Here is a 57,671-nt window from a genome sequence, read left to right on the forward strand (position 1 = left end):
GGCGCAGCTCAGGCGGTATCTGGTACGTGCCACCACCATCGCGGCCAGCAACGGCAGGGCCGTCACCAGCACCCCGATCCGGAACAGGTCGTTCTCGCCCAGCAGGAACGCCATCACCAGCGCGGCGATCCCGGAGGCGAGGAACGAGCGCCCCCTGGAGGTGAGCGCTCGCAGTCCGGCCCTCACGACGCCCGGGTCTCCGGCACGGGCACGCGCCTGACCAGCTCTGTCACCACCTGCTCGGGCAGGCGCCGCTGCCCCTGGGCCTCGATGCTCGGCAGCAGCCGGTGCGCGAGCACGGGCACGGCCAGCTCCTGCAGGTCGTCGGGGATGACGTAGTCGCGGCCGGAGAGCGCCGCGTGCGCCCTGGCCGCGCGGACGAGCTGCAGCGTCGACCGCGGCGAGGCACCCAGGCGCAGGTCGGGGGAGTGACGGGTGGCCACAGCCAGGTCGATGGCGTACTTCTTGACCGGCTGCGAGACGTACACGCCGCGCACCGCGTCGATCAGCGCGCGCACCTCCGCCGTGGTCGCCACCGGCTCCAGCTTGTCCAACGGCGGGGTGCCGCCGTGCACGTCCAGCATCTCCAGCTCGGCGGTCGGCTCGGGGTAGCCCATCGCGACCCGGGCGGTGAAGCGGTCCCGCTGCGCCTCCGGCAGGGGATAGGTGCCCTCCATCTCGATCGGGTTCTGCGTCGCGATCACCATGAACGGCGTGTCCAGCTGGTACGTCATGCCGTCAACGGTGACCTGACGCTCCTCCATGCACTCCAGCAACGCCGACTGCGTCTTGGGGGAGGCGCGGTTGATCTCGTCGCCCACCACGATGTTGGCGAACACCGGCCCAGGCTTGAACTCGAACTCCCGGGTCTGCTGGTTGTAGGCGCTCACCCCGGTGATGTCACTGGGCAACAGGTCGGGGGTGAACTGCACACGGCGCACGGGACAGTCAATGGACCGCGCCAGCGCCTTGGCCAGCATGGTCTTGCCAACCCCCGGGACGTCCTCGATCAGCAGGTGGCCCTCGGCGAGCAGAACGGTAACCGTGAGGCGGACGGCATCGCTCTTGCCCTCGATCACCGATTCGATCGCCTGCCGGATCCGGTGAGCGGTGGAGACCAGCTCACCGAGCTGGGGCGGGACGTCATGGGTTACTGCCACCGGGCCTCCATGGGAAGTGCTGCGGCGGCCCCGCGCATGGGTGCTTTTGCGGGTGCCAAGCCATTGTTTTCCATTATCTGTACGACCCTACGACTCTGTGGGTTCTGGAGCGACTTTTGCGGATAATCCAGAGAAGACGGATGTTGTTCACGTTCTTATCGCATACAGGTGCGAATGTCGTGACACTCCACCCCGTGAGCCGCCCCACTTTCCTCCACCGGCGCCCCGGGCCGCACCGCCGCCCCATATGCGTCGGGGGTTCTCCGCCTTCGACACGCCCGTGGCCGGGGGCCCGGCCTCCCGCGCCCTCCACTGCAGCCCGGCGCTCTGACCTGCGACAATGCGCGCCGAAAAGCTGATCAAGGCGGTTAGAATCAGTTGACGGTGGGGAGAAGTGGAGTATGGTGGTGCGCAGTGGAGGGCACGGTGCGCCAGCGCTGAGCGCTTCACGAGGCACGGGAGGTGGGGCCGATGTTCCTCGGCACCCATCAACCGCGTCTGGACGACAAGGGACGGCTGTTCCTGCCGGCTAAGTACCGTGAGGAGCTGGCGGAGGGTCTTGTGATCACCAAAGGCCAGGAGCGATGCCTCTACGTCTTTCCAGTGGAGGAGTTCCAGCGCATTACCGAGGCTCTCAGCACCGCCCCGGTCACCGCCAAGGCGGTGCGCGACTACAGCCGTGTCTTCTTCGCCAGCGCATCCGATGAGAAACCGGACAAGCAGGGGCGCATCACGATCCCGCAGGGCCTGCGCCAGTACGCGGGCCTGCAGCGTGACTGTGTCGTCATAGGGGCCAACACCCGGCTGGAGATCTGGGACGCGCAGGCCTGGGACACCTACCTCAACGCGCAGGAGCAGGCCTTCGCCGACCTGTCGGAGGAGGTGTTGCCAGGGATTCTGTGAAGCCACGGTCGAGCCGTCGGAGATGTCGTTCGGCGAGGTCTCCACCCGCAACCACTGCCGGCCAGCTGATGCACCTTCCCCGGTGTCAGATGGCAGGCGTCCACGAAGAGGGTGCGGATGGGGACCTGGCCGGACGGCACCCGGGTGGGGCCCAGGAGGATCGGCGATCGACCGGCCGCGTCATCCGCGAGCCAGGACGCGAGAGGGGGGTTGGAGATGTACGACGACGCTGGTAAGAGCGGTCACGTTCCGGTCATGCTCGAGCGCGTTCTGGAGCTGCTGGCACCGGCGCTGACCGGGGACGCGCCCGTTGTCGTCGACGCCAACCTCGGCCTCGGCGGCCACACGGAGGCCCTGCTCGCCGCGCATCCGGCACTGCACGTGATCGGGATCGACCGTGACCCGTTCGCGATCGAGTTCGCCACGCGCAGGCTCGCTCCCTACGCCCAGCGGACGACGCTGGTCCACGCCTCCTCCGACGAGCTGAGCGACGTGCTCGCCCACGCGGGCCGCACGACGATCGACGGGGTGCTGTTCGACCTCGGCGTCTCCTCGCCCCAGCTCGACGAGGGTGAGCGCGGATTCGCCTACTCCTACGACGCCCCGCTCGACATGCGGATGGACACCGACCAGGAGCTCACCGCGGAGACGGTGGTCAACACCTACTCCGGGGCCGAGCTGGTGCGCATCCTTCGCGATTACGGCGAGGAACGGTTCGCACCGCGTGTCGCGGGCCTAATCGTCAAGGAAAGGGCCAAGGAGCCCATAACGTCGACTAAGCGGCTCGCTGACATCGTCAGGCAGGCGATTCCGGCCGCGACCCGGCGCACTGGGGGTAACCCCGCCAAACGAACGTTCCAGGCGCTGCGCATCGAAGTGAACGCGGAGCTGTCCGCCCTGGAGGCGGCGCTGCCCGCGGCACTCGGCGCGCTGGTGCTCGGTGGGCGAGCCGTCGTGCTCTCCTACCACTCACTCGAGGACCGGCTCACCAAGCAGGTCCTCACGGCGCGAACCAGGGACACCAGCCCACCCGGGCTGCCCGTCCCGCTGCCGGCACACCAGCCGCGGTTCCGCCTCCTGACGAGGGGAGCCGAGCTCCCGACAGAAGAAGAGCTGGCTCGCAACCCGCGGGCGGCTTCGGCCCGGCTCAGGGCTGCAGAGAGGATCCGTGTTGACGACCAGGACTGAGCAGGAGACCAGGCAGGCGCCGAGCAGCACGCCAGCCCGCGGCGCCGTGCCCAAGACCGTCCGGCGCAGGCCCGAAGTCCCGCACCCGGCCAAGCCCGTGCCCCAGCCCCGCCCCGAGACCGACCGGCGGCGGCCGCGGCCCGAGCCCGGCGCGCTGCGCGGCCGTCCGGAGACCACCGGCCGGCCGGCCACCGAGCGCCCGCGCCCGGCCGCCCAGCGGCGCCCGGCGCGGCAGCGCGCCCCGTTCGTGCTGCTGGTCGTCGGGCTGCTCTGCGGCGGTCTGGTGAGCCTGCTGCTGCTCAACACCGTGCTCGCGCAGGACTCCATCACCGCCTCGACGCTCATGGACGAGATCTCCGCGGCCCGGCTGCAGAACGAGGACCTCAAGCGCCAGCTCGAGCAGGACAAGCAGCCTGCCGTGATCGCCAAGCACGCTGAGGACCTCGGCATGGAGCCGGCGCTCGACAGCGTCAACCCCTACACCACGGGCGACACCGGCACGGGCTCCACCGGCACTACCTCCACCGAGCCTGGCCGGGCGGTCCAGGGGCGGTGAACAACTCCAGCGGCAGGGGTCAAGGTCCCGGTCGTGGCGGCGCCGGCTCTCAGGGAGGGCCTGGCGCCGCTCGTCGTACGCCGGGCGGCCCGGGGCGGACCGGGCGCCAAGGCGGCTCCGCCCGTTCAGAGGGGGCGGGCCGCCCGGCGGCGCCGGACGGCTCGCCGGATGAGCCGCGCAAGAGCTCCGACCCCTTCGACCTGCCCTTCGGGCGCGACGACAGCCCCCGCAACCGTCCCCCGCAGGACCCGTCCGACGGCCCTCGCAGCCGCTCCGGCAGGGACCGCGCCGGAGAAGGCGACGAGGACGCCGACGACGCTCCGCGTGGCCGGTCCGGACGTGGCGGGGCTTCGGGAGGCCGGCCTCGCCGTGACGGGGACGGCGCTCCGTACGGCCGGTCCGGGCCGGACGACGGAGACGCTCCGCGTGGCCGGTCCGGCAGGGGGGCGGCTCCGGGTGGCCGGGGCAGCCGGGATGACAACGACGCAGCGCGGGGCAGGGCACGCCGCGACGAGGACGACCGTACCCGTGGCCGGTTCCGTCAGGATGGCGGGGACGTTCCGCGTGGCCGTGCCGGAGGTGACGCGGGCCGGTCGCGAAGCCGTGGCCCGCAGGACGACGACCGGCCCAGTGCTCGCGGCGGCAGGCAGGACAGCGCCCCCAGGCGCCCCGCCACCGGCGCCGGGCGTCCTGGTGGCGACGGGCGGCGCGACGGCACCGACGGCACTCGCGGCCGCGGCTCCGACGCCGCCCGGCCAGATGGCGCGGACGGCCGCGCGGACGGACCTGGATCCGGCCGGTCGGACGCCCGGCCTGACGGCCGCGCGCGGCCGGATTCCCGATCGGACGGCCGCACCCCCGGACGCACCCCCGGACGTACGCCGGGCCGTGCGGACGGCTACGGCGACGGCCGTCCCGGGGCGGGTCCTCGTGACCGAGGTGACGGATCCCTGGGGCGCGGCGACGACGGGCCGCCGCGCCGTACCCCGTCCCGGCCCACTCGCCAGGACGCGGGGCGGGCGCGGGCCGGAGGCGGCGGAGACGGGCCGCCTCCCAGGACCCCCCGCAGGCCGCCCGCGCCGCCGCCGCGGCCGCCGCTCGTCCTGCGGCTCGGCAACCCGCGCAGGCGGATCAACATCGGCCTCATCGGGATGACCTTCATCCTGTCGATCTTCGCCGGCAGGCTGATCCAGATGCAGGGCCTGGACTCCAAGGTCTACGAGGCCGCCGCCGTCGGGCAGCGCCAGCTGACCGAGAAGGTCCCGGCCAAGCGCGGCGCCATCACCGACGTCAACGGCCACGCGCTGGCCGTCACCGTCGAGGCGCGCGACATCGCCATCGACCCCACCAAGGTCCCGCAGGCCGCCAGGGCCAAGGTGGCTGTCCTGCTAGCCAGGCACCTGGGCAGGACCGAGCAGGAGATGGCGGCCAAGCTGGCCCGCGTCGACACCCGCTACCAGCTCCTGGCCGGGGGCGTGGAGCCGACCGTGGCGAGCCGGCTGCTCAAGGAGCCCGTGCCCTCGCTCACCGCCACCATGACCTACCGCCGCGTCTACCCGGCGGGTGACCTGGCGGGCAGCCTGATCGGGTTCGTCGGCGACGACAAGGACGGCCTGGCCGGCATGGAGCAGGTCAGAAATTCGGTGCTGGCCGGGCGTGACGGCGAGCTGCGGATGGAGACGGGCCGCGACGGCCAGCGCATCCCGATGACCAGCAGCCAGCGCACGCCGCCGGTCGACGGCCGCGACGTGCGGCTGACGATCGATCGCGACATCCAGTGGGCCGCGCAGCGGGTGATCGCCGAGCAGACCAAGGCGTCGGGCGCGAGCAGCGGCACCGTGATCGTGATGGACGTGCGCACGGCCCAGGTCATCGCCATGGCCAACGCCCCCGAGCTCGACCTCGCCAACTGGCGCAGAGCCCCCGAGTCCCTCTACGTCAACAGGGCGGCCGCGGACGTCTTCGAGCCCGGCAGCACCAACAAGGTGATCACGGCCGCCGCCGCGCTGGAGGCGGGCGTGGTGAACTCGAGCTCGGTCTTCCACGTGAAGGACCACATCCAGTGCGCCGACCGGGTGCTGCGTGACGCGCACGCGCACCCGCCGGAGGACATGACCTTCCGCCAGGCCGTGGCCCAGTCCAGCAACGTCGCCACCGTCATGGCCGCGCGCAAGGTCGGCAGCCAGCGCCTGTACGAGATGCTCAAGGGCTTCGGCTTCGGCTCCAGGCCGGGCGGCGGCGTGCCGGGCGCGGAGGCCGGGCTGCTGCCCGACTACAAGAACTGGTCGGGCAGCCAGAGCTGCACGGTCGCCTACGGGCAGGGCGTGTCGGTGACCGCGCTGCAGATGGCCAGCGTCTACCAGACCATCGCGAACGGCGGCGTCAAGATCGAGCCGCAGCTCGTGGCCGGCAGTACCGACGCCTCCGGCAGGTTCGTCGCGGCGGCACCCGGCAAACAGACCAGGGTGATCAGTGACGGGACCGCCAAGGAGATCACCGCGATGCTCGAGGCCGCGGTCGGCGCCGAGGGCACCGGTGAGCTGGCCGCCATCCCCGGCTACCGGGTGGCGGGCAAAACCGGCACCGCGAACCGCTACGATGCCGAACTCGGCCGCTACCACGGTTACACCGCCTCGTTCGTGGGCTTCACGCCCGCCGACGCCCCCCGGCTGGTGGTGCTGTCGGTGTTGCAGAACCCCAAGAACGGCCACTTCGGGGGGCAGCTCGCCGCCCCGGTGTTCAAGGATGTGATGACGTTCGCCATCAAGAGCAGGAAGATTCCTCCCACAGGCTCGCCAGAGTCCGCGGTGCGGACGCGCGCGGGACAGTGACCAGGGAAGGTACGCTGCCGCCGTGCGTCCCCCGTCGTCTATGCGTCCAACGACCAGTCCGCCTCGCCCGCTGACCGGGCTGGCGAGCATGCTCGACGCCGATTCCGGCACCGCGCGCTCGCCGCATGCGGCGCTGACCGGCGTCTCCATCGACTCCCGCCAGATCCGGCGCGGAGACCTCTACGTCGCCCTGCCCGGCGCCAGCGCCCACGGCGCGGACTTCTCGGCCGAGGCCATGGCGCGCGGCGCCGTGGCCGTGCTGACCGACCCCGCGGGCCGCGAGGCGGCCGTCGCCACCGGGCTGCCCGTGCTCATCGTGCCCGACCCGCGTGCCCTGCTCGGCCAGGTCGCCTCCTGGGTCTACGGCCATCCGGCCGGCGGCATCATGGTCCTCGGGGTCACCGGCACCAGCGGCAAGTCCACCACCACGTTTCTGCTGGAGGCCGGGCTGCGGGCGGCCGGTCACACGGCCGGGCTGGTCGGCGGCGTCGAGATCCACGCCGGCGACCTCCGCTTCGAGCCCAGGCTCACCACGCCCGAGGCGTCGGAGCTGCACGGCCTGTTCGCCCTCATGCGCGAGCAGGGCGTGACGGCGGCGGCCATGGAGGTCTCCAGCCACGCGCTCGCGCTGGGCCGGGTCGACGGCGTCTTCTACGACGTGGCGCTGTTCACCAACCTGTCGCAGGACCACCTCGACTTCCACAAGGACTTCGACGACTACTTCGCCACGAAGGCGAGGCTGTTCCAGCCCGAGATGAGCCGGGTGGGAGTGACCAACTTCGACGACCCCTACGGCCGCGAGCTGCTGCGCCTGGCCAAGGTGCCGATGACCACCTTCTCGGCGCTGGGCTCGCCGCAGGCGCAGTGGCGCGCGCTCGACGCCCGGCTGGGCGCAGACGGCAGCGCGTTCAGGGTGGTCGGGCCCGGCGGGGTCGAGGCGGACGCGCAGATCTCGCTGCCCGGCCCGTTCAACGTCGCCAACGCGCTCGGCGCCATCGTCACGCTGGTCGAGGCCGGGGTGCCGCTGCAGAGTGCCGTGCACGGCGTCGGCACCCTCACCGGAGTGCCCGGCCGCATGGAGCGGGTGACCGGCTCGGGGGACGAGTTCCAGGCCGTCGTCGACTACTCGCACAAACCCGCCGCCGTCGAGTCGGTGCTGCGCTCGCTGCGTGAGGTCACCGCGGGCTCGCTCACCGTCGTGCTGGGCTGCGGCGGCGACCGCGACAAGGGCAAGCGGCCGCTGATGGGGGAGGCCGCGGCCGGGCTGGCCGACGTCGCGATCTTCACCAGCGACAATCCCCGGTCCGAGGATCCGCTGGACATCCTGGCCGCGATGATGGAAGGAGCGCTCCGCGTCCCCCGGCACGCGCGCGCTCATGTGATCATTGAGCCCGACCGCGCGGCGGCCATCGACCTGGCCGTCGGCCGTGCCGGGCGCGGTGACGTGATAGTCGTGGCAGGCAAGGGCCACGAGCAGGGCCAGTACGTTTCAGGCGAGGTGATCCCCTTCGACGACAGGGAGGTGGTCGCCGCCGCGATCGACGCACGCAAGGAAAGCAGGAAGCACGCATGATCCCGTTGCCTCTGGCCAGGATCGCCGAGATAACCTCGGGCGCCCTGTCGGGCATGGCCGACCCCCGCGCGGTGGTGCGGGGTCCCGTCGTGATCGACTCGCGGGACGCCGAACCGGGATCCCTGTTCGTCGCCTTCAAGGGCGCGCAGGTCGACGGGCACGACTACGCGGCGCAGGCCGTCCGGGCGGGTGCCGTCGCGGTGCTGGCCAGCAGGCCGGTCGAGGTGCCGACGATCGTCGTGCCCGACACCACGGCCGCGCTCGCCGAGCTGGCGACCGCGCAGGCCGCCGCGCTGCCGAGGGCGACCGTGATCGGCGTGACGGGTTCGGCGGGTAAGACGACCACCAAGGACCTGCTGGCGAGGCTGACTTCCAGGATCGGCCCGACCATCGCCCCCGCCGGCAACTACAACAACGAGATCGGCCACCCGCTGACGGTGCTCAAGGCCGACGCCGACACCCGCTACCTGGTGCTGGAGCTGAGCGCCCGGACCATCGGCAACATCGCCGACCTGGCGCGCATCGCGCCGCCCGAGATCGGCGTGGTGCTCAACGTCGGCACCGCGCACATCGGCGTCTTCGGCGGCAAGGAGGCCATCGCCAAGGCCAAGGGCGAGCTCGTCGAGGCGCTGCCGCCGACCGGCGTCGCCGTGCTCAACGCCGACGACCCGCTGGTGCGCGCGATGGCCGCGCGCACCGAGGCCCGCGTCACCTACTTCGGCCGCGGCGAGGACGCCGCCATCCGCGCCGAGGAGCTCACCGTGGACGAGCGCGGACGCGCCTCGTTCTCCCTGCGCACCCCGTCGGGCGCCGCGCCCGTCCGGCTCAAGCTGTACGGCGCGCACGCGGTGGACAACGCGCTGGCCGCCGCCGCCGCGGGATACGAGCTCGGCCTGCCGGTCGCCACCATCGCCGCGGAGCTGTCGCAGGCCGAGCCGCGCAGCCGGTGGCGGATGGAGGTCACCGACCGGCCGGACGGCGTCACCGTCGTCAACGACGCCTACAACGCCAATCCCGACTCGATGCGGGCCGCTTTCGAGGCGCTCGGCGTGCTCGGCCAGGGCCGCCGCCGCTTCGCCGTCATCGCCTCCCTGCGCGAGCTCGGCGAGGACGGTCCCGCGCTCAACGCCGAGGTCGGCCGCCTGGCGGGCGGCAGCGGCCTGGCGGGCCTGATCGTCGCCGGACCCGACGCCGGCCCGATGCTCGAAGGCGCCCGCGCCGCCGCCCAGGAAGCCGCCCAGAGCGCTCAGACGGGGGGCCCGGCGCCCGGCACGGTCATCGTGCACGTGCCCGACGCGCAGGCCGCCGCCGCCGAGCTGCGTTCGTGGCTGCGGCCCGGCGACGTGGTGCTGATCAAGGGGCCCAGGGCCATGGGGCTGGAGCGGACGGCCGAGCTGCTGCTCGGAGGTGCCACCCAGTGACCGACATCATCATCGCCGGAGCGGTGGGCCTGATCCTCTCGATGCTGGGGACTCCGCTGGCCATCCGGCTGTTCTCCAGACGCGGCTACGGCCAGGAGATCCGCGAGGAGGGGCCGTCCGGCCACCACGGCAAGCGCGGCACGCCCACCATGGGCGGCACGGTGATCGTGCTGGCCTCGCTGCTGGCCTACGGCGCCTCCCACCTGGCCACGCTGGCGCCGCCGACCGTCTCGGGGCTGCTGGTGCTGTTCCTGATGACCGGACTCGGCGCGGTCGGCTTCCTCGACGACTTCATCAAGATCTACAAGCAGCGCAGCCTCGGCCTGCGCAGCGGCGCCAAGGCCCTCGGCCAGCTCATCGTGGGCGCGATCTTCGCGGTGCTGGTGACCCAGAACCCGAACATCTACGCCATCACCCCCGCCGAGCCCCGCCTGTCGTTCCTGCGCGACTTCGGGCCGTCGATCGGCATCGTGGGCTTCACCATCTGGGTGCTGATCATGATCGTCGGCTTCTCCAACGCGGTGAACCTCACCGACGGCCTCGACGGCCTCGCCAGCGGCGCGACCGGCGTGGTGCTCGGCGCCTACGTGCTGATCGGCAACTGGCAGCTGCGCAACAACTGCATCGACCAGCTCGGCCCCAACTGCTACTGGGTGCGCGACCCGCTCGACCTGGCGGTGGTGGCCGCCGCGGTCCTCGGCGCGCTGATCGGCTTCCTGTGGTGGAACGCGCCCCCCGCCAAGATCTTCATGGGCGACACCGGGTCGCTCGCCCTCGGCGGCGTGCTGGCCGGCCTGGCCATCGCCACCCGCACCCAGCTGCTGCTCATCCTCCTCGCCGGACTGTGCGTGATCATCACGCTCTCGGTGATCATCCAGGTCGGGTTCTTCAAGATGACCGGCAAACGGGTGTTCAGGATGGCTCCGCTGCAGCACCACTTCGAGCTCAAGGGCTGGGCGGAGACCACGATCGTGGTCCGCTTCTGGCTCATCGCCATGCTGTGCGCCGCGCTCGGGCTCGGGCTGTTCTACGTCGAGTGGATGCCGAAGCCATGACTCTCACCTGCGTCGCCGGGCTCGGCGTCTCCGGCAGTGCGGTGGCCAGGGTGCTGGCCGGGCAGGGCGAGCGGGTCGTGGTCGTGGAGTCCGTCGAGGGCGAGCGCCAGCTCGCCGCCGCCGCCGGCCTTTCGGGGCGGGGCGTCGAGGTGCGCTTCGGGCCGCTGGAGCTGCCCGAAGGCGTCACCCGGCTCGTCACCACCGGCTGGGCGCCGCACCATCCGCTGATCGCCGCGGCCCTCGCGGCGGGCGTGGAGGTGATGGGCGAGGTGGAGCTGGCCTGGCGGCTGCGGCCCGCCCAGGCGGCCCCCTGGCTGGCCCTGACCGGCACCAACGGCAAGACGACCGTGGTCCGCATGCTCACCGCCATCCTGCTGGCCGCCGGGCGTAAGGCGGTGGCCGTGGGCAACGTGGGGGTGCCCGTCGTCGAGGCCGTACGCGAGCCGTACGACGCGCTCGCGGTCGAGCTGTCGAGCTTCCAGCTCCACTGGTCCAGCACGCTGGCCCCGCACGCCGCCGCGATCCTCAACGTGGCGCCGGACCACCTCGACTGGCACGGGTCGATGGAGTCCTACTCCGCCGCCAAGGGCCGCATCTTCGAGCGCGCCGGCACCGTGATCTACAACGCCGACGACCCGGAGGCGGCACGCCTGGCCGGCCCGTACCCGGGCGCGGTGGGCTTCACCCTGCGGACGCCCCGGGCCGGGCAGGTGGGGTTGGTGGAGGACCTGCTCGTCGACAGGGCCTTCGTGGCCGATCCCGCCGAGGCGGCCGAGGAGCTCGCCACGCTGGCCGACGTCCGCCCGCTCGCCCCGCACAACGTCGCCAACGCGCTCGCCGCCGCCGCGCTGGCCCGCTCGCTCGGCGTCCCGTCCGAGGCCGTACGGCAGGGCCTGCGGGACTTCGTGCCCGACCCGCACCGCATGGCGCACGTGGGCCGGGTGGGCGAGGTCGACTACGTCGACGACTCCAAGGCCACCAACCCGCATGCCGCCGCCGCGGCCCTGTCCTCCTACCCGTCGATCGTCTGGGTGGCCGGCGGCCAGCTCAAGGGCGCGGACGTGGACGAGCTCGTCAGCGGGGCCGCGCCCCGGCTGCGCGGCGCGGTGCTGCTCGGCGTGGACCGCGGCCGGATCGCCGAAGCTCTGGCGCGACACGCGCCGAATGTCCCCGTGGTGGACATCAGCGACCAAGACACTGGTGTGATGGACCGTGTCGTCACCGAAGCCTCCCGGCTCGCCTCCCCCGGAGACACCGTGCTGCTCTCCCCGGCAGGCGCGTCGCTGGACATGTTCGCCAACTACCCCGCGCGAGGGGAGGCCTTCGCGCGTGCCGTACACGCTCTAGAGGCGGCCACGTGAGCGCGACCACCGAGGAGCCGCGCGCCAGGCCCACCGCGGCCGAGGAGCCGTCGGGCTGGGCCCGCGAGCGGCTGACCGCGCTGAAGGAGCTGCTCGACAAGCCGCTCACCACCTACTACCTGATCATCGGGTGCAGCGCGCTGCTGCTCGCGCTCGGGCTGATGATGGTGCTGTCGGCCTCCAGCATCGAGGCGATGCAGAAGACCGGAAACCCGTTCTCCTGGTTCATCAAGCAGTCGATGTCGGCCGCGGTCGGCCTGCCGATCATGTGGGCGTGCACGCGGCTGCCGTACAAGTTCTTCCGCTGGGCCGGCTACCCGCTGATGGCGCTGTCGATCATCGCGCTGGTCATGGTGCTGTTCATCGGCTCGTCGGAGCTGGGCGCGCAGCGGTGGATCTACATCGGGCCGTTCACCATCCAGCCGTCGGAGCCGGCCAAGCTGGGCCTGGCCCTGTGGGGGGCGGACCTGCTGGCGCGCCGGGCCCGGAGCGGGCGCATCGAGTGGCGGCACATGCTCATCCCGCTCATGCCCGGCACCGCGATCCTGGCCGTCATGGTCATGCTCGGCCGCGACCTCGGCACCACGCTGGTGCTGTTCATGATCTTCCTGGCGCTGCTGTGGGTGGTGGGGGCGCCGGTGAAGCTGTTCGGCGGCATCCTGTCGCTGGCCGTGCTCGCCGCGATCATCATGATCAGGGTGGAGCCGTACCGGATGGCCCGCGTCGGTGCCTTCCTCGATCCGTGGGCCGACGCCCAGGGCGCCGGCTACCAGGCCGTGCAGGGGCAGATCGCGATGGGCTCCGGCGGCTGGTTCGGGCTCGGGCTCGGCAGCAGCAGGCAGAAATGGGACTGGCTGCCGCACGGGGAGAGCGACTTCATCTTCGCCATCCTGGGCGAGGAGCTCGGGCTGATGGGCACGCTGATGGTGGTGGCGCTGTTCGGCCTGCTCGGCTACGCCGGGCTGCGGGTCGCCTCCCGGGTCAACGACGCGTTCGTCCGGCTGGTGTCCTCAGCCATGGTCGCCTGGATCGCCGGCCAGGGCATCGTCAACATGGGCGCGGTGCTCGGCGTGCTGCCGATCACCGGCATCCCGCTGCCGCTGGTCTCCTACGGAGGTTCGGCGCTGCTGCCGACGCTCGCCGCGCTGGGGATGATGCTGTCGTTCGCCAAGCGCGAGCCAGGGGCGCGCGAGGCTCTGGCCGCACGTGGCCCCGGACCCGCCGCCCGGGCCCTAAGCTGGCTTGGCCTGGGGGGTACGACCAGAGGCCGAGACAGACGTTAGGGAGTGACCGACATGAGGGTGGTCCTCGCCGGTGGCGGGACGGCCGGGCACATCGAGCCCGCTCTCGCCCTGGCCGACGCGCTGCGCCGCCTGGACTCGCGGATCGGCATCACCTGCGTGGGCACCGAGCGCGGGCTGGAGACGCGCCTCGTCCCGGCCCGGGGCTACGAGCTGGAGCTGGTCCCGGCCGTGCCGCTGCCCAGGGCGATCACCCCTTCTCTGCTGACCGTGCCCGGCAGGCTGGCCGGCGCGGTCAACGCCATGGCGGCCGTCCTCGACCGGGTCCAGGCCGACATCCTCGTCGGGTTCGGCGGCTACGTCGCCACGCCCGCCTACCTCGCCGCCAAGCGGCGCGGCCTGCCGATCGTCGTGCACGAGGCCAATCCCCGCCCGGGCCTCGCCAACCGGCTGGGCGCCAGGCTCACCGAGCACGTCTTCACCGGCTTCCCCGATGCCGTGCCCGGCAAGGCCGAATACATCGGCACCCCGCTGCGCCGCGAGATCGTCGAGCTCGACCGGCTGTCCATGGGCGACAAGGCCCGTTCCTGGTTCGGGCTGCAGACCGACCGGCCGACGCTGCTGGTGTTCGGCGGCTCCCAGGGGGCCAGATCGATCAACGAGTCGGCGCTCGCCGCGGCCCCCGCCCTGCGCGCCGCCGGCGTCCAGGTGCTGCACGTGATCGGCCCCAAGAACACCGTCGAGCACGAGCCGCCGCCCGGCGACCCCCAATACGTCCTGCTGCCGTACGTGGACCGCATGGACCTCGCCTACGCCGCCGCCGACCTGGCGCTGTGCCGCAGCGGCGCGCTCACCTGCGCCGAACTCACCGCGGTCGGCCTGCCCGCCGCCTACGTGCCGCTCCCGCACGGCAACGGCGAGCAGCGCATCAACGCCGAGCGCGTGGCCGCGGGCCGCGGCGGCCTCGTGGTCGACGACGCGGGCCTGTCATCTGATTGGATCATCCAGAACGTGCTGCCGATCCTCCACGACCCCGAAAGGGTCGCCGCAATGTCGGAGGCCGCCTCCAGACTGGGGAGGAAGGACGCCGACCTCATTCTCGCCAGGAAAGTGTTGGAGATAGCCCGATGAGTCTCGTCAAGCTGGTCGATCCCGTCGCCGCCGAAGAGCTGGGGCGGGTGCACTTCATCGGCATCGGCGGAGCCGGTATGTCGGGCATCGCGCGCATCCTGCTCAAGCGCGGCGTGCGCGTGTCGGGCAGCGACGCCCGCAGCAGCGACCTCGTCACCGAGCTGCGCGAGCTGGGCGCCACCGTGCACATCGGCCACGCCGCCTCCCACGTCAGGGACGTCGACACCGTGGTGGTCTCCACCGCCATCCGCGACTCCAACCCGGAGCTGGGCGAGGCGCTCAAGCAGCAGCTGCGGGTCATCCCGCGGGCCGCCGCGCTCGCCTCCGTCATGGCCGGGCGCACCGCCGTCGCCATCGCCGGCACCCATGGCAAGACCACCACCACCTCGATGCTGACCGTCGCGCTGCAGAAGTGCGGGGCCGACCCGTCCTACTGCGTGGGCGGCCAGCTCGTCACCACCGGGCTCGGCGCCGACGAGGGCTCGGGCCAGGTGTTCGTCGCGGAGGCCGACGAGAGCGACGGCTCGTTCCTGATGCTGGCGCCGGACATCGCCGTGGTGACCAACGTCGAGGCCGACCATCTGGACAACTACGGCGACCCGCGCGCCGTGCACGACAGCTTCGCCCGCTTCGCCGAGCGGGTCGGCTCGCTGCTCATCGCCTGTTCCGACGATCCGGGCTCGGCCGAGCTGGCCCGGATCGCGCGCGAGCGCGGGCTGAGGGTGGTGACCTACGGCGCCGAAGGCGACTACCGGATCAGCGGCGTCAGACCCGACGGGTTCGGCACCGTCTTCACCGTCGACGGCCCCGGCGCCCGCGGGGGCGAGGTGCGCCTGTCCGTTCCCGGGGCGCACAACGCCCTCAACGCCACCTCGGTCATCGCCGTGGCCGATGAGCTGGGGCTGCCGTTCGAGGAGATCAGGGACGGGCTGGCGGCCTTCACAGGGGCCAAGCGGCGCTTCGAGGCCAAGGGCGAGGCGGGCGGTGTGGCCGTCTTCGACAGCTACGCCCACCACCCGACCGAGCTGGCCGCGGATCTGAAGGCCGCGCGTGACGTGGTCGCCTCCTACTCCGGCCACGGGCGGGTCATCGCGATCTTCCAGCCGCACCTCTACTCGCGCACCCGGTTCTTCGCCGACGAGTTCGGGGCCGCGCTGGGCCTGGCGGACGAGGCGATCGTGCTGGACGTCTACGGGGCGCGCGAGGACCCGGAGCCGGGCGTCTCGGGCGCGCTGGTGGCGGGCAGGGTGCCGCTGCCCGCCGAGCGGGTGGCGTACGCACCCGACCGGGCGGCGGTGCCCGAGCTGGTGGCCTCCCGCGTCCGCGCGGGCGACATCGTCCTCACCATGGGCGCGGGCGACGTGACCGAGCTGGGCCCGCAGATCGTGGCGCAGCTGTCCGGCCGTCCCTGACACTTCCTTCTCCGCCAGGAGCACTCGCCGCGCGGGCCGGGGACGGCCGCCGACCTGTCAGGCGCGGTTCCATGCCGTCCGGGGGATTGCGGCCCGGGCTGCTCGGTCGCGTTCGCGGTTCGCTGCCCTGTGCCCGTATGGCGTGGCGTGGGTGTTTCGCGACGCCGGCGGCGTAGGTTCTGGGGCACGAACGCGGGAGGACGATGAAGGCTCGGACGGTTTTCCTGGTGCTGCTCACTGCCGGAGTGGTGGGGACGGCGGCGTGGCTGGTGTTCTTCTCACCGGTGCTGGGCGTGCGATCTGTGGAGATCGTGGGAAATGTCACAGTGCCTGCGGACAAGATCAGACAGACGGCGGGCGTCGCGGATCTGCATCCGCTGGCGACCGTCAACCTGGCCGACGTGCAGGTGAGGGTCCAGTCCATCCGGCAGGTCGCCAGCGCGAGGGTCGACCGGGTGTGGCCGGGGACCCTGAAGATCGAGGTCGTCGAGCGCGAGCCCGTCGCGCAGGTGGCCGCCGGGGGTAAGGCGGCGCTCCTCGACAAGCTCGGCGTCGTGATCGAGGTGAGGGACGTGGCGCCGCCGCTGGTGCCCGTGCTGAAGGTGGACCGGCCGGGGGCGGGGGACCAGGCGACCATGGCGGCGCTGCGGGTGATCGGCTCGCTGCCCGGCGAGATCGGCGGACGGGTGCGGCAGGTGAGCGCCACGACGGCCGAGGACGTGACGATGACGCTGTCGGACGGCAGGACCATCATCTGGGGCGGCGTGGACCGGCCCGAGGACAAGGCGCGCATCCTGACGAGCATGCTGCGGCGCAGGGCCGAGGTGTACGACGTGAGTTCGCCGGATGTGATCACGCTCAAGTGAGCCGCGCGGTCGTCCAAGGGGGACGGGCGCGGCGTCCGTGGAAACGGCCCGCCAACATCGTTCTTTGGGCCTTGGCGCGGCAACTCCAGACCGGGAGCTCGCTCGCGCCTGTCCGAGGCGCGTGTCCCGGCGTGAGAGCCTGTAGATCGGGCTTGTGGCGCAGGAGTGCCCCGACCAGGCGTGACGGCGGAGCGAATCGGACAGCCCGCGACACGCCGGACGAGCTTGCGGCGCGGTTAGTTGACCCGCGCGGAGCGTAACTCCTACTGTCCGTATCAATCCTCAGGTTGACATAAATCTAAATCTCAACCTGAGGTTGAGAGTTACCCGAACTGTAAAGACGCGGAGACAATCCGCACCGAAATGGCAAGTCAACGAGCGGAAAGGCCCCTCGTCGTGGCAGCACCGCAGAACTACCTCGCGGTCATCAAGGTCGTCGGCATCGGTGGCGGCGGAGTGAACGCCGTCAACCGGATGATCGAGGAGGGACTCAAGGGCGTCGAGTTCATCGCGATAAACACCGACGCCCAGGCGCTGCTGATGAGTGACGCCGACGTCAAACTGGACGTGGGCCGCGAGCTCACGCGCGGACTCGGAGCAGGCGCCAACCCCGATGTGGGGCGCAAGGCGGCCGAGGACCACCGCGAGGAGATCGAGGAGGTCCTCAAGGGGGCCGACATGGTCTTCGTCACCGCTGGCGAGGGTGGCGGCACGGGCACCGGCGGCGCGCCCGTCGTGGCCAACATCGCCCGCTCCCTGGGGGCGCTCACGATAGGCGTAGTGACCAGGCCGTTCAGCTTCGAGGGCCGCCGCAGGGCCTCGCAGGCCGAGGCCGGCATCGAGACGCTGCGCGACGAGGTCGACACCCTCATCGTGATCCCCAACGACCGGCTGCTGTCGATCTCCGACCGCCAGGTGAGCGTGCTCGACGCGTTCAAGGCGGCCGACCAGGTGCTGCTCTCCGGTGTGCAGGGCATCACCGATCTGATCACCACGCCGGGTCTGATCAACCTGGACTTCGCCGACGTCAAGTCGGTCATGTCCGGCGCCGGCTCGGCGCTGATGGGCATCGGCCACGCGCGCGGCGACGACCGCTCGGTGGCCGCGGCGGAGATGGCGGTCTCCAGCCCGCTGCTGGAGGCCAGCATCGACGGCGCCCACGGCGTGCTGCTGTCGATCGCCGGCGGCTCCGACCTCGGCCTGTTCGAGATCAACGAGGCCGCCCAGCTCGTGTCGATGGCGGCGGCGCCCGACGCCAACATCATCTTCGGCACGGTCATCGACGACGCTCTCGGCGACGAGGTGCGGGTCACCGTGATCGCCGCCGGATTCGACGACGTCCCGCCCGCCGACAAGCAGCTGCCGCGCCCGCAGAGCCGTCCCACCGCGACCCAGGCGCCGCCTCTGTCGCCCCCGCGCTCGAGCGCGCCCATGGCGGCGGCCAGGCCCGACCCCGCGCCGCGTTCCGACCTCCGGCCGGAACCGCGTCCCGAGTTCAGGCCCGAGCCGCGTCCCGAGCCCCGCCCGGAGCCGCGCGCGGACTTCAGGCCGGAGCCCCGTACGGACTTCAGGCCCGAGCCCCGGCAGGAGCCGCGCGCCGAGTTCAGGCCCGAGCCGCGTCCCGAGCCCCGCGCCGAGTTCAGGCCGGAGCCGCGCACGGAGGTCAGGCCCGAGCCACGTCCGGAACCGCGTCCGGAGCCGGTGCGTCCGGTGGAGAGCGAGCCCGCCGCCTCCAGCGGCGAGCATGAGGAGCCCTCGGCCCCCGTCTCGATCCCCCGGCCCACCCCGGAGCCCACCAACGCACCCACGCCCATCACCTCCCGCATGTCGGAGCCCGCCAAACGTCGTCCGGTGGTCTTCGAGGAGCAGGAGGAGGAGTTGGACGTTCCCGACTTCCTCAAGTAGCCCGACCGGCCCCCGCCGCTCCCTCCAGAGGTATGGGGAGCGGCGCCGCTGTGTCACCGGGCAGTGCGGTCCCCCCGAGCCGGCGGTCCACCTGCGGCTACGCGCGGCGCTGAGGCGTGGTGCTTCACGGGTGGAAGCCGGTGTCGCGGTGCTGGGGCGGCGGCCGTGGGCGGAGTGGCGCGGGCGGTCATGGAAGTCTCCCCCGCGGAGAAGGAGGGGCGTCACACGCGCCGGATCGACGGCACGCGGTGGGCCCCCAGGTGTGGCGGATGGCGCGCATGGGCGGGCGTACAGGGAGAATGGTGTGCACAGGAGGGAGAGGCGTGCGAACCGAAGAGATCGCCTCCGGCCTGGCCGGGGTCGAGGAGCGGATCGGCGAGGCGTGTCGGGCCGCGGGCCGCGACCGGGGCGAGGTGACACTGATCGCCGTGACCAAGACCTACCCGGCGTCCGACGTGCGGATCCTGTCCGAGCTCGGCGTGCGCGACGTGGGCGAGAACCGCGACCAGGAGGCCGCCGCGAAGGCGCGTCAGTGCGCGGATCTGCCCCTGACGTGGCACTTCGTCGGGCAGTTGCAGACCAACAAGGTGCGCTCCGTGGTCGGCTACGCCGATGTGATCCACGCCGTCGACCGCGGGAGGCTGGTGGAGGTCATCAGCCGGGAGGCCGTCAAGCAGGGCAGGGAGATCGGGTGCCTGGTGCAGGTGGCGCTGGACGACGACCCCGCCAGGGGCGGCGTCGGGCCGGCGGACGTGCCGGCGCTGGCCGCGGAGATCGACGCGGCCCCCGGGATATGGCTCGGCGGGGTCATGGCGGTGGCGCCGCTGGGGGAGGATCCCGCCAAGGCGTTCGCCAGGCTGCGCGATGTGGCGCTGGGCGTACAGGAGCGGCACCCGCGTGCCACGATGATTTCCGCTGGGATGAGCGAGGATCTGGCCGACGCGGTCGCGCACGGCGCCACACATGTGCGGGTCGGTACGGCGTTGCTCGGTCGTCGAAAGCTCTTCGTCAGGTAATGTCCCCTCAAGTGGGTCTTCAGGCCCATGATCCGGTAGAGGTCGATCAGCGGTGAGCTACAAGGGGGTACGGCTACCGCCTCGGACCCGGCTAACAGGCCCGAGCGAGTGCGACCATGAGCAGGAGGACGACGTAGCGATGGCCGGCGCGATGCGCAAGATGGCGGTCTACCTCGGTCTCGTGGAGGACGACCGCTACGAGAGGTACGAGACCTACACGGATGAGTACGCCTACGACGACGATGTGCAGCGAACCGGCGAGGAACGGTCCGTGGCGGTCCAGGACCGCGACGAAGAGACCGACGCGGGAGTGCCCGCCCCCCGGCCCGCCACGACCGTCCTGGAGCGTCGCACGACCGATCTGGCGCGCATCACCACTCTGCACCCCCGGACCTACAACGAGGCCCGGACGATCGGCGAGCACTTCCGTGACGGCACCCCCGTCATCATGAACCTGACTGAAATGGTCGACAGCGACGCCAAGCGGCTCGTCGATTTCGCGGCAGGTCTGGTCTTTGGCCTACATGGCAGCATTGAACGTGTTACGAACAAGGTGTTCCTGTTGTCCCCTGCCAATGTCGAGGTGACCGCCGAGGACAAGGCTCGAATCGCGGAACGCGGGTTCTTCAACCAGAGTTAGAGTCTCTGTATGCCTATCGCACCCAACCAGGTCTCGCCGAGACCGGACGGGCACATCAGAAGTGGAGGCTCGGCCAGACCGTGGGGATCGTAAGTCAGATCTTGGTCGTTGTCCTGTCGCTCTACTTGGTGCTGCTCATCGGCAGGATGATCTTCGAGACAGTGCAGGCGTTCGCTCGACAGTGGCGGCCTTCCGGGGTCGTGCTGGTGCTCGCCGAAGCCACATACACCGCAACTGACCCTCCTCTCAAGTTCCTCCGCCGTTTCATTCCCCCGCTCCGGTTGGGTACGGTGGCCTTTGACCTAAGCTTCACAGTCCTCTTCATCATCGTACTGCTCTTGATCAACATCGCTGGAGCGCTGGGCGGTAGGTGATGGGGGCTGCAGAGCACCGGTCATGATCCAACTCGTGTCCGCGCTGAAGTGATTCGGGTTACCGTCCCTCCGGACAGACTCCAAGCGCGCCAAGGAGACCAAAAAGATGCCGCTTACGCCCGCTGATGTGCGGAACAAGCAGTTCAGTACGACCCGGCTGAGGCCGGGCTACGACGAGGAAGAGGTCGACGCCTTCCTCGACGAAGTCGAGGCTGAGCTTGACCGCCTGATCCAAGAGAACGAGGAGCTCCGCGCGAAGCTGGCCGAGTGCCTGCGCGGCAAGGTGCCTGGTGGCATGAGCATGCCCATGGCCTCCGCGCCGGTCCAGGAGCAGCCCAAGCCCGAGATGATGGGGCCGCCGCAGCAGGAGCCCATGCGGGCGCCCGAGCCGCAGCAGCAGCCCCAGCCGGTTCCCGTGGCCATGAACATGCCTCCCGCCGAGGACAACATGGACACCGCCGCCCGTGTGCTCGCGCTCGCCCAGCAGACCGCCGACCAGGCGATCTCCGACGCCCGCCGCGAGGCGGACGAGACGGTCACCCGCGCCCGCCGCGAGGCCGACGAGATCCTCACCAAGGCTCGCCGTCAGGCCGAGCAGGTCATCGGTGACGCCCGTGCTCGCGCCGAGACGCTCGAGCGCGACGCGCAGGAGCGCCACCGTCAGGCCATGGGCTCCCTCGTCCAGACCCGTGACGAGCTCGAGCGCAAGGTCGAGGAGCTGCGCAGCTTCGAGCGCGAATACCGCAGCCGTCTCAAGCTCTACCTGGAGAACCAGCTCGCCGAGCTGAACGTCTCCGCGGAGGGCAGCGGCGGGTTCCCGGTCATGTCGTCGGGTGCTCCCGGTGTCGGCCCCGGCATGCAGCACGCCGTCCCCCAGGGTGGTCAGCAGCCTCTGCCCGGCGGCCCCAACCCGTTCGGTGGCGAGGCTCCGCAGGGTGCCTTCCCCGGCGGTGACGGTCCGCACAACGACCGCCGGTAAGGTAGCGGGTCAAGGCAGACCCGTCACTCGAAAGAGCTCCTTGTGATCCTTATCAGTGCTGGTTTGGTGCTCGTGGCGGTCATCTTGCTGATCGCGGGCTTCGTACTGGCAAAGCCGTTCCTGATCATGTGGTCCATCGTGGTCAGCGTGCTGTCCGCGCTGTTCCTGGTGATCGGGGCGCTGCTTCGGCGTCACGAGCTGTTTCCCGGTGGTGGGCAGGCCGACCCTCCTCCAGCGGGGCTCGTGCCACCCGGCGTGCCGCACGACCGGACCGGCCCCATGGGGACGCAGGCGTTCCAGCGGACGGCGACCATGCCCTCACCCGCGCATTCACCGGCGCATTCACCGGCGCATTCACCGGGACCCACGTCGGGGCCCGGGCGAGGGCCGTCTCCCGCACCGGCGCCGGGGCCGCACCGTCCCGTGACGGCGAGAGGGATCTCTCCGGACGCGATCGTGCTGGTGATCCCCGGGCGCAAGCGTTACCACGTCCAGGGGTGCCGTCAGCTGATCGGACGGGATCAAGAAGAGCTCACCTACGAGGAGGCGCGCGAGGAGGGCTTCACGCCCTGCACCGCATGCCTGCCTGACGCCGCGCTCGGCGGGCGGCAGCTTCCGCCTGCCGCCGATCCCGAGCCCGCTGTCGAGAGCCTGGCCGAATCCCCCGAGCCGACGCGCGACCTGCGCCAGCCGGTCGTGCCGCCGAAGCCCGACACCAAGGCTTCCACCCCCAGCCCGGACCCCGCCCCCGCCCCCGCCCCCGCCGCCTCGCCCGGCAGCGGCGCGACCGACTGGTTCGGCCGGTCCACCGCACCGGCCAAGCCATCCCCGACGGCCGGCGGCACGCCATCCGCGTCCACGCCGGCGGCCGGTGGCACCGGCAAGCCGCCTTCCTCCGCCTCCACCGAGCGCGACGAGGACGAGGCGGAGACCAGGCTTTCCCTGCCCCTCCCCGGCGCGGCAGAGCCTCCCCGCGGCTCCGAACGGGGCAAGCGGCCGGCGGGCGCGACAGAGCGCGACAGGCCCACGACCGGGGCCCGCCAGGACGAAGAACGGACCGGCGAGGCAGGGCGAGGCGAACAGCGGGCCGGCAGAGCCCAGCTCGGCGAGCAGGCCGCCGGTGGAGCCGAGCGCGACGGGCGTGATCCCGCCAGGTCCCGTCAGCGGCCCTCCGAAGCGCGGGAGCCGGTGGCCTCCGAGAGCGAAGAAGGCTCCTCCGGCCCCGACACCCGTCCCCAGCCTCGTGTCACCGCCTCCGGCACTCCGGTGCCGCAGAGCTCCGGTCCTTCGGCCGAGCCCAGGCGTCCCTCACAGGCGCGTCCAGGCTCCGGGGACGGCCCTTCCTCGCAGCGTTCCGACACCTCACGCGGTCAGTCCGACAAGAGTTCCGGCACCGGGCGCGCGGGTGCCGGCGGCTCGGGCGGCGGGGCCTCGGGCTCCGCGTCCTCCGGCGAGGCCGCGGCCAAGTCCCCGCAAGGAGCCGCCGGGTCTGTGACACCGGAGCGGCCCGCGTCGTCGGCGGAGTCGGCCAAGGCCAAGGGATCACTGCCGACGCCCGCCGCTGCGGCTGACAAGGCGGCCGGAGGGCGGACCGGCTCGGGTTCGGCGACCCCGCCGAGGGCTTCCACCGGCGAGCAGGCCGCAGGCGCCAAGTCGGGTGGCGAGCCGCCGTCCGGCGCCACCGCCCCAGAACGGCCCGCCTCCTCGTCCGCCAAGGGCGCGTCGGCCGGCGTGTCCCCCCAAGATCGCAAGGCGTCCGGCGAGGCCGCGTCGTCGAAGGGCGAGAACGGTGACGCGGCAGCCCCGAAGAAGGCGGAGGCCGACACGGTGAAGGTCATCGTCGGCACCCGCCGCTACCACAGCACCGCCTGCCCGCTGATCAGGGGCGCGGGGGAGTCCGGCGTGGAGACCATGTCCCAGGCCCAGGCCGAGGCGGCGGGCTTGACGAGCTGCTCGGTGTGCCAGCACGACCGCGAGACCGTCAGCTGACGGAGTCCCAGGCTTGTCCGCCGCCGGTCGAGCTGGGGCGGGTCTGCCGCCGTGGTGACGGTCCTCCGGTTGGTGTTCGTGGCGGTGCGCGGGTCGGCGGCGGAGTCCGCGGATGGGTTCACGGCTGGGCGGTGTGTTCGTCCTGAGCTGCCTGCCGGCTGACCGGGATGCGCCCCGTCCCCGGTTGTGCTGTGGGCGATCTCGTACGTGACGGGTGAGGCCGGCGCATCAGGATGGTGCCATGAGGCTCACCAAGTACGGGCATGCCTGCGTACGGCTGGAGAAGGACTCTCGGGCGCTGGTCATCGACCCCGGGCTGATGACCCCGGAGCCGGAGGCGCTGGCCGGAGTCGAGGCGGTGCTGGTCACCCACGAGCATTTCGATCACTTCGACGCGGACCGCCTCTGTGCGGCGGCCGACGCCGATCCCGGTCTGGTCGTCTACACGTGCCCCGGTGTGGCCCGGCACCTGGGGAAGATCGAGGATCGGGTGCGGGTGGTCCGCGATGGGGACGTGGTCGCGGCGGCCGGGTTCGAGGTGGCCGTCGTGGGAGACAAGCACCACTTCAGCCATCCGGACATGGCGCCGGTGGACAATGTCGGGTTTCTGCTTGATGGAGAGGTCTTCCATCCGGGTGACGCGCTGACGCTCGTCGAAGTGCCGACGCTGCTGGTGCCGGGGCAGGCGCCGTGGATGACGGTGCCCGACCTGATCGGCTACCTGCGCGCGATGAGACCCCGCAGGGCGTACGCCATCCACGACGGGCTGCTCAACGAGTGGGGGCTCAAGGTGCTCGACAGTGTGCTGGAAAGCGAGCAGGACGGCCTCGACGCAGACATCCGCAGGCTGCGGGCGGGAGACAGCGTCGAACTCTGACAGCGCGCCCACGCGCGGCCCGGATGTGTGCCCCCGGACGTGTGCCACGACGTGCGGCTGCGACGTGTCGGCTGAGGTGGTGGCGCAGCGGAGTGGCGCGCCGCCCGGGGCGGCAGCGGTGAGGCTGCCGTCCCGGGCGGCGAGGAGTGCCGGTGCCGGTCAGGCGCGGCGGAGCCGGAAGGTGAGGCCCAGGTCGGCGTCCGTGTGCGATGGCAGGCCGGCGGCCTCGCCCTCTGACACCGTCGTCGCCAGGACCTCCTCGGCGACCAGGTCGCCGCCGGAGCGCAGCGCCTGCGCCAGGTCCGGGTTGGTGGCCGTCCACCACAGGTCGATGCGGTCCGTGATGGACAGGCCCGTCGCCTTGCGGGCCTCCTGCACCAGGCGGATGACCTCGCGCAGCAGGCCGGCCCGGCGCAGCTCGTCGGTGAGCTCCAGGTCGAGCGCGACCGTCTCGCCGGTGCCCGTGTCGATCGCGCCCGTCTCCACCGCCCAGCCGGATCGCGGCTGCTCGGTGACGATCACGTCGTCGGGGCCGAGCGTGACCGGGCCGAGCTCGCCCGCCTCCACAGTGACCGTCTCGCCGGAGCGCAGTGCGCGGGCCAGCGAGGTGGCGTCGGCGGCGCCCACCGCGGCGGCCACCAGCTTCGTCTGGGAGCCGAACCGCTTGCCGAGCGCCCGGAAGTTGGGCTTGACGGTGTAGGAGACCAGGTCCGCGCTGTAACCCGACATGTCCTCCAGAGCCTGTACGTTCAGCTCGTCGGCGATCAGGTCACGCAGCTCGCCGGGCAGCGACGGCCAGCCGTGCGCGCCGACCAGGGCACGGCCGAGCGGCTGCCGGGTCTTGACGCCGGAGGAGGCGCGGGCCGAGCGGCCCAGCTCCACCAGCCGCCGCACCAGCGCCATCCGCTCCGACAGCGCCGGGTCGAGCAGCTCCTCGCGTACGGACGGCCAGGAGGCCAGGTGCACCGAGGGGGCGTCGTCGTCGCCGCGCAGCACGTCCCACAGGTAGTCGGTGACGAACGGCACGAAGGGCGCCATCAGCCGCGTCACCGTCTCCAGGCACTCGTACAGGGTGGCGAACGCCTCCGGCGACCCCTGCCAGAACCGGCGGCGCGAGCGGCGCACGTACCAGTTGGACAGGTCGTCGAGGAAGTCGGCCAGCCTGCGCCCGGCCCGCTGCGTGTCGTACTCGTCCAGCGACGCCGTGACGTCGGCGACGGTCCGGTGCAGCTCGGCCAGCGCCCACCGGTCGAGCAGCGGGCGCTCGGCGGCCGCAGGGGCGTCGGCCAGCATGGCGGGCGACCACGACTCGGCGTTGGCGTAGAGAGTGAAGAAGGAGGCGGTGTTCCAGTAGGTCAGCAGGACCTTGCGGACGATCTCCTCCAGCGCGTTGTGGCCGACCCGGCGGGCCGACCACGGCGAGCCCGCGCAGGCCATGAACCAGCGCAGCGCGTCGGCGCCGTGCTCGTCCATCAGTGGCAGCGGCTCCAGGATGTTGCCCAGGTGCTTGCTCATCTTGCGGCCGTCCTCGGCCAGGATGAGCCCGAGGCACAGCACGTTCTCGTACGACGACTGGCCGAACACGAGCGTGCCCACGGCCATCAGCGAGTAGAACCAGCCGCGGGTCTGGTCGGTGGCCTCGCAGATGAACTGCGCCGGGTAGAGGCCCTCGGGCTTGCCGGGCTGCCCCCACTGGGCGAACGGCATGGAGCCGGAGTCGTACCAGGCGTCGATGACGTCGGGCACGCGGCGGGCCTCGGCCGAGCAGGCCGGGCAGGGGAACGCCACGTCGTCCACGAAGGGGCGGTGCGGGTCGAGCGCCGACAGGTCCTCGCCGGCCAGGCGGCCGAGCTCCTCCATGGAGCCCACGCACGTCACGTGGGACTCGTCGGCCGAGCACACCCACAGCGGCAGCGGCGTGCCCCAGTAGCGGGAGCGCGACAGCGACCAGTCGACGTTGTTACGCAGCCACTCGCCGAAGCGGCCCCACTTGATCGTGTCGGGGTACCAGTTGGTGCCGGCGTTCTCGGCCAGCATCTGGTCCTTGACCGCGGTGGTCCTGATGTACCAGGACGGGAGCGCGTAGTAGAGCAGCGGCGTGTGGCAGCGCCAGCAGTGGGGGTAGCTGTGGTCGAAGTGCCCGCCGCGGAACAGCAGGCCACGGCCGCGCAGGTCCTCGGTGAGCGCCTCGTCGGCGGCCTTGAAGAACTGGCCGCCCACCATCGGCACGTCGTCGAGGAACCGCCCGTCGGGGCCGATGGGGTTGACCACCGGCATGTCGTAGCGCTTGATGACGGCCAGGTCGTCGGCGCCGAACGCGGGCGCCTGGTGGACCAGGCCGGTGCCGTCCTCGACGGTCACGTAGTCGCCGAGCACCACGTAGTGGGCGCCGGGGATGTCGACCAGGTCGAAGGGCCGCTGGTAGGCGGTGTGCTCCAGCTCGCGGCCCGTGAGGCGGGCCACCTCGGTGACGTCCTCGCCCAGCACCGAGAGCAGCGGCTCGGCCACCACCAGGACCTCGCCGCCGGCGGTGCGCGCGGCGACGTAGGTCACGTCGGGGTGCACGGCGACGGCGGTGTTGGAGACCAGCGTCCACGGCGTGGTCGTCCAGATCAGCAGCGAGGCGCCCAGCTCGGCCAGCGGGCCGGAGGTGACGGGCATGCGGACATAGACCGACGGGCTGGACACGGTCTCGTAGCCGCCGGGCTGGCCCAGCTCGTGGTCCGACAGGCCGGTGCCGCAGCGCGGGCAGTAGGGGGTGATGCGGAAGTCGCGGAACAGCAGGCCCTTGTCGAAGACGACCTTGAGCGACCACCAGACGGCCTCGATGTAGGCGGGGTCCATGGTCCGGTAGGCCGTCGACAGGTCGATCCAGTAGCCCATCCGCTCGGTGAGCTGCTCGAAGGCGTCGACGTGCCGCAGCACCGACTCCCGGCACTTGGCGTTGAACTCGGCGATGCCGTAGGCCTCGATGTCACGCTTGCCGGCGAGGCCGAGCTCCTTTTCGACGCCGACCTCGACGGGCAGGCCGTGGCAGTCCCAGCCGGCCTTGCGGGGCACGCTGAAGCCGCGCATCGACTTGTAGCGCGGGAACAGGTCCTTGAAGACCCGGGCCTCGACGTGGTGGACGCCGGGCAGGCCGTTGGCGGTGGGCGGGCCCTCGTAGAAGACCCAGGCGGGGTTGCCCTCGTTCTGCTCGACGGAGCGTTCGAAGATCTTCCCGTCCCGCCAGCGGTCCAGGACCTCGCGCTCGAGCGCGGGCAGGTCGACCTGCGCGGGAAGAGAGCGGAAAGATGGCGAAGACATTTCGGGTGGGACCTCCACGCGTCACAGGCCGGCAAACGGGCTTTGCGCGAAGGGACGAAGCCGGTGGGGCTCCGCGGTACCACCCTTCTTGGCCTCGGGGGAGGCCCTCTCCATTGAGGCTGCGGCCGGGTCTAGTGAGCTCGATGCGAGCCGTTCTTCCGGCGGCTCCGGGGTGATATCCCTCACAGGAGGGCCCCATCAACGCCTTGCAACTTCACACCATAACGCAGAGTGGACCCGAAGGCTTCCACGTTTACCGGTGGTGCCCCGCCATCCCCTAGAACCGACAAAGTTGTGGGAATGGAGTCCACTGGGGAGGAGTTAAAGACGCGAGGCGGGACAGTACCGGAGAGGTAATCCGTCCGGCGGGTCGTTTGCCATTCCGTTATAGGAGACCTAGGCTGCCCGCACCATTCACGGCCTTGATCAGCATGGAGGCAGCCATGGTGGCAGTCACGCAGACCGCTACACCGTCGATGTGGTCGAAGCAGGAGCTGGCCGAGGTACGCGGCACCCTGCGGAGCGAGATCGACGAGCTCAACGCGGACATCCTCCGCCACGAGTCCGAGATCGCCTCGGGAGACGTCACCCAGGGGGCGGGTGACGACCAGGCGGACGCCGGCGCCAAGACCTATGAGCGCGAACGCGAGATCGCCCTTACCCTGAATGCACGCGACCTGGTCGCGCAGAACGAACGTGCGATCGCCAGGATCGACGCAGGGACCTATGGAGTGTGCGAATCGTGCCACAAGCCGATCGGCAAGGAGCGCCTTCAGGCGTTCCCGAGGGCGACGCTGTGCGTGGCCTGCAAGCAGAAGGAGGAGCGCCGGTAGTCAGACGGCGGGGCCGTCTCCTGGCCCTTCTAGGCTCGCTGGCGGCCGTCATCTACGTGTCCGACGTGATCACCAAGACGGTGGTGCTGCGGACGCTGGAGGGCGAGCCGCCGCTGGTCGTGATACCGGGCGTGCTGCAGTTCAGGGTGATCTTCAATTCGGGGGCCGCGTTCAGCATCGGCACCGGGATGACCCTCATCCTCACCCTCATCGCCGCGGGCGTGGTGGTGGCGATCATCCGCACGGCGCGTCACCTGCGCAGCCTGCCGTGGGCGATCACGCTGGGCATGCTGCTGGGCGGCGCGCTCGGCAACCTCACCGACCGGCTGCTGCGTTACCCGTCCGGCTTCGGCAGGTCCACGCAGCTGCGGGGGCACGTGGTCGACTTCGTCGAGGTGCTGCCGGGCAACTTCCCGGTGATCGACTACTTCCCGATCTTCAACGTCGCCGACTCGGCGATCGTCTGCGGCGGCATCCTCGCCGTGATCCTGGCCTGGCGGGGCTACCAGCTCGACGGGACCAAGGAGGGGAAGAGTGGCCGAGCAGCGTAGTCTCCCCGTCCCCGACGGGCTGGAGGGCGAGCGGGTCGACGCCGCCCTGTCGAGGCTGTTCGGATTCTCGCGGACCCGCGCCGCCGAGCTGATCGGAGCCGGCGAGGTGCTGGTCGACGGCCGGCAGCCCGCCAAGTCCGACCGGGTGCACGCGGGCGCCTGGCTCGACGTGACGCTCCCGCCGCCGGCGACCACCCCGATGCCGGTGGCCGAGCCGGTGCCGGGCATGCGCATCGTGTACGAGGACGACGACATCGTGGTGGTCAACAAGCCGATCGGAGTGGCCGCCCACCCGACCGTCGGCTGGACGGGCCCGACCGTGCTGGGAGGCCTGCTCGGCGCTGGCCACACGATCGCGACCAGCGGCGCGGCCGAGCGCCAGGGGATCGTGCACCGGCTCGACGCCAACACCACCGGCTCGATGGTGGTGGCCAAGAGCGAGCACGCCTACTCCCACCTCAAGCGCGCCTTCAAGGAGCGCACGGTCGACAAGCGCTACCACGCGCTGGTCCAGGGGCATCCCGACCCGTTCAGGGGCACGGTCGACGCGCCGATCGACCGTCACCCGTCGGGCGACGGCAGGTGGGCGGTGGTCGCCGGAGGCAAGGCGTCGATCACCCACTACGACACGATCGAGGCGTTCAGAGCGGCCTCGCTGCTCGACATTAAACTGGAGACCGGCCGCACCCACCAGATCAGGGTGCACATGTCCGCGCTGCGCCATCCGTGCGTGGGCGACATGCTGTACGGCGCGGATCCGACGATCGCGGCCCGGCTCGGCGTCACGAGGCAGTGGCTGCACGCGGTCTCGCTGGGGTTCGAGCATCCCGCCACCGGCGAGTGGATGTCGTTCAGCACCGACTATCCGGAAGACCTGCAGAAGGCCCTCGACACCGTACGCGCCGAGTCCTGATTCTCAGGCCTTGTTCTTGTTCTTGGGTTTCTTGTTCGGCTTGTCCGCGGCCTGCTTGCCGCCCCCGGACGGGTCCACCTGGCCGGGTCGCGCGTCGTCATCCTTCTTCGGCTTCTCCGACTTGGTCGGCGGCGGTTGCGTCGCCCTGGTGGGGGTGGGCTTGCTGGACTCGGGCCGGGTCTTCTCCGCCGAAGGCTTGGTGGGGGCGCCGGCTTCGGAGCGGCGCGGAGAGGCGTACCCGGTGGGGGGCGGGTAGTCCTGCCGCACGCCCGTGCGGGCCGACGGCGGGACGCTCGTCTGAGGGCCGGGGCTCTTGGGGCTCGTCGTGCGGGTGGAGCTGGGCGAGTGCACCACCGCCGGCACTGTCGGTGGTGAGCCGGTCTCCGCGGGCCGGTTCGACCACCATGCCGCGCCGCCCGTCACCAGCGCCATCATGAGCGTGCCCGCCCCCAGGGCGAGCAGCGGCGGCCTGCGCCTGCCCGGCTGCGCTTCCGGGATCGGCATGGGGGCGGGCACGGGGATCGGCACTGGCCCGGTGGCCTCCGGCGCGCCGCCCGTGATGATCGCGGACAGCCGCTGCTCGGCCTCCTCCAGCGACATCCGCTCGGCCGGGTCCTTGCGCAGCAGTCCGAGCAGGACCGGCCCGAGCACTCCCGCGCGGGCCAGCGGGGCGGGCTCGGCGTGCATGACCGCGCCCAGCGTGGCCAGGGCGTTCGCGCGGTGAAAGGGGGAGTGGCCCTCGACGGCGACGTACAGCGTCACGCCCAGCGCCCACAGGTCGGAGGCGGGCTGCGCCTGCCCGCCCGCCGCCCGCTCCGGCGCCATGAAGGCGGGCGTGCCGATGAGCATCCCCGTCTTGGTGACAGGGGCCTCGTCCTCCGTGGTGGCGATGCCGAAGTCGGTGAGCACCGCCCGTCCGTCCTTGGTCAGCAGCACGTTGTCGGGTTTGACGTCCCGGTGCAGGACGCCCGCCGCGTGGGCCGCGCGCAGCGCCTCCAGAAGCTGCAGCCCGATGTGCGCGACCTCCGCGGGGGACATCGGACCGTCGTCGCGCACCAGCTCGCCGAGCGTCCGGGAGCGAACGAGCTGCATGACGATCCACGGGTGACCGTGCTCCTCGAGCACGTCGTACACGGCGGCGACGCCGGGATGGGCGACCCGGCCCGCCGCCCTGGCCTCGCGGAAGGTGCGCACGGTGAAGATCTCGCGTTCCGGTTCTGTCAGGCCGGGGGGCGGGAGGATCTCCTTGAGCGCCACGTCGCGGCCGAGCACCTCGTCGTGGGCCTGCCAGACGGTGCCCATGCCGCCCCGGCCGATCGTCCTCACCAACCGGTAGCGGCCTCCAACTATCCCCACAGAATCGGACATGTGGGCCGACTACCCGAGAAAGACTCGGACAAGCGCGGTAGTGGCGGCGGCCGCGGCCAGGACGACCAGAAACGGAGCCCGCAGCAGCAGCGCGGCCACGGCGGCGGCCAGTCCGGCGGTGCGGGCCAGGTCGAAGGCGAGCGCGCCCTGGTGGGTGAACATCTGCACGGCGATGAGCGCCGCCAGCAGTGCCACCGGCACCAGCTCGGCGAAGCGGCGCACCACGGGATGGTCGAGTATCTGGCGCGGAGCCGCGAGCCCGGCCAGCTTGAGCGCGTAGCAGCCGGCGCACACCGCCGCGATGGCCCACCACAGCGTCATCGCACCATCACCACCAGCACGGCCAGCGCCGACAGCAGTACGGGTACACCCGGCGGGAAGAACGGGGTGGCCAGCAGCGCGATCGCCGCGCCGCCCACCGCCAGCCAGCGCAGCTCCGCGCTGGCCACCAGGCGCGGCCACAGGATGGCCAGGAACGTCGCCGGCCCCACCACGTCCAGCCCCAGCATGCCGGGATCACCCAGGAACGAGGTGCCGAGCGCGCCCGCCAGCGTGGTGAGGTTCCAGGTCACGTAGATGGTGGCGAACGTGGTCGCGAAGCCGGCCCGGGCCGCCTCCGGGGTCGGCTGGGCGAGGGCCACCGCGGTCGTCTCGTCGATCACGCCGTGCGCGGCCACCAGCTTGCGCGGCCCGCCCACCTTCAGCAGGTCGGCCAGGCGCAGCCCGTACAGCGTGTTGCGGCCGCCGAGCAGCAGCGCGCCCGAGGCGGCCGAGACCAGGTCTCCGCCCGCGCCCACCGCGCCGGCCAGCGCGAACTGCGAGGCGCCGGTGAACGCCAGCAGGCTCAGCACGCACGCCTGCGGCACGCTCAGGCCCGCGGTGATGGCCGCGGCGCCGAAGGCGACTCCGGACAGCCCCACAGCCAGGCCCACACCCAGACCGTCCCGGATGGCGGCGGAACGATATGTCGTCGGTTCCATGTCATACGAGGGTATGTGCCGCTCAGGCGTGATTCTTGTACGTTCCTGCGGCACGTTGGTAGGCGGCGGGCGGGACGCCGACGATGCGCTTGAAGTGCCGGCTCAGGTGCGCCTGATCGGTGAAGCCGACCTCGGCGGCCACCTGTGCGGGACGTACCCCCGACCGCAGGAGGTGGCGGGCCCGCCGCACCCGCAGCGAGGTGAGGTAGGCGTGCGGCGGCAGGCCGGTCGCCTCCTTGAACGCGCGCAGCAGCGGGAACGGCCTGGCCCTGACGGCCTGCGCCAGATCATCCAGCGTCGGCGGGTCGACCAGGCTCTCGTGCAGCAGGTCCAGCGCCGCCCGTACCGCCCGCTTACCCTCCGGGGCGAGCACCACGGCCGGGCGCGGCGCGGCGTAGCGGGTCAGCAGCCGCGCGAACAGCGTCCTGGTCATCGTGGACGCGGCCAGGTCGTCGCCCCGCTCGGTCGCCTGGTGGGCGCTGTCCATCAGCGCCGCCACCGCCGGATCGCGCACCACCTGCTCGGGGAAGTGCGGAGTCCCGTACGTCAGGCCGAGCTCGGCCGCGACCCCGCCCATCGCCCCCACCGACGGGTAGAGCATGCGGTACGCCCAGCCGCCCGCCGTCCCCGCCTGACCGGTGTGCACGGAGTCGGGGTTGACCAGCACCATCTCGCCCGTGCCCGCCCTGTGCACGGTGCCGCGGTAGTCGAACTCCTCCACGCCGCCGATGATGAGGCCGATCGCGTAGCCCTCGTGCACGTGGCGGGAGAAGCGGTGGGTGACGTAGCGGGCCTTGAGCAGGTCGACCTCCGGCACCGCGGGGTGCTGCCAGAACCGCGCCCGCTCCTTCGCGCTGTCACCGCTCACGGGGACCCGGCCGCCGGCTGGAAGGTCTCCACGAAGGTGTCGAAGTAGTGCCTGTCCCGCTCCCACCGGGAGTGCGGTGCCTCCCAGTAGAGGGCGAAGGGGCGGCCGTCGGCGGTGCGGAAACCGCGGTTGATCACGTGGATCAGCGTGCCTCCGTTCGGCCTGGTGAACTCCCAGTCGGCCGCCGCCTGTCCGAGGTAGCGCACCGGGCGGATGCCGATCCGCCGGTAGCCGGGGAACTCGCCCTTGTCCTTGATCTCCTGCTCCAGCGCCCGCCAGTGTTGCACGGCGCTGGTCCACGGCTTGTCGGGGACGGTCCACTCGACGATCATCCGGCCGGTGGTGCCGGGGCCCGACAGGGTGACGCTGTCCCGGCTGGGATGCTTGGCGACGCGCCAGCCGCGCGGCACCGCGATCGAGAAACGCCCGGCGGTGTTCCGGTGCGCGCGCCAGCCCTCGGGGAGCTGCCTTCCGGTTGGCTGCCCACTGGGCTGCCGGGTTGGCTGCCGGGTTGGCTGCACGGTTGGCTGCCCGGTGGGCGCCCGCGTGGGTTCTGTCGTGGGCTCCGCGGGCGGCGCGGCGGGGCCGGCGTCGCCCGTGCGCGGCGTGGCCGTGAACCAGGTGGCGAGCAGCGCGCCGCCCGCGCCCAGCACCATCACCGCGGCGGCGGCCGCTGCCAGCGTGACCCATCGGCGCCGGCCGCGCGGCCGGGGCAGCGTGACCGGGACCGTGCCGTCTGCCGGGGCGGCGGCCTTGGCCAGCAGCTCGGCGGCCTGAGCGGCGGACATCCTGGTCGCCGGATCGCGCTTCAGCAGCCCGACGATCACCGGCGTGAGCGCCCCGGCCCTGCGCGGCGGCGCCAGGGGATCGCGCAGCACCGCCGCCACCGTGGCCGCCCACGAGTCGCGCCGGAACGGAGGCTCGCCCTCGGCCGCCGCGTAGAGCGTCGCGCCCAGCGACCACAGATCCGACTCGGGCCTGGCGGGCTCGCCGTTGAGCCGCTCCGGCGGCATGTAGGCGGGCGTGCCCACCAGGCCGCCCGTCGCCGTCAGACCGGCCTCGGCCTCCAGCGAGGCGATCCCGAAGTCGGTCAGCACCACCCGGCCGTCGTCGGCGAGCAGCACGTTCTCGGGCTTGACGTCGCGGTGCAGCACCCCGGTGGCGTGCGCCGCCCGCAGCGCGTCGAGCACGCGGGCGCCGACCGTCGCCACCTGCTGCACCGGCAGCGGCCCGCGCTCGCGGATCACCTCGGCCAGCGACCGGGAGCGGACGAGCTGCATGACGATCCACGGCCGGCCGTCCTCCTCGACGACGTCGTGGATGACGATCACCGAAGGGTGGTCGAGGCGGCCGGCCGCCCTGGCCTCCCTGATGGTCCTGCCGTTGAGCTCGGCCCGCTTGGCCTCACCCACGCCGGTGTAGCGGACCTCCTTGATCGCGACAGTCCGGTCGAGCAGCTCGTCGTAGGCACGCCAGACCACGCCCATGCCGCCCTCGCCGAGGGGCTCGATGAGGCGGTAGCGGTTGCCGACCTGCCTGTCCACGCACGCAGCCTACTGGTCGGGTTTGAAGGTGGCGCAGAACGTCTCGAAGTAGTGGTAGTCCTGCTTCCACCGGCTGTTGAGGTTGTGCCAGTAGATCGAGTAACCGCGCCCGTTGTCGGTGATGAAGCCCCGGTTGCGGACCCTGGTCTCACCCGTGTTGGTCTTCCACGTGAAGTCCCAGTCGGCGGCCGCCTTCTGATAGTCGACCTCCTTGATGCCGAGCAGTTTGTAGCCGCCGAAGTTGTACTTGGCGGTCTTCTCCTGCTTCTTCCAGTCCTTCTCGGGGTCGGAGCCGGGGTTGTACGACCTGTCGACGGACATGAACGCGTTGGAGGCGGCGCCGGGGCCGCGGAAGAAGACCTGGGTGCCCTCGCGCTTGTATTCCTTCCAGCCCTTGGGCAGCCCGATGGTGAAGTCGAGCTTCTTGTCCTTGTACAGCTTCCAGTCCTTGGGCAGGGCGGTCTCCTTCTCGTCGTCCTTCTCCGACTCCGTCGGAGTGGGCGTCGGCGACGAGGAGGGCGAGGCGGTCTGCGACGGGCTGGCCGTGGCGCTGGGGGCGGACGACGAGGGCGACTGCGGCGGTGTGGCCGTGCTGACCGCCGCGGTCCGCTGGCCGTCGGTGGGCTCGTCCTCGGGGGTCGAGCGGAGCCCGAGATAACCGCCGACCGCCGCCACCAGCACGACCGCGGCCACCGCCGCGATGACCGGCACGGCCTGCCGCCTGTCCGAGCCGCCCGAGGCCACGGTCGGCCTGTCACCCGGCGGCGGGGGCTCCAGGGACCCCGGAGTGAGCCGCAGTCCGGTCTCCGGCGGGGACGCCGGCGCGGCGGCCGGCCGGACGGCCGGGGGGGCCGCCAGGTCGGGGTCCGTCGGCATGTCGTCCTCGATCGGCTCCTGCACCCGCGTCACCGTCAGCGCGGACGGCTCGGCGAGCCGGGGGCGGGGCCGGGTGATGACCTGGCGCAGCAGCTGCGCTGTCTCCTCGTACGACAGACGCTGGACCGGCTCCTTGGCCAGCAGCCCGTCGATCACCGGCGCGAGCGGCCCCGCGTGCTTGGCCGGGTCCGGCTCGTCCGTCAGCACCGCGTGCATGGTCGCCAGCGCCATGCCGCGCTCGTGCGGGGACCGGCCTTCCACGGCCGTGTAGAGGGTCGCGCCAAGCGACCACAGGTCCGACTCGCGCCTGGCCGGCAGCCCCTTGAGGCGCTCCGGCGCGATGAACGCGGGGGTGCCCGCCAGACCCGTCACCGTCAGCTGCGTCTCGGTCTCCAGTGTGGCGATGCCGAAGTCGGTCAGCACCACCCGGCCGTCGTCGGCGAGGAGCACGTTCTCGGGCTTGACGTCGCGGTGCAGCACACCGGACTCGTGCGCGCGCTGCAGCGCGTCGAGCACGGCCAGGCCGATCTCGGCCACCCGCTTCGGCGGCAGCGGCCCGTCCTGCTTGATCACCGTCCCCAGGGAACGTGACTGGACGAGTTGCATGACGATCCAGGGACGGCCGTCCTCTTCGATCACGTCGTGTACGACGATCACGTTGGGATGCTCGAACCTGGCCGCGGCTCTCGCCTCGCGCATCGTGCGCCGGTTCAGCAGCTGTACCTCGTCTCCCAGAGCGGCGGCATAGCGGACTTCCTTGACCGCGACGATGCGGTCGAGGAGCTCGTCATGGGCTCGCCAGACGATGCCCATGCCACCCTTGCCAATAGGCTCCTGCAGCTGGTAACGACCGGCGATGCGGCGTCCGTCCTGCTTGCGATCCGACATCAACGGCCTCAAACCCTCCCTCTAGGCCAAGAAATACTCCCATAGCGAGGGATCAACGGCGACTCGCCGCAAGGACAGTCCATCATGCGAGAAGCATGTCCAGCAGGTGGAGGGCAGGTGTAAAGTTCAGACATGACTTGTCGCTACGCGTTTATCGAGCCGGCTCCGGGAGGGCCGGTCGTCAGCTAGCGACCACCTGGAGTCGGCAAGGGCAGAGACGCCTCGTCTCTGCCCTTTTGGTTTTTCGCCGGCTCGAGGGGGCCGGCGAAGTGGGGAGCCGAGATGTCATCGACCTTGGAACGGCACGTGGTCACGCTGGGCGCACACCGCGTCGGCGAGGGGCCGGCCGTGGTGATCAGCGATCGGATGAGCCTGCGCGAGCACCGTGGCGGCGCCCGCGAGTTCCCGCGCGAGGGGGTCACGCTGGCCGAGCCGGCCGGCGCGGACGACCTGCCCCTGATCGCCGCGCGGGCCCGCGGCGTGGTGATCGGAGCGGCCTGGACGCGGGACATCCCGCTGGTGCGCGCGGTGGCCGCGCTGGGGCTGCCGGTGGTGGTGGAACGCCGCCCATCGGCCACGCTGGAGGAGTGGCTGGGCGTGGCCGGCTACTGCGCCGCGGAGGGCAACGACCAGGTGATCCTCTGCGAGCGCTCGGACCTGGGACTGCTGCGGGCCGCCAGGGCCGCTTCCGGCCGCCCCGTCCTCGCCGACGTGTCCGGGGACATCGGCCTCTGCGCGGCCGCGGTCGCGGCCGGCGCGGACGGGCTCATCGTGGACGGGCTCATCGTGGACGGCTCCCAGGCGGACCGCCGGGAGGCGGAGGAGGCCGTGACACTCGTCGGCGCCCTGCTCCGCCCCGAGACCCCCGCCACGCTGCCCGACTGCAGGCAGGCCATCGACCGCGTCGACGCCGCCCTGGCCACCCTGCTGGAGCGCCGGGTCGCCCTGGCGGGCACCGTGCAGCGGCTCAAGCCGGTCGGCGGCTTCGCGGGCCGCGACCTGACCCGCGAGCGGGCACTGGTGGCCAGGATGGCCCAGCGCGCTCCCGAGCTGGGCGAGACGCACCTGGCGCCCATCATGAACGCGATCATCGAGGCCGGCCTGCACCTGGCCGAGGAGCGTGCCACCCGATGACCGCGCCGTGAACCGGGCCGGCCCGGTGCCTCACTCGGCGGGACTGACGGCCGTCCCGCCGAGCGCCGCGGCGGCGGCCCGCCGCCTCCTGAGCACCATCCAGCCGAACGCGATCGCCGCCGCCAGGGCCGGGGCCAGGTAGAAGGCCACCCGCTGGTCGGCGTCCGCGAACGGCATCAGCAGCACCACCAGCGCCAGGAAGGCCAGGGTCAGCCAGTTCGTGTACGGCGTGCCCGGCATCGGGAACGTCGAGCGATGACCCGACCTGCGCAGCCGCAGCTGGCAGTAGACCAGCGTGCCCCAGGTGGTGATCACGCCGAGCGAGGCGACGGCGGTGGCGATGTTGAAGGCCCGTTCCGGCAGGAAGTAGAACAGCGCCACGCCACCCAGGAACATGGCGGCGGTGAACACGATGCCGCCGATCGGCACGTGCCTGGAGCTGAGCGTGCCGGTGAAGCGCGGCGCCTCGCTGTTGCGGGCCATCGACCGCAGGATGCGCCCGGTCGCGTACAGACCCGAGTTGCACGAGGACATCGCGGCGGTGATCACGACGAGGTTCATCGCGTCGGCCGCCCACGGCACGCCCATGCCGGCGAAGACCGTCACGAACGGCGAGGTCCCCGCCTCGTACGCGGTCCACGGCAGCACCATCGACAGCAGCACCACCGAACCCACGTAGAAGACCGCGATGCGCCATACCACGCCGTTGATCGCCTTCGGCATGACCTCGTGCGGCCTGGCCGTCTCGCCCGCGGTTATGCCGACCAGCTCGATGGAGGCGTACGCGAACACCACCGACTGCAGGCTCATCAGCACCAGCGGGAACCCGGTGGGGAAGAAGCCGCCGTGCGTGACGAGGTTCTGCGGTCCGGCCTGGCCCACCGAGAAGACCACCAGCACCAGCCCGACCACCAGGAAGGTGACGATGGCCAGCACCTTCAGCATGGCGAACCAGAACTCCAGCTCGCCGAAGAGCTTCACCGACAGCAGGTTCACCACCAGCACGAAGCCCAGTGCCAGCAGCGCCGTCACCCACTGGGGGAAGGCGGGCGCCCAGTAGTGGACGTAGGTGGCGATCGCCGTCAGCTCCGCGATGCCGGTGAACGCCCAGTTGATCCAGTACATCCAGCCGCTGGCGAACGCCGCCCACGGCCCGACGAACTCGCCGGCGTACTCGACGAAGGAGCCCGAGGCGGGCCGGTAGAGGACCAGCTCGCCGAGCGCCCGCATGACGAAGAACGCGGCGATCCCGGCGGCGGCGTACGACAGGACGAGCGCGGGGCCCGCGGCGGCGAGCCGGCCGCCCGCGCCGAGGAACAGCCCCACTCCGATCGCCCCGCCGATGGCGATCATCTGGACCTGCCGGTTGCCCAGCGCGTGCTGGTAGCCCTCGTCGGTCTGCGTGCGCACCCCGTGTCTCCTTCGTCACTTTCTGTGACATCGACGATATCGGTGCTACCGGCCGAAACCGGGCCGGCACGCCGTCCTTTACCGCACCCGAAGTGTCGGTGGGGACCACTAGAGTCGGAGCGCACACCACACGTTCAGACCGGAGGCGCCGCTCCATGTCGTCCAGCGACTCGTTCGTCCATCTGCATGTGCACACCGAATACTCCATGCTCGACGGGGCCGCGCGCCTCAAGCAGATGTTCAAACAGGTCGGCGACCTGGGCATGCCGGCGATCGCCATCACCGACCACGGCAACATGCACGGCGCCTACGACTTCTACCGGCAGGCGACCGCCGCCGGAATCAAGCCGGTGATCGGGATCGAGGCCTACGTCGCCCCCGAGCTGCGCCACAACAAGAAGCCGGTGCTGTGGGGCGAGCCGCACCAGAAGAGGGACGACGTCTCCGCGGGCGGCTACTACACCCACATGACGATCTGGGCGCGCAACAAGACCGGCCTGCACAACCTGATGAAGCTGTCCTCGCGCGCCTACACCGAGGGATTCGTGCGCAAGTGGGCGCGGATGGACGCCGACATCCTGGCCGAGCACGCCGACGGCCTGATGGCCACCACCGGGTGCCCGTCGGGCGAGGTGCAGACGAGGCTCCGGCTCGGGCAGTACGACGAGGCGGTCAAGGCCGCGGCGAAATACCAGGAGATCTTCGGCAAGGACAACTTCTTCCTGGAGATCATGGACCACGGCCTCGACATCGAGCGCCGGGTCCGCGACGGGCTGACCAGGATCAGCAAAGAGCTCTCGATCCCGCCGCTGGTCACCAACGACTCGCACTACACCTACGAGTCCGACTCGGCCTCCCACGACGCCCTGCTGTGCATCCAGACCGGCAAGCAGCTGTCCGACCCCGACCGGTTCCGTTTCGACGGCAGCGGCTACTACATCAAGAACGCCGACGAGATGCGCGCGGTCGACTCCTCCGACCTGTGGGCGGAGGGCTGCCGCAACACGCTCCTGGTGGCCGAGAAGGTCGATTTGACCGGGTTCTTCGAGTTCAAGAACCTCATGCCCACCTACCCGATCCCCGAGGGGATGACCGAGCAGGACTTCTTCCGCAGGACGGTCTGGGAGGGCATGGACCGCCGCTGGCCGGAGGGCTACGACGACGAGCACCGCAGGCAGGCCGAGTACGAGATCGGCATCATCGAGCAGATGGGCTTCCCGAGCTACTTCCTGGTGGTCGCCGACTTCATCACCTGGGCGAAGGCCAACGGAGTGCGCGTCGGCCCGGGCCGAGGCTCGGCGGCCGGCTCGCTGGTGGCCTACGCGATGGGCATCACCGACCTCGACCCGCTGCCGCACGGCCTGATCTTCGAGCGGTTCCTCAACCCCGACCGCGTCTCCATGCCCGACGTCGACATCGACTTCGACGACCGCAGGCGGGCCGACGTGATCCGCTACGTGACCGAGAAGTGGGGCGCCGACAAGGTCGCCATGATCGCCACCTTCGGCACCATCAAGGCGAAGGCCGCCATCAAGGACGCCGGCCGCGTCCTCGGCTATCCCTACGCGCTCGGCGACAAGGTGTCCAAGGCGTTCCCGCCCGCGGTGATGGGCAAGGACATCCCGCTGGCGGGCATCTTCGACAAGGACCATCCCCGCTACAGCGAGGCGGGCGAGCTGCGCAAGCTCTACGAGGAGGACGTCGACGTCAAGGCGACGATGGACCTCGGCAAGGGGCTGGAGGGCCTGATCAGGCAGACCGGCGTGCACGCCGCCGGCGTGATCATGTCGGCCGAGGTGATCACCGACCACATCCCGATCATGCGCCGCGACTCCGACGGCGCGATCATCACGCAGTTCGACTATCCGACCTGCGAGACGCTCGGCCTGCTGAAGATGGACTTCCTGGGCCTGCGCAACCTCACCATCATGGACGACTGCCTCAAGATGATCGAGGCCAACTCCGGTGAGCAGATCGACCTGCTCAAGCTGCCGCTCGACGACCGCAAGACCTACGAGCTGCTCGGCCGGGGCGACACGCTGGGCGTGTTCCAGCTCGACGGCGGCGGCATGCGCTCGCTGCTGCGGCTGATGAAGCCCGACCACTTCGAGGACATCTCGGCCGTCGGCGCCCTCTACCGCCCCGGCCCGATGGGCGCCGACTCCCACACCAACTACGCCCTGCGCAAGAACGGCCTGCAGGAGATCACCCCGATCCATCCGGAGTTCCTGGAGTCGCTCGCCGAGATCCTCAACACGACCTACGGCCTGATCGTCTATCAGGAGCAGGTCATGGCCATCGCGCAGAAGGTCGCCGGCTTCTCGCTCGGCAAAGCCGACCTGCTGCGCCGCGCGATGGGCAAGAAGAAGAAGTCGGAGCTGGACAAGCAGTTCGAGTCGTTCGAGGCCGGCATGAAGGCCAACGGCTACTCCGCCGAGGCGGTCAAGACGCTGTGGGACATCCTGCTGCCGTTCTCCGACTACGCCTTCAACAAGGCCCACTCGGCGGCCTACGGTCTGATCTCCTACTGGACGGCCTACCTCAAGGCCAACTATCCGGCCGCCTACATGGCCGCGCTGCTGTCGAGCGTCAAGGACGACAAGGACAAGTCGGCCCTCTACCTCAACGAGTGCCGCCGCATGGGGATCAAGGTGTTCCCGCCGGACGTCAACGACTCCGACTTCGACTTCACCCCGCGCGGCACCGACATCCGCTTCGGCCTGTCGGCGATCCGCAACGTGGGCGGCAACGTGGTCGACGGCATCATCGCGGCCCGCAGGGAGAAGGGCCGCTTCGCCGACTTCAAGGACTTCCTGCGCAAGGTGCCGGCGATCGTGTGCAACAAGCGCGTCATCGAGTCCCTGGCCAAGGCGGGCGCGTTCGACGCGCACGGACACGTGCGCAAGGGCCTGGTCATGGTGCACGAGCAGGCCGTCGACGCGATCATCGACATCAAGAAGAACGAGGCCATCGGCCAGGACTCGCTGTTCGGCGCCATCGAGGGCGGCGAGGACCAGACCTTCGACGTGCAGATCCCGCCGGGGGAGTGGGACAAGAACACCTTGCTCCAGTTCGAGCGGGAGATGCTCGGCCTGTACGTGTCGGACCACCCGCTGTTCGGCGTCGAGCACATCCTGGCCTCCGGCGCCGACTGCTCCATCGCCGCCGTCCAGGACGAGAGCCGCTCCGACGGGCATGTGGTCACGCTCGGCGGCATCCTGAGCGGCGTCCAGCGCAAGGTCACCAAGAAGGGTGACACCTGGGTGCTGACCCAGCTGGAGGACCTCGAAGGCGCCATCGAGGTGATGATCTTCCCGTCGGCCTACCAGCTCTGCTCGACGATCCTGGCCGAGGACGCGATCGTCTTCGTCAAGGGGCGCATCGACAAGCGCGAGGACGTCGCCAAGATCATCGCGATGGAGGTGACGGCGCCCGACCTGACCCAGGAGGCGGGCGGGCCACTGCTGGTGAGCCTGCCGCTGACCAGGTGCACGCCGCCGGTGGTCGGCCGGCTGAAGGAGATCCTCAGCACCCACCCGGGCACCTCCGAGGTCCACCTGCAGGTCCACAACGGGCCGAAGACCACCGTGATGCGCGTGGACGACCGGCTCCGGGTGGCGCAGTCGCCGGCGCTGATGGGCGATCTCAAGGAGCTCCTCGGCCCGGCCTGCCTCGGCGCCTGACCCCCGCCAGGTCCGGCCTGCCCGGGCGCCCCTGCCCGCCAGGTCCGGCATGTCCGGCCGCCCTGCCGGGTGAGTCCGGCAGGTTCGGCCTGCTCGGGAGTGCAGGCCCGCCCGTGTGCGTCGGCACTGGCCGGGAGTGCCGGCCGGGCCGCGGGCGGCGGAGTTCGCCCAGGCGGGGCCGGTCGGGTGGGCAGACCTCGCCGTCGTGGGGCGCGAGCGGGTGCGGCAGGATCGCAGGGTGACCGAACTGTATTTCCAGACCGCCGCGGAGCTGGCGCACCTGATCGGGACGAGGCAGGTCAGCGCGGTCGAGGTGCTGCAGGCACACCTCGACCGCATCGAGCGGGTCAATCCCCGGGTGAACGCGATCGTGACGCTGGCGGCCGAGCAGGCGATGGACGCCGCCAAGGCCGCCGACGACGCCACAGTCACCGGCACGGTCGCCGCCACCGGGCAGGCGCCGGGGCCTCTGCACGGGGTGCCGGTGGCGCACAAAGACCTGACGGACACCGCCGGGATCCGGACAACGTACGGATCGCCGCTCTTTTCCGGAAATATCCCGGAAAAGGATGACGTGATCGTTCAGCGGCTGAAGCAGGCCGGGGCGATCAGTGTGGGCAAGACCAACACGCCCGAGTTCGGCACCGGTTCGCACACGGTCAACGAGGTGTTCGGGGTGACCCGCAACCCCTACGACCTGTCGAAGTCCGCCGGCGGGAGCAGCGGCGGGGCGGCGGCGGCGCTGGCCTGCGGGATGGTGCCGCTCGCCGACGGCTCGGACATGGGCGGTTCGCTGCGCAACCCGGCCTCGTTCTGCAATGTGGTGGGCCTGCGGCCGACGCCCGGCCGGGTGCCGAGCCCGTCGGAGACCGCCGCCTGGTACACCCTGTCGGTGCAGGGACCGATGGCGCGGACGGTCGAGGACCTGACGCTGATGATGTCGGTCGTTTCGGGATTCGACCCGAGGTCCCCGTACTCGATCAAGGAGGACTTCGCCGCGGACCCAGAGGAGGGCGTGGCGGGGCTGCGCGTCGCGTGGAGTCCCGACCTGGGCGGGCTGCCGGTGGACGCAGACACCGCGGCGGTCACCGCGACGGCGCCCGGCGTGTTCGAGCGGCTCGGCGCCCGCGTCGAGCGGGTGGACCTCGACCTGGCCGAGGCCGAGGACGCCTTCCGCACCTACCGCGCCTGGTTCTACGCGCTGTCGTTCGGCGAGCTGGAGGGGCTCGGCGCCAACACCGCCTGGAACGTCGAGCAGGGCCGCAAGGTCACCGGCGCCGACCTGGCCAGGGCGGAGCAGGCGCGCAGCCGCCTCTACCAGCGGATGGCGGCCTTCTTCGACACCTACGACGTGCTGATCGCGCCGGTCAGCCAGGTGCCGCCGTTCCCCGTCGAGCACCCGTACGTCAGCGAGATCAACGGCGTCCGGCTCCCGGACTACCTGGCGTGGATGCGGTCGGCGTACTGGGTGAGCGTCCTGCACGCGCCGGCGGCGTCGGTCCCGGCGGGATTCACGCCGTCGGGGCTGCCCGTCGGGGTGCAGATCATCGGACGTCCGTTCGCCGACGCTCGCGTGCTGCGGGTGGCCGGCGCGTTCGAGCGGGCCACCCGGTTCGGCGGCCGCCGCCCGCCGCTCTAGTCACCCTCGCGCGCGGGCGGTGGATCTCCGATCCGGTACGGGTCCGCCGGCGCTCGCGGGTCGATCCCGTACGGCCTGCGCATGGGCGACTCGCGATAGCCGTGCATGCCTTCGAGCAGGCCGAACAGGCCCACCGCGAGTAGCGGCCAGGACACCAGGACGCCCTTGGCCGTCAGCCCGAGCGGCCCGGCGACAAGGGTGACGCCGGGCGCGGCCGACGCCTCGATCGTGGTGACGCCGAGCGTGAACGTGGTGCCTGCCCAGAGTGTCAGGAACGAGCCGAGCACCCCGCCGGCGCACAGGCCCAGCAGCGTCGGGAGCTGGCGGCGGCGGCTCAGGAACCAGGCCAGCGCGCCGCAGGCCAGCCCGAGCCCGCCGGTGATCGTGGCGAACCAGCCGTCGGCGGCGATCAGCGTCTGCGTGGAGGGGTCGGCGAGCACCGAAGCCTTCTCGGTGAGCTGGTAGGGCGGCCGGGGCGACAGGGCGGACCAGAGCAGCCCGGCCGGGATCCCCAGGGCGGCGAGTGAGAGAACGGTGATCGCGAATGCGCGAACTTCTCTCGCCACGCCACTCCCCTTCGCGTCTTGGTCCGAACCAGATCGATGGTATCTCCCGGTTAGGCTCACTTCGTGATTGAAGAGAAGGTCTGGCTCATCGAACCCTCCGGCCCCCTCCGAGGCGACGTCGTCGTGCGCGGGTCCAAGAACGGCGTGTCCAAGCACATGGTGGCCGCCATGCTGGGCAGCGGCGAGAGCAGCATCCACAACGCCCCCGAGGTGGGCGAGGTCGGCATCACCGCCGACATGCTGAGAGCGCTGGGCATCAACGTGGAGATCGGCCGGACGGAGATCCGCATCGAACAGGGCCCGGAGATCAGGCCACGCGTGCCTGACGCCTTCACCGGGCTGAACCGCATTCCGATCCTCATGCTCGGCCCGCTGCTGCACCTGGCGGGGGAGGCGTTCGTGCCGCTGGTGGGCGGCGACCCGATCGGCCGGCGGCCGGTCAACTTCCACGTCGAGGCTCTGCGCGCGATGGGCGCCGAGGTCGAGGTAGGCGACACCGGCATCTACGCCAAGGCCAAGCGGCTGAACGGCGCCCGGCTGGAGCTGCCGTACCCGAGCGTGGGCGCGACGGAGACGATCCTGATGTCGGCGGTGCTGGCCGAGGGCAAGACCGTGGTGAAGAACGCCGCGATGGAGCCCGAGGTGGTGGAGCTGGCGCTGTTCCTGCAGCGGATGGGCGCCAGGATCGAGCTGTCGCCCGACCGCAGGATCGTCATCGAGGGCGTCGAGCGGCTGCGCGGCGCGTCCACGTGGCTGGCGGGTGACCGCATCGAGGCGTTCTCCTACCTGGCCGCGGGCCTGATCACGGGCGGCGAGGTGCGGGTGCACGGCTGCCCGCAGGACCGGCTCGTCACCGCGATCACCACGCTGGCCAGGATGGGCGCCCAGTTCCAGATCAACGACGAGTATCTGTGCGCGACCGCCCCGCCCGAGGGCCTGCGCTCGGCTGCCGTGCAGACCGACACCCATCCCGGGTTCATGACCGACTGGCAGACGCCGCTGATGGTGCTGTTCACGCAGAGCCAGGGCATGTCCGTGCTGCACGAGACGGTCTTCGAGAATCGCCTGGTGTACGTGCCCGCGCTGCAGACCATGGGCTGCGAGATCGAGGTGTTCGACCAGTGCCTCGGAGGTCCGGCCTGCCGCTATCACGACACCAACGCCAGGCATTCGGCGGTGGTGCGGGGCGTGTCGCGGCTCAGGGGAGCCGATGTGACGCTGCCGGACATCAGGGCGGGGTTCTCCGCGGTGCTGGCCGCCGCGGTGGCCGACGGCCAGTCCACGCTGCGCGGGGTGCACCACATCGAACGCGGCTACCACCGGCCGTTCGAGCAGTTCGAGTCGCTTGGTCTGAACATCCGAAGAGGACGGTAAAGAGTTAAGAATGGGGCGTTTGCCGCTGATCTTCTAGTCGCAGATCATCTGCGTGACTGTGCTCAAATGCATCACCTGGCTGGGGGTGGCCGGGGCGCTCAGCGGGGTGCTGATGGCGGCGCTCGCCGCGCCGGTCGTCAGTGGGGCCGGGATCGCCACGAAGAACGCCGCGGACACCTTCATCGACCTGCCGTCCGCGCCCCGCGAGGAGCCTCTCTCGCAGGTCACGAGGCTGGTCGACATCCGAGGCCGGACGTTCGCCCAGTTCTATGAGGCGAACCGGACGGCGATCCCGCTGGCGCGGGTCGCGCCGGTGATGCGCAAGGCGATCGTGGCGATCGAGGACGCCCGCTTCTACGAGCACGGCGGGCTCGACGTGATCGGCACGCTGCGGGCACTGCTCACCAACACCCAGGCGGGCGGCATCAAGCAGGGCGGCTCCTCGCTCACCCAGCAGCTGGTGAAGAACATCCTGGTGGAGAGCGCGCGCACCGACGCCGAGCGGGACCGCGCCCGCGCGCCCAACCTGGCCCGCAAGATCAGCGAGCTGCGCCTGGCGCTGGCCCTGGAGCGGAAGTACCGCAAGGACGAGATCCTGGAGAAGTACCTGAACATCGCCTACTTCGGCGCCGGGGCGCACGGCGTCGAGGCGGCGGCCAGGCGGTTCTTCTCCACCACGGCCACCGACCTGACGCTGACCCAGGCGGCCACGCTGGCGGGCGCCGTACGGGCTCCGTACTCGACCGACCCCTCGCTGGGCGAGGCGCACCGGGCGCGGCTGAAGATGCGGCGCGACCTCGTGCTCGACCGGATGGCCGGACTGAACCTGATCTCGCAGTCGCAGGCGGCGCAGGCCAAGCGGAGCGCACTGGCCATCAGGCTGCGCCCCGAGCCCGGCGGCTGCTCCCAGAGCGAGCACCCGTACTTCTGCCTGTACGTGCACCGCGAGCTGATGACGAACCAGGTGTTCGGCAGCACGGCGGCGGTTCGGCAGTCGCGGATGACCCGGGGCGGCCTGGTGATCAGGACGAGCCTGGACCCGGTGGCGCAGGAGGCGGCCGAGCGGGCGATCCGGCAGCGGGTGGCCCCGGCGGACACCGAGGTGGCCGCGGAGGCCATGGTGGAGCCGGGCACGGGCTGGATCAGGGCGATGGCGGCGAGCAAGAGGTTCGGCCGCAACGCGAAGGACCGCAAGAACGGGCCGAGGACCACCTTCAACCTGGTCGCCGACGTGCGGCACGGCGGTGGCCAGGGCCTGCAGGCCGGCTCCACGTTCAAGGTCTTCACCCTGGCCACGGCACTGAAGCAGGGGTGGCGTTTCGGCCAGGGCTTCGACACGCCGGGCGCGCTGGTGCCGGCCGAGGGCTACCGCGACTGCTCGGGACGGCCGGTCAACGCCCCGGGGACGCAGATCCACAACGCCAGCGGTGAGGGCAAGGGCGGCCCGCACAGCATCGAGACCGGCACCTGGAAGTCGGTCAACATCTTCTACATGATGCTGGAGCGCAAGGTCGGCCTCTGCAACGTGGTCAAGACGGCCCGGGCGCTGGGCGTCGTGCGGGCCGACGGCCGGCCGCTGCGCGAGGTGCCCACCTTCACGCTCGGGGTGAACGAGATGGACCCGCTGACGGTGGCGGCCTCGTTCGCGACGTTCCCGGCCAGGGGCAGATACTGCCGCCCGCTCGCGATCGTGGAGATCGTCGGCAGGGACGGCCGGCGCACCCCCGTCTCACCCGCCTGCGACCAGGTCATCGAGCGGCAGGTGGCCGACGCGGTCAACCACGTGCTGTCGGGCGTGTTCGACAAGGGCACGATGCGGGGCCAGGATCCCGGCAGGCCGGCGGCCGGCAAGACGGGCACGAACAACGGCTACACCTCGGCCTGGTTCGCCGGTTACACGCCGCACCTGGCGGCGGCGGTCAGCGTCGGCGACATCCGGGGTTCCTACCGCCACCCGCTGACCGGGGTGCAGATCGGCGACGAGTACTACGGCTCCGTGCAGGGCGCCTCGCTGCCGGGGCCGATCTGGGTGGACTCCATGCGTGCGGCGCTGCGCCGTACGGAGCCCAAGGGCTTCCCCGGGCCGGACATGTCGCGCTTCGGCGGCGGGCACACGCCGGGGCTGGAGGAGGCCGAGGAGCGGGAGGCCAGGGAGGACGGCCGGGGGCGCCGCCGCGGGCACCGTACGTTCGCCAAGCGCCACCGCAACCTGTTCGACTGGCTGACGGGAGGTCCGAACAGCAGGCGCGGGCACCCGCACTTCAGGCGGGAGCACCCACGTGTACGGCGGGACCAGCCGCGTTTCAGGCGCGAGCAGCCACGCGTACGGCGGGAGCAGCCGCACTACAGGCGGGAGCAGCCGCGCGCGCGGTGGGAGCCGCCCCGGATGAGGCGGGAGCATCCGCGCGCCAGGCGGCACCGCCACCGGTGAGCGGTCAGCCGGGCTTGCCGATGGGTGCGGTGACGGCCCTGGTCAGCTCGATGAGGTTGGCGGGCGCGGTCTCGATCTGCAGGCCGCGCTTGCCGGCCGAGAAGTAGATCGTGCCGAACTCCAGCGCCGAGGAGTCGACCACGGTCGGCAGCGGCTTGCGCTGCCCGAGCGGGCTGATCCCGCCGACCACGTAGCCGGTGACCCGCTCCACCTTGGGAGCCTCCGCCATGGCGGCCCGCTTGCTCCCCAGCGCCGACGCGAGCGCCTTGAGGTCGAGCTTGCCCGACACCGGCACCACGGCGACCGCGAGTCCGCTCTCCACCTCCGCCACGAGGGTCTTGAAGATCCGCTCGTACGGCACGCCGAGCGCGTCGGCGGCCTCCTCGCCATAGGCCTGCGCGGCGGCGTCGTGCTCGTAGGGATGCAGCGTGAACGCCACGTCGGCCCTGTCCAGCGCGGCGGTGGCGGGGGTGCCGCCGCCCTTGGTCTTCTTGCTCACGGAATCCCAGTGTAGCGAATCTACAATGTAAAGGCCCGGCCGGGGGTGTACCCCAGCGCCCGCCGGAAGACGTCGATGAAGGCGCTGGCGGAGGCCCAGCCGCAGCGGTGCGCGACGGCGGTCACGCTCGCGCCGTCGGCGAGCAGCAGCAGCGCGTGGTGCAACCGGAGCTGCGTGCGCCACTGCGGGAAGGTCATGCCGAGCTCGGTGCGGCAGAGCCGGGCGAGCGTGCGGTCGCTGGTGCCGGCCTGGGCGGCGAGCCGCGCGAGGGTGCGGCTGTCGGCCGGATCGTCGCGCAGCGCCGCGCAGACGGCCGCCAGCCGGGGGTCGCTGGGGGTCGGCAGGTGGAACGGCTGCTCGGGGGCGCGGCAGAGCCGGTCGAGCAGGACTGCGAGCAGCCTGTCCCGCTCCTCGCCGCTGTCGCCGGGGTCCGTCGTGTAGGCGATGATCAGCTCGCGCAGCAGCGGCCCGACGGCGAGCACGGCGGGCCTGGCCAGGCCGAGCGGGTTGCCGGTGAGTCCGATCAGGCGCAGGTCGGTGCTGCCGTGCGCGCGGTGCTCGTGCACGGTGCCCGCCGGGATCCAGATCGCCCGGTTGGCCGGGGCCACCCACGTGCCGGCGCCGGTCGTGACCGACAGCACGCCGCGGCAGGCGTAGACGATCTGGGGGGTGTCGTGCCGGTGGGCGTCGATGCCGCCGCCCGGCGCCAGCGGTCGGCTGCCGGTAGGCGCCTCCGGCATATGGCGGATTTCCATGATGGATTGGCATTTTATCGGAAGCGAGCCAGGTCCGGCTGGGCGACGATCGGTACGTGAAGGTGAACAGGATCGCGATCCTCGCCGCGGGGCACGCCTGCGTCGACGTCTATCAGGGGGCGGTGCCGGCGCTGGTGCCCTTCCTGGTGATGGAGCGGGGTTACGGCTACGTGGCAGCCTCGGGGGTGGTGCTGGCCGCCACGCTGCTGTCGTCGGTCGTGCAGCCCGTCTTCGGGGCGCTGACCGACCGGTGGCGGATGCCGTGGCTCATCCCGGTCAGCATGACCACGGCCGGGCTCGGGGTGGCGCTCAGCGGGGTGGCGGGTTCGTACGCGCTGACCTGGCTGGCCGTGGCGCTGTCGGGGCTGGGCGTCGCCGCCTACCATCCGGAGTCGGCGCGCCTGGCCAGGATCGCCAGCGAGGGCAGCCACGTGCGGATGAGCTGGTTCTCCCTCGGCGGGACGCTGGGGTTCGCCTCGGCGCCGGTCATCGTCACGCCGCTGCTGTCGGCCGGCGGGCTGGGCGCCTCCCCGTACCTGGTGGTTCCCGCGGTTGCGGGCGCGCTGCTGACGCTCGTCGTGATGCGTTCCCTGGCCGGGCGCGGTCGGGCCGGCGGCGCGTCGGCGCCGTCCACCGGCCGCGACGACTGGCCGGCGTTCGCGCGGCTGTCGCTGGTGATCGTCTTCCGGTCGGTGGTGTACGTCGGGCTGAGCGCGTTCGTCGCGCTGTATCTCGGCGGTGGGGCGGCAGGTGCGGTGGCGCTGTTCGTGCTGTTCGCCGGTGGCGCCGTGGGGACGGTGCTGGGTGGCAGGCTGGCGGCCCGCTGGGGCCGGGTGCGCACGATGCGGCTGTCGTACGCGGCCGCCATCCCGGCCGTCGCGGGGGTGGTGCTGGTGCCGGGTTCCGGGCCGTGGGTGTACGTCTTCGTCGCGGCGGCGTCGATCACCCTGTACGCGCCGTTCTCGTTGCACGTGACGCTGGGGCAGGACTTCCTGCCGCGCCGGGTTGGCACGGCCAGCGGCGTCACGCTGGGGCTGGCGGTGAGCGTGGGCGGGCTGGTGAGCCCGCTGGTGGGGGCGGTGGCGGAGGCGGCAACGCTGCGGGTGGCGCTGGCGTGCCTGGTGCCGTTCCCGGTGCTGGCCTGGCTGCTCGCCCGGACGCTGACCGAGCCGGCGCAGCCTGATCCGGCCGAGGTGGGGGCGCGACGGGGGTGACGGCTCAGCCGGCGGCCGAGGCCCCGCCCTCGCCGCCGATGGCGCGTACCTCGCGGGGGTCGCGGTCGGGACGCAGGCCGCGCCAGGAGGGGTGCCGCAGCCGGCGGTCGCCGGTCATCTCGGCGTAGCGCACCTCGCCCACCATGACTGGTTCGACCCAGTGCGCGTCGCGGGCGTGCTCGCGCGGCACCGGCTCGTCGAAGGGGGGATCGGGGCGTTGCAGCGGGGCCAGCCGCTGGTACAGGTCCCGGAGCATGGCCTGGGTGAAGCCGGTGCCGACGTGGCCGATGTAGAGGAGCCGGCCGCCGTCGTCGTAGGAGCCGAGCAGCAGCGAGCCGATCGTCCCGGAGCGGCGTCCGGTGCCGGGCTTCCAGCCGCCGATGACCACCTCGACGGCGCTGAAGTTCTTGACCTTGGTCCACTCGGAGGTGCGCCTGCCGGGCCTGTAGGGGGAGGTCATCCGCTTGCACACGATGCCTTCCAGGCCGAGCTGCCGGGAGGAGGCGAAGGCGTCCTCGGCGTGGTCGTGGAACCACACGGGAACCTGCCAGCGGAAGCCGGGCATGAAGGTGCCTTCGAGCAGTTCGCGCCGCTCGGTGTAGGGGAGCGCGATCCTGCTGCCGGTCTCCAGGTGCAGGATGTCGAAGGCCATGAAGGTCACCGGCACGGTCCGGGCCAGCTCGGCGACGCTGACCGGGTTGCGCTGGTGCATGCGCGGCTGGAGGGCCCCGAAGCTGGGGCGCCCGGCCTCGTCGAAGGCCACGATCTCGCCGTCGATGACGGCCGGGCGGCGGCCGGTGGCGCCCGCCATGAGCCGCAGCTCCGGGTAGGCGGCGGTGACGTCCTTGCCGTTGCGTGACATGAGCCGCACCTCGCCGTCGGCGAGGTAGGCGATGGCGCGCACGCCGTCCCATTTCATCTCGACGGCCCATTCGTCCTCGTGCGTGGACGGCAGGGGGCCAAGCTGGGCCAGCATCGGCGCGTAGGTCGGCAGCGACGCCATGCACGCTGCCATACCCAGCCTCGCGGGCGCGCAGTGAGGGGCAGGGGTCTACAAATAGTCAAGGCGCCTGACAAGGCGGCGCGGGGGCGTCAGCTCGCCAGGGACTCGCCGTCCAGCGGCTGTTCGACGAGCTGGGCCAGGTCGACCCCGTGCTGTCCGAGCTCGTCGACGGAGGCGCAGTATCCCTGGAGGTAGGTGCGCCCGTTGACGAGGTGCGACACGCGCAGCAGCGGACGGTCGTCGAGCATGATCGCTTCTACCACGATGCCGTTCGGGCCGCGCCAGACTCCCATGTGCTAATAGTACGAGGTCGGACATAAAGGGCAAGTGATTACAAAGCGCATGCCAACTTTTTCTGTCCGCGACGCGCCGGAACACGGAAAGGCCGAGGAGGACCTCCGCGCGTCAACCGGATCCGTGTCACGCCACGCCGCTGTCCGGATGATGGACAGAACGGGATTCAGGGGTTGGACTCCGTAAACTGTGGGGGTGATTTCCCGTATCGACATGCGCGGTTCCCTTCCGGCGAACCTGCGCGACGTGCTGCCCCGCGCCGAACTCGACGTCGAGGCCGCCCTGGAGAAGGTGCGGCCCATCTGCGAGGACGTGCGCCATCGCGGGGCGGCAGCCGTACGGGAGCTGACCGCCAGGTTCGACGGTGTCGAGGTCGACAGCACGCGCGTGCCCGCCGAGGCGATCACCAGAGCCCTGGAGGAGCTGGACCCGCGGGTCCGGGCCGCGCTCGAGGAGTCGATCAGGCGGACCAGGCTGGTCCACCGCGACCAGCGCCGGGCCGACGTCACCACACAGGTCGTGCCCGGCGGCACCGTGACGGAGCGGTGGGTGCCGGTCGACCGCGTGGGCCTCTACGTCCCGGGCGGCCGCGCCGTCTACCCCTCCAGCGTGGTGATGAACGTGGTGCCCGCCCAGGAGGCCGGCGTGCCTTCGCTGGCCGTGACCAGCCCGCCGCAGAAGGAGCACGGCGGGCTGCCGCACCCGGCGATCCTCGCCGCGTGCGCGCTGCTCGGCGTCGACGAGGTCTACTCGGTCGGCGGCGCCCAGGCCGTGGCCATGTTCGCCTACGGCACCGAGGAGTGCGCGCCCGCGACCATGGTCACCGGCCCCGGCAACATCTGGGTGGCCGCGGCCAAGCGGCTGCTCAAGGGGCGCATCGGCATCGACAGCGAGGCGGGCCCGACGGAGATCGCGATCCTGGCCGACCACACCGCCGACCCGGTGCACGTGGCCGCCGACCTGATCAGCCAGGCCGAGCACGACGTGATCGCCGCGGCCGTGCTCGTCACCGACAGCGTCGAGCTGGCCGAGGCCGTCGAGAAGGAGCTGCCGGGCCAGGTGTCGGCGACCAGGCACTCCGAGAGGATCGCCGAGGCCCTCGGCGGGCGCCAGTCCGCCATCGTGCTGGTCGACGGCGTCGAGGAGGGCATCAGGGTGGTCGACGCCTATGCCGCCGAACACCTGGAGATCCACACCGAGGGCGCCGCCGCGGTGGCCGCCCGGATCCGCAACGCCGGGGCGATCTTCGTCGGCCCCTACGCGCCCGTCTCGCTCGGCGACTACCTCGCCGGCTCCAACCACGTGCTGCCCACCGGCGGCTGCGCCTGCCACTCCAGCGGCCTGTCGGTGCAGTCCTTCCTGCGCGGCATCCACGTCGTCGACTACACCCGCGAGGCCCTGGCGGAGGCGGCAGCCCACGTGTCCGTCCTGGCCGACGCCGAAGACCTTCCCGCCCACGGCGCGGCAGTCCGCGCCCGCTTCGACTGGCAGGTGCCCTCGTGAACCTCGACGACCTGCCCATCCGCGACGACCTGCGGGGACAGAAGCCCTACGGCGCGCCGCAGATCGACGTCCCGGTCCGGCTCAACACCAACGAGAACCCCTATCCGCCCTCCCCGGAGCTGATCGCCGACCTGGCCGAGGAGGTCCGCCGCACCGCGGGCGACCTCAACCGCTATCCCGACAGGGACGCGGTGGAGCTGCGCGAGGGCCTGGCGGCCTACCTGGGGCACGACCTGGTCAAGGACCAGGTGTGGGCGGCCAACGGCTCCAACGAGGTCATCCAGCAGATCCTTCAGGCCTTCGGCGGCCACGGCCGCACCGCCCTGGGATTCGAGCCCTCCTACTCCATGCACCCGATCATCACCACCGGCACCAACACCGAGTGGATCAGGGCGGTCCGGGAGGAGGACTTCTCGCTCGACCCCGGCAAGGCCCTCGCGGCCATCGGCGAGCACCGGCCTGACATCGTCTTCCTGGCCTCCCCCAACAACCCGACCGGCACCGCCCAGCCGCTGTCGACGATCGAGGCGATCCTCGACGCCGCCCCCGGCATGGTCGTGGTGGACGAGGCCTACGCCGAGTTCGCCAGGCAGGGCACGCCCTCGGCGCTCACCCTGCTGCCGCGCCACCCGCGCCTGATCGTCACGCGGACGATGTCCAAGGCGTTCGCGATGGCCGGCACCAGGCTCGGCTACCTGGCCGCGCACCCGGCCGTGGTGCAGGCGCTGCTGCTGGTGCGGCTGCCCTATCACCTGTCGTCGCTCACCCAGACGGCCGCGCGCGTGGCGCTTCGGCACCGCGAGGAGCTGCTGGGCACGGTCGACACGCTGCGCCGCGAGCGCGACGACACGGTCGCCTGGCTGCGGGGCAAGGGATTGACGGTCGCCGACTCCGACGCGAACTTCGTACTGTTCGGACGCTTTCCCGACCGGCGCGCGATCTGGGAAGGCCTGCTGGCGGGGGGAGTGCTCATCCGCGAGGTCGGGCCGCCACAATGGCTGCGTGTGTCGATCGGCACCGGCGAGGAGATGGCGGCGTTCCGCGCCGCGCTGGAGGGGGTTCTGTGAGTCGCGTAGGGCGCGTCGAGCGTACGACGAAGGAGACGTCTGTCCTGGTCGAGGTGGGTCTCGACGGCACCGGCAGGGTGGAGGTGTCGACCGGGGTGGGCTTCTTCGACCACATGCTGGCGCAGCTCGGCAAGCACGGGCTGTTCGACCTGACGGTCAAGACCGAGGGCGACCTGCACATCGACTCCCACCACACGATCGAGGACACCGCGCTCGCGCTGGGCGCCGCGTTCCGTGAGGCGCTGGGCGACAAGTCAGGCATCAGGCGGTTCGGCAACGCGTCATGCCCGCTGGACGAGTCGCTCGCCGAGGTGACCGTCGACCTGTCGGGCCGGCCCTATCTCGTGCACACCGAGCCCGAGGGCATGGCGCCGATGATCGGCCCCGACTACGACACGACGATGACCCGGCACATCCTGGAGTCGTTCGTCGCCCAGGCGGCGATCTGCCTGCACGTGCGCGTTCCCTACGGCCGCAACGCCCACCACATCGTGGAGGCCCAGTTCAAGGCGCTGGCCAGGGCGCTGCGCGCGGCCTCGGAGCTCGACCCGCGGTCGACGGGTGTGCCGAGCACCAAGGGTGTCCTGTGACCGAGAGCACGATCGCCATCGTGATGGTGTTCCTCGGGCTGTTCCTCGCGGGCGGCGTGTTCTCGCTGGCCAAGCAGGGACTCAAGATCGGCGCCGTGGTGTGCGGCGTCGGCGCGGTGGCCGCGTTGACGGCGGGGGTGTTGTGGTGGTGAAGAACGTCGTCGTGCTGGACTACGGCTCCGGCAACCTGCGCTCGGCCGAGCGCGCCCTGGCGCGGGTCGGGGCCGAGGTGACCGTCACGGCCGACTTCGACGCGGCGCTCGAGTGCGACGGGCTGGTCGTGCCGGGCGTGGGCGCGTTCGAGGCGTGCATGAACGGTCTCAGGGGCGTCCAGGGCGAGCAGATCATCGGCAGGAGGCTGGCCGGTGGCCGGCCGGTGCTGGGCATCTGCGTCGGCATGCAGATCCTGTTCACCCGCGGTGTCGAGCACGGCGTGGAGACCGAGGGCTGCGGCGAGTGGCCGGGCACGGTCGAGCGGCTGGAGGCCCCGGTGCTGCCGCACATGGGCTGGAACACCGTCAAGGCGCCGGCGGGCAGCGTGCTGTTCGCCGGGATGGACGCCGCCACCCGCTTCTACTTCGTGCACTCCTACGGCGTGCGCGAGTGGGAGTTGCGGCCCGGCGACGGTTTCGCCGAGCCGGTGGTCACCTGGGCCGAGCACGGCGTCCCGTTCGTGGCCGCCGTCGAGAACGGCCCGCTCATGGCGACCCAGTTCCACCCGGAGAAGTCGGGTGACGCCGGGGCCGCACTGCTGGAAAACTGGCTCGGCACCGTTGAGTAAGGAGCGGGCGCGCCGCCGCGCCGAGCGCGAGGCGGAGCGTGCGCAGGCCATCCGGCGCAATGTGGAGCGCCAGGCGCGCCGGGCGCGCCGCCGTGCCCTCATCATCCGCCTGACTCCGCGCCGGGTGCGCGTCGCCCGGCAGGGGGGCGTGCTCGCCCGCCGCCAGCGTGCCCAGAACGCGGCCGTCGCGCTGGCCTTCCTGATCATCCAGGCGCTCGCCTGGCTGATCTGGGGGTCGCCGCTGCTGAGTTTCGGTGTGCTGATCTTCTCTCTGTTGCTCATCCCTGTTCTCGTGACTCTCGCTTTCGACCGGAGGACCTGATGTCGCTCGTATTGCTTCCCGCCGTCGACGTGGCGGACGGCCAGGCCGTGCGCCTCGTCCAAGGTGAGGCCGGGACGGAAACCGGCTTCGGTGAGCCGCTCGCCGCCGCGCTGGCCTGGCAGGAGGCGGGCGCGGAGTGGATCCATCTGGTCGACCTGGACGCCGCCTTCGGGCGCGGCTCCAACCGCGAACTGATCACCGGCCTGATCGGCAAGCTGGACGTGAACGTGGAGCTGTCGGGCGGCATCCGCGACGACGCCTCCCTGGCCGCGGCGCTCGCCACCGGCTGCCGCCGCGTCAACATCGGCACGGCCGCCCTGGAGAATCCCGAATGGTGCCGCAGGATCATCGCCGAGCACGGTGACAAGATCGCGGTCGGCCTGGACGTACGCGGCACCACGCTGGCGGCGCGCGGCTGGACCGAGGACGGCGGCGACCTGTGGGAGGTGCTGGACCGGCTGGAGGCCGACGGCTGCCCCCGCTACGTGGTCACCGACGTCACCAAGGACGGCACCCTGCGCGGCCCCAATCTGGACCTCCTGCGGCAGGTGTGCGCCCGCACCGACAGGCCGGTCGTCGCCAGCGGCGGCGTTTCCAGCCTCGATGACCTGGTCGCACTCGCTTCTCTCGTGCCCGACGGCGTGGAAGGAGCCATCGTGGGAAGGGCCCTGTACGCCCGAGCTTTCACGCTGGAGAGCGCGCTGGCCGCAGTAAGCGCTTAGATGTCGGGAGGGGGCGTGATGGGCAGCATGAGCATGGAAAGCACCGGAATGAGGGTGTTTTCAGGCGGAATCTGGGAGG

51 protein-coding genes (2 of these 51 only partly in view) are annotated in these 57,671 nt (G+C 71.5%); 36 read left to right on the plus strand and 15 right to left on the minus strand.

All coding sequences use genetic code 11. The features are described from left to right. Both V5E28_RS23115 and V5E28_RS23120 read right to left on the minus strand, forming a co-directional pair. Positions 1-186: the 5' end (the start) of a DUF58 domain-containing protein gene (locus V5E28_RS23115; protein ID WP_336209114.1), read on the minus strand. It extends 1,071 nt beyond the left edge of the window; the window shows 186 of its 1,257 coding nt (coding positions 1-186); its start codon is at positions 184-186; its stop codon lies beyond the left edge, outside the window. Further along, on the minus strand, positions 183-1,160 hold the full coding sequence (locus V5E28_RS23120) for an AAA family ATPase (protein ID WP_336209115.1): 978 nt from the start codon (positions 1,158-1,160) through the stop codon (positions 183-185). Before V5E28_RS23120 ends, V5E28_RS23115 begins: the two co-directional genes overlap by 4 nt. Positions 1,161-1,631: 471 nt before the next feature. On the opposite strand from V5E28_RS23120, the gene mraZ reads away from it, so the two are divergent. From mraZ to V5E28_RS23215, 19 genes are all read left to right on the plus strand, one after another. Next, the gene (gene mraZ, locus V5E28_RS23125) at positions 1,632-2,063 is read left to right on the plus strand and encodes a division/cell wall cluster transcriptional repressor MraZ (protein ID WP_219507284.1); all 432 of its coding nucleotides are present in this window, start codon (positions 1,632-1,634) and stop codon (positions 2,061-2,063) included. A 216-nt stretch (positions 2,064-2,279) separates the two neighbouring features. Continuing rightward, entirely contained in the window at positions 2,280-3,251 is a 972-nt protein-coding gene (rsmH, locus tag V5E28_RS23130) for a 16S rRNA (cytosine(1402)-N(4))-methyltransferase RsmH (protein WP_336209116.1), read from the plus strand. Further along, positions 3,235-3,807, plus strand: coding sequence for a hypothetical protein (locus V5E28_RS23135; RefSeq protein WP_336209117.1), 573 nt, complete (start codon positions 3,235-3,237; stop codon positions 3,805-3,807). Before rsmH ends, V5E28_RS23135 begins: the two co-directional genes overlap by 17 nt. After that, a complete protein-coding gene (locus tag V5E28_RS23140; RefSeq protein ID WP_336209118.1) occupies positions 3,804-6,638 on the plus strand; it encodes a penicillin-binding transpeptidase domain-containing protein in 2,835 nt (944 codons plus the stop codon). The genes V5E28_RS23135 and V5E28_RS23140 overlap by 4 nt, the downstream gene beginning before the upstream one ends. Before the next feature lie 40 nt (positions 6,639-6,678). Next, the gene (locus tag V5E28_RS23145) at positions 6,679-8,211 is read left to right on the plus strand and encodes a UDP-N-acetylmuramoyl-L-alanyl-D-glutamate--2,6-diaminopimelate ligase (protein WP_336209119.1); all 1,533 of its coding nucleotides are present in this window, start codon (positions 6,679-6,681) and stop codon (positions 8,209-8,211) included. Further along, positions 8,208-9,632 (plus strand): UDP-N-acetylmuramoyl-tripeptide--D-alanyl-D-alanine ligase, encoded by a 1,425-nt coding sequence (locus V5E28_RS23150; RefSeq protein ID WP_336209120.1) that lies wholly within the window; start codon positions 8,208-8,210, stop codon positions 9,630-9,632. The genes V5E28_RS23145 and V5E28_RS23150 overlap by 4 nt, the downstream gene beginning before the upstream one ends. Beyond that, complete coding sequence (gene mraY, locus V5E28_RS23155) at positions 9,629-10,687, plus strand: phospho-N-acetylmuramoyl-pentapeptide-transferase (protein WP_336209121.1); 1,059 nt, start codon at positions 9,629-9,631, stop codon at positions 10,685-10,687. The genes V5E28_RS23150 and mraY overlap by 4 nt, the downstream gene beginning before the upstream one ends. Next, on the plus strand, positions 10,684-12,048 hold the full coding sequence (gene murD, locus V5E28_RS23160; protein WP_336209122.1) for a UDP-N-acetylmuramoyl-L-alanine--D-glutamate ligase: 1,365 nt from the start codon (positions 10,684-10,686) through the stop codon (positions 12,046-12,048). The genes mraY and murD overlap by 4 nt, the downstream gene beginning before the upstream one ends. Further along, positions 12,045-13,331, plus strand: a complete 1,287-nt coding sequence (gene ftsW / locus V5E28_RS23165) for a putative lipid II flippase FtsW (RefSeq protein WP_336209123.1) — start codon at positions 12,045-12,047, stop codon at positions 13,329-13,331. Before murD ends, ftsW begins: the two co-directional genes overlap by 4 nt. Before the next feature lie 12 nt (positions 13,332-13,343). Continuing rightward, positions 13,344-14,420, plus strand: a complete 1,077-nt coding sequence (murG, locus tag V5E28_RS23170) for an undecaprenyldiphospho-muramoylpentapeptide beta-N-acetylglucosaminyltransferase (RefSeq protein ID WP_336209124.1) — start codon at positions 13,344-13,346, stop codon at positions 14,418-14,420. Next, positions 14,417-15,832: a UDP-N-acetylmuramate--L-alanine ligase gene (gene murC / locus V5E28_RS23175; protein ID WP_336209125.1), complete on the plus strand. Its 1,416-nt coding sequence runs from the start codon at positions 14,417-14,419 to the stop codon at positions 15,830-15,832. Before murG ends, murC begins: the two co-directional genes overlap by 4 nt. 203 nt (positions 15,833-16,035) lie before the next feature. Then, a complete protein-coding gene (locus V5E28_RS23180; RefSeq protein WP_336209126.1) occupies positions 16,036-16,698 on the plus strand; it encodes a cell division protein FtsQ/DivIB in 663 nt (220 codons plus the stop codon). Positions 16,699-17,094: 396 nt separating this feature from the next. Next, entirely contained in the window at positions 17,095-18,603 is a 1,509-nt protein-coding gene (ftsZ, locus tag V5E28_RS23185; RefSeq protein WP_336209127.1) for a cell division protein FtsZ, read from the plus strand. 299 nt (positions 18,604-18,902) lie between these two features. Then, a complete protein-coding gene (locus V5E28_RS23190; protein WP_336209128.1) occupies positions 18,903-19,619 on the plus strand; it encodes a YggS family pyridoxal phosphate-dependent enzyme in 717 nt (238 codons plus the stop codon). Between the two features lie 139 nt (positions 19,620-19,758). Continuing rightward, positions 19,759-20,259, plus strand: coding sequence for a cell division protein SepF (locus V5E28_RS23195; protein WP_336209129.1), 501 nt, complete (start codon positions 19,759-19,761; stop codon positions 20,257-20,259). 80 nt (positions 20,260-20,339) lie between these two features. Next, on the plus strand, positions 20,340-20,633 hold the full coding sequence (locus tag V5E28_RS23200) for a YggT family protein (RefSeq protein ID WP_336209130.1): 294 nt from the start codon (positions 20,340-20,342) through the stop codon (positions 20,631-20,633). A gap of 106 nt (positions 20,634-20,739) precedes the next feature. Then, positions 20,740-21,612, plus strand: a complete 873-nt coding sequence (locus tag V5E28_RS23205; protein ID WP_336209131.1) for a DivIVA domain-containing protein — start codon at positions 20,740-20,742, stop codon at positions 21,610-21,612. 72 nt (positions 21,613-21,684) lie between these two features. Then, positions 21,685-23,601 (plus strand): hypothetical protein, encoded by a 1,917-nt coding sequence (locus V5E28_RS23210; RefSeq protein ID WP_336209132.1) that lies wholly within the window; start codon positions 21,685-21,687, stop codon positions 23,599-23,601. A gap of 241 nt (positions 23,602-23,842) precedes the next feature. Then, positions 23,843-24,478 carry an MBL fold metallo-hydrolase gene (locus tag V5E28_RS23215; RefSeq protein ID WP_336209133.1) on the plus strand — a complete coding sequence of 212 codons (636 nt, stop codon included), beginning with the start codon at positions 23,843-23,845 and terminating at the stop codon, positions 24,476-24,478. A gap of 159 nt (positions 24,479-24,637) precedes the next feature. On the opposite strand, the gene ileS is transcribed toward V5E28_RS23215, so the two are convergent. Then, the gene (ileS, locus tag V5E28_RS23220; protein WP_336209134.1) at positions 24,638-27,784 is read right to left on the minus strand and encodes an isoleucine--tRNA ligase; all 3,147 of its coding nucleotides are present in this window, start codon (positions 27,782-27,784) and stop codon (positions 24,638-24,640) included. 443 nt (positions 27,785-28,227) lie between these two features. On the opposite strand from ileS, the gene V5E28_RS23225 reads away from it, so the two are divergent. From V5E28_RS23225 to V5E28_RS23235, 3 genes are read left to right on the plus strand one after another with little or no spacing between them, the layout of a single operon-like run. Then, the gene (locus V5E28_RS23225) at positions 28,228-28,617 is read left to right on the plus strand and encodes a TraR/DksA family transcriptional regulator (RefSeq protein ID WP_336209135.1); all 390 of its coding nucleotides are present in this window, start codon (positions 28,228-28,230) and stop codon (positions 28,615-28,617) included. Continuing rightward, on the plus strand, positions 28,581-29,168 hold the full coding sequence (locus V5E28_RS23230) for a signal peptidase II (RefSeq protein WP_336209136.1): 588 nt from the start codon (positions 28,581-28,583) through the stop codon (positions 29,166-29,168). The genes V5E28_RS23225 and V5E28_RS23230 overlap by 37 nt, the downstream gene beginning before the upstream one ends. Next, positions 29,152-30,081, plus strand: coding sequence for an RluA family pseudouridine synthase (locus V5E28_RS23235; RefSeq protein WP_336209137.1), 930 nt, complete (start codon positions 29,152-29,154; stop codon positions 30,079-30,081). The genes V5E28_RS23230 and V5E28_RS23235 overlap by 17 nt, the downstream gene beginning before the upstream one ends. A gap of 3 nt (positions 30,082-30,084) precedes the next feature. Here V5E28_RS23235 and V5E28_RS23240 read toward each other — a convergent pair whose 3' ends face one another. From V5E28_RS23240 to V5E28_RS23265, 6 genes are read right to left on the minus strand one after another with little or no spacing between them, the layout of a single operon-like run. Then, positions 30,085-31,407, minus strand: coding sequence for a protein kinase domain-containing protein (locus V5E28_RS23240; RefSeq protein ID WP_336209138.1), 1,323 nt, complete (start codon positions 31,405-31,407; stop codon positions 30,085-30,087). 51 nt (positions 31,408-31,458) lie between these two features. Then, positions 31,459-31,770 (minus strand): AzlD domain-containing protein, encoded by a 312-nt coding sequence (locus tag V5E28_RS23245; protein WP_336209139.1) that lies wholly within the window; start codon positions 31,768-31,770, stop codon positions 31,459-31,461. Beyond that, a complete protein-coding gene (locus tag V5E28_RS23250) occupies positions 31,767-32,429 on the minus strand; it encodes an AzlC family ABC transporter permease (RefSeq protein WP_336209140.1) in 663 nt (220 codons plus the stop codon). Before V5E28_RS23250 ends, V5E28_RS23245 begins: the two co-directional genes overlap by 4 nt. Positions 32,430-32,451: 22 nt before the next feature. Continuing rightward, a complete protein-coding gene (locus V5E28_RS23255; RefSeq protein WP_336209141.1) occupies positions 32,452-33,297 on the minus strand; it encodes an AraC family transcriptional regulator in 846 nt (281 codons plus the stop codon). Then, entirely contained in the window at positions 33,294-34,841 is a 1,548-nt protein-coding gene (locus tag V5E28_RS23260) for a protein kinase domain-containing protein (protein WP_336209142.1), read from the minus strand. Before V5E28_RS23260 ends, V5E28_RS23255 begins: the two co-directional genes overlap by 4 nt. A 9-nt stretch (positions 34,842-34,850) precedes the next feature. After that, complete coding sequence (locus V5E28_RS23265) at positions 34,851-36,605, minus strand: serine/threonine-protein kinase (RefSeq protein ID WP_336209143.1); 1,755 nt, start codon at positions 36,603-36,605, stop codon at positions 34,851-34,853. Positions 36,606-36,887: 282 nt separating this feature from the next. On the opposite strand from V5E28_RS23265, the gene V5E28_RS23270 reads away from it, so the two are divergent. Continuing rightward, positions 36,888-37,739 carry a bifunctional 3-deoxy-7-phosphoheptulonate synthase/chorismate mutase type II gene (locus V5E28_RS23270; RefSeq protein WP_336209144.1) on the plus strand — a complete coding sequence of 284 codons (852 nt, stop codon included), beginning with the start codon at positions 36,888-36,890 and terminating at the stop codon, positions 37,737-37,739. Positions 37,740-37,769: 30 nt separating this feature from the next. Here the strand turns inward: V5E28_RS23270 and V5E28_RS23275 are convergent, their stop codons facing one another. Beyond that, positions 37,770-39,149, minus strand: coding sequence for an amino acid permease (locus tag V5E28_RS23275; RefSeq protein ID WP_336209145.1), 1,380 nt, complete (start codon positions 39,147-39,149; stop codon positions 37,770-37,772). Positions 39,150-39,304: 155 nt separating this feature from the next. On the opposite strand from V5E28_RS23275, the gene dnaE reads away from it, so the two are divergent. Together dnaE and V5E28_RS23285 are read left to right on the plus strand one after the other, a co-directional pair. Then, positions 39,305-42,832 (plus strand): DNA polymerase III subunit alpha, encoded by a 3,528-nt coding sequence (dnaE, locus tag V5E28_RS23280; RefSeq protein ID WP_336209146.1) that lies wholly within the window; start codon positions 39,305-39,307, stop codon positions 42,830-42,832. Between the two features lie 115 nt (positions 42,833-42,947). After that, positions 42,948-44,471: an amidase gene (locus V5E28_RS23285; protein WP_336209147.1), complete on the plus strand. Its 1,524-nt coding sequence runs from the start codon at positions 42,948-42,950 to the stop codon at positions 44,469-44,471. On the opposite strand, the gene V5E28_RS23290 is transcribed toward V5E28_RS23285, so the two are convergent. Next, a complete protein-coding gene (locus tag V5E28_RS23290) occupies positions 44,468-45,037 on the minus strand; it encodes a hypothetical protein (protein ID WP_336209148.1) in 570 nt (189 codons plus the stop codon). The genes V5E28_RS23285 and V5E28_RS23290 overlap by 4 nt on opposite strands. A gap of 63 nt (positions 45,038-45,100) precedes the next feature. Here V5E28_RS23290 and murA point away from each other — a divergent pair, with 63 nt between their 5' ends. Next, positions 45,101-46,411: a UDP-N-acetylglucosamine 1-carboxyvinyltransferase gene (murA, locus tag V5E28_RS23295; protein WP_336209149.1), complete on the plus strand. Its 1,311-nt coding sequence runs from the start codon at positions 45,101-45,103 to the stop codon at positions 46,409-46,411. Positions 46,412-46,463: 52 nt separating this feature from the next. Further along, positions 46,464-48,842, plus strand: coding sequence for a transglycosylase domain-containing protein (locus V5E28_RS23300; RefSeq protein ID WP_336209150.1), 2,379 nt, complete (start codon positions 46,464-46,466; stop codon positions 48,840-48,842). Between the two features lie 4 nt (positions 48,843-48,846). On the opposite strand, the gene ybaK is transcribed toward V5E28_RS23300, so the two are convergent. Next, positions 48,847-49,341: a Cys-tRNA(Pro) deacylase gene (gene ybaK / locus V5E28_RS23305; protein ID WP_336209151.1), complete on the minus strand. Its 495-nt coding sequence runs from the start codon at positions 49,339-49,341 to the stop codon at positions 48,847-48,849. Positions 49,342-49,361: 20 nt separating this feature from the next. Further along, on the minus strand, positions 49,362-50,081 hold the full coding sequence (locus tag V5E28_RS23310) for an AraC family transcriptional regulator (RefSeq protein ID WP_336209152.1): 720 nt from the start codon (positions 50,079-50,081) through the stop codon (positions 49,362-49,364). Between the two features lie 71 nt (positions 50,082-50,152). On the opposite strand from V5E28_RS23310, the gene V5E28_RS23315 reads away from it, so the two are divergent. After that, entirely contained in the window at positions 50,153-51,310 is a 1,158-nt protein-coding gene (locus tag V5E28_RS23315; RefSeq protein WP_336209153.1) for an MFS transporter, read from the plus strand. A gap of 4 nt (positions 51,311-51,314) precedes the next feature. On the opposite strand, the gene ligD is transcribed toward V5E28_RS23315, so the two are convergent. Both ligD and V5E28_RS23325 read right to left on the minus strand, forming a co-directional pair. After that, positions 51,315-52,313, minus strand: a complete 999-nt coding sequence (gene ligD / locus V5E28_RS23320) for a non-homologous end-joining DNA ligase (RefSeq protein ID WP_336209154.1) — start codon at positions 52,311-52,313, stop codon at positions 51,315-51,317. A gap of 89 nt (positions 52,314-52,402) precedes the next feature. After that, positions 52,403-52,606, minus strand: a complete 204-nt coding sequence (locus V5E28_RS23325) for a hypothetical protein (RefSeq protein ID WP_336209155.1) — start codon at positions 52,604-52,606, stop codon at positions 52,403-52,405. Between the two features lie 196 nt (positions 52,607-52,802). Here V5E28_RS23325 and hisD point away from each other — a divergent pair, with 196 nt between their 5' ends. The 8 genes in view from hisD to V5E28_RS23365 are tightly spaced (at most 48 nt apart) and all read left to right on the plus strand, a layout consistent with a single transcriptional unit that may run on beyond the window. Next, positions 52,803-54,110, plus strand: a complete 1,308-nt coding sequence (gene hisD / locus V5E28_RS23330) for a histidinol dehydrogenase (protein ID WP_336209156.1) — start codon at positions 52,803-52,805, stop codon at positions 54,108-54,110. Continuing rightward, on the plus strand, positions 54,107-55,177 hold the full coding sequence (locus V5E28_RS23335; protein ID WP_336209157.1) for a histidinol-phosphate transaminase: 1,071 nt from the start codon (positions 54,107-54,109) through the stop codon (positions 55,175-55,177). Before hisD ends, V5E28_RS23335 begins: the two co-directional genes overlap by 4 nt. Further along, a complete protein-coding gene (gene hisB / locus V5E28_RS23340; protein ID WP_336209158.1) occupies positions 55,174-55,767 on the plus strand; it encodes an imidazoleglycerol-phosphate dehydratase HisB in 594 nt (197 codons plus the stop codon). Before V5E28_RS23335 ends, hisB begins: the two co-directional genes overlap by 4 nt. After that, the gene (locus V5E28_RS23345; RefSeq protein WP_336209159.1) at positions 55,764-55,919 is read left to right on the plus strand and encodes a hypothetical protein; all 156 of its coding nucleotides are present in this window, start codon (positions 55,764-55,766) and stop codon (positions 55,917-55,919) included. Before hisB ends, V5E28_RS23345 begins: the two co-directional genes overlap by 4 nt. After that, on the plus strand, positions 55,913-56,548 hold the full coding sequence (gene hisH / locus V5E28_RS23350) for an imidazole glycerol phosphate synthase subunit HisH (RefSeq protein ID WP_336209160.1): 636 nt from the start codon (positions 55,913-55,915) through the stop codon (positions 56,546-56,548). The genes V5E28_RS23345 and hisH overlap by 7 nt, the downstream gene beginning before the upstream one ends. Beyond that, positions 56,541-56,870 (plus strand): hypothetical protein, encoded by a 330-nt coding sequence (locus V5E28_RS23355; RefSeq protein WP_336209161.1) that lies wholly within the window; start codon positions 56,541-56,543, stop codon positions 56,868-56,870. The genes hisH and V5E28_RS23355 overlap by 8 nt, the downstream gene beginning before the upstream one ends. Further along, positions 56,870-57,592: a bifunctional 1-(5-phosphoribosyl)-5-((5-phosphoribosylamino)methylideneamino)imidazole-4-carboxamide isomerase/phosphoribosylanthranilate isomerase PriA gene (gene priA / locus V5E28_RS23360; protein ID WP_336209162.1), complete on the plus strand. Its 723-nt coding sequence runs from the start codon at positions 56,870-56,872 to the stop codon at positions 57,590-57,592. The genes V5E28_RS23355 and priA overlap by 1 nt, the downstream gene beginning before the upstream one ends. Before the next feature lie 48 nt (positions 57,593-57,640). Continuing rightward, positions 57,641-57,671, plus strand: partial view of a Rid family hydrolase gene (locus V5E28_RS23365; RefSeq protein WP_336209163.1) — the 5' end (the start) only. The gene runs 344 nt beyond the window's last position; the window shows 31 of its 375 coding nt (coding positions 1-31); it begins with the start codon at positions 57,641-57,643; its stop codon lies off the right edge, out of view.

This window comes from Nonomuraea sp. LPB2021202275-12-8, assembly GCF_037044575.1.
GTDB lineage: Bacteria > Actinomycetota > Actinomycetes > Streptosporangiales > Streptosporangiaceae > Nonomuraea.

Coding starts and splice junctions, on each gene's coding strand:
- V5E28_RS23150 (WP_336209120.1), top strand. CDS start 8,208: ATGATCCCGTTGCCTCTGGCCAGGATCGCCGAGATAACCTCGGGCGCC.
- V5E28_RS23145 (WP_336209119.1), top strand. CDS start 6,679: ATGCGTCCAACGACCAGTCCGCCTCGCCCGCTGACCGGGCTGGCGAGC.
- rsmH (WP_336209116.1), top strand. CDS start 2,280: ATGTACGACGACGCTGGTAAGAGCGGTCACGTTCCGGTCATGCTCGAG.
- murG (WP_336209124.1), top strand. CDS start 13,344: ATGAGGGTGGTCCTCGCCGGTGGCGGGACGGCCGGGCACATCGAGCCC.
- V5E28_RS23180 (WP_336209126.1), top strand. CDS start 16,036: ATGAAGGCTCGGACGGTTTTCCTGGTGCTGCTCACTGCCGGAGTGGTG.
- V5E28_RS23270 (WP_336209144.1), top strand. CDS start 36,888: ATGTCATCGACCTTGGAACGGCACGTGGTCACGCTGGGCGCACACCGC.
- V5E28_RS23325 (WP_336209155.1), bottom strand. CDS start 52,606: ATGGGAGTCTGGCGCGGCCCGAACGGCATCGTGGTAGAAGCGATCATG.
- murD (WP_336209122.1), top strand. CDS start 10,684: ATGACTCTCACCTGCGTCGCCGGGCTCGGCGTCTCCGGCAGTGCGGTG.
- ligD (WP_336209154.1), bottom strand. CDS start 52,313: ATGGCGTCGCTGCCGACCTACGCGCCGATGCTGGCCCAGCTTGGCCCC.
- V5E28_RS23215 (WP_336209133.1), top strand. CDS start 23,843: ATGAGGCTCACCAAGTACGGGCATGCCTGCGTACGGCTGGAGAAGGAC.
- dnaE (WP_336209146.1), top strand. CDS start 39,305: ATGTCGTCCAGCGACTCGTTCGTCCATCTGCATGTGCACACCGAATAC.
- V5E28_RS23265 (WP_336209143.1), bottom strand. CDS start 36,605: ATGTCGGATCGCAAGCAGGACGGACGCCGCATCGCCGGTCGTTACCAG.
- V5E28_RS23190 (WP_336209128.1), top strand. CDS start 18,903: ATGGTGTGCACAGGAGGGAGAGGCGTGCGAACCGAAGAGATCGCCTCC.
- V5E28_RS23310 (WP_336209152.1), bottom strand. CDS start 50,081: ATGCCGGAGGCGCCTACCGGCAGCCGACCGCTGGCGCCGGGCGGCGGC.
- V5E28_RS23195 (WP_336209129.1), top strand. CDS start 19,759: ATGGCCGGCGCGATGCGCAAGATGGCGGTCTACCTCGGTCTCGTGGAG.
- ileS (WP_336209134.1), bottom strand. CDS start 27,784: ATGTCTTCGCCATCTTTCCGCTCTCTTCCCGCGCAGGTCGACCTGCCC.
- V5E28_RS23245 (WP_336209139.1), bottom strand. CDS start 31,770: ATGACGCTGTGGTGGGCCATCGCGGCGGTGTGCGCCGGCTGCTACGCG.
- V5E28_RS23205 (WP_336209131.1), top strand. CDS start 20,740: ATGCCGCTTACGCCCGCTGATGTGCGGAACAAGCAGTTCAGTACGACC.
- V5E28_RS23250 (WP_336209140.1), bottom strand. CDS start 32,429: ATGGAACCGACGACATATCGTTCCGCCGCCATCCGGGACGGTCTGGGT.
- V5E28_RS23225 (WP_336209135.1), top strand. CDS start 28,228: ATGGTGGCAGTCACGCAGACCGCTACACCGTCGATGTGGTCGAAGCAG.
- mraZ (WP_219507284.1), top strand. CDS start 1,632: ATGTTCCTCGGCACCCATCAACCGCGTCTGGACGACAAGGGACGGCTG.
- priA (WP_336209162.1), top strand. CDS start 56,870: ATGTCGCTCGTATTGCTTCCCGCCGTCGACGTGGCGGACGGCCAGGCC.
- murC (WP_336209125.1), top strand. CDS start 14,417: ATGAGTCTCGTCAAGCTGGTCGATCCCGTCGCCGCCGAAGAGCTGGGG.